This is a genomic window from Sphingobacterium hungaricum (assembly GCF_015210005.1).
Lineage (GTDB): Bacteria > Bacteroidota > Bacteroidia > Sphingobacteriales > Sphingobacteriaceae > Sphingobacterium > Sphingobacterium hungaricum.
Genome location: NZ_MU158698.1, coordinates 2,775,273 through 2,832,943 on the forward strand (window position 1 = coordinate 2,775,273; position 57,671 = coordinate 2,832,943).

53 protein-coding genes and 2 tRNA genes (1 of these 55 only partly in view) are annotated in these 57,671 nt (G+C 37.6%); 34 read left to right on the forward strand and 21 right to left on the reverse strand.

Annotated elements, in window-relative coordinates; translation table 11 throughout:
• Nucleotides 1-54: 54 nt before the first annotated feature.
• The 5 genes from C4F49_RS15300 to C4F49_RS15320 all read left to right on the forward strand — a co-directional run bounded on the left by C4F49_RS15300 (nt 55) and on the right by C4F49_RS15320 (nt 3,940).
• Nucleotides 55-924 (forward strand): hypothetical protein, encoded by an 870-nt coding sequence (locus C4F49_RS15300; protein WP_196936710.1) that lies wholly within the window; start codon nt 55-57, stop codon nt 922-924.
• Between the two features lie 277 nt (nt 925-1,201).
• Nucleotides 1,202-1,357 (forward strand): hypothetical protein, encoded by a 156-nt coding sequence (locus tag C4F49_RS15305; protein WP_196936711.1) that lies wholly within the window; start codon nt 1,202-1,204, stop codon nt 1,355-1,357.
• 160 nt (nt 1,358-1,517) lie between these two features.
• The gene (locus C4F49_RS15310) at nt 1,518-2,039 is read left to right on the forward strand and encodes an ADP-ribosyltransferase-containing protein (protein WP_196936712.1); all 522 of its coding nucleotides are present in this window, start codon (nt 1,518-1,520) and stop codon (nt 2,037-2,039) included.
• A 50-nt stretch (nt 2,040-2,089) separates the two neighbouring features.
• Complete coding sequence (locus C4F49_RS15315; protein ID WP_196936713.1) at nt 2,090-2,272, forward strand: hypothetical protein; 183 nt, start codon at nt 2,090-2,092, stop codon at nt 2,270-2,272.
• Nucleotides 2,273-2,329: 57 nt separating this feature from the next.
• On the forward strand, nt 2,330-3,940 hold the full coding sequence (locus C4F49_RS15320) for a recombinase family protein (protein ID WP_196936714.1): 1,611 nt from the start codon (nt 2,330-2,332) through the stop codon (nt 3,938-3,940).
• On the opposite strand, the gene C4F49_RS15325 is transcribed toward C4F49_RS15320, so the two are convergent.
• The 3 genes from C4F49_RS15325 to C4F49_RS15335 all read right to left on the reverse strand — a co-directional run bounded on the left by C4F49_RS15325 (nt 3,906) and on the right by C4F49_RS15335 (nt 4,627).
• Nucleotides 3,906-3,990: transfer RNA gene (locus tag C4F49_RS15325), tRNA-Leu, on the reverse strand. The two genes, C4F49_RS15320 and C4F49_RS15325, sit on opposite strands and share 35 nt — an antisense overlap.
• Before the next feature lie 10 nt (nt 3,991-4,000).
• A tRNA-Gly gene (locus tag C4F49_RS15330) sits at nt 4,001-4,073 on the reverse strand.
• A 65-nt stretch (nt 4,074-4,138) separates the two neighbouring features.
• A complete protein-coding gene (locus C4F49_RS15335; RefSeq protein WP_196936715.1) occupies nt 4,139-4,627 on the reverse strand; it encodes a regulatory protein RecX in 489 nt (162 codons plus the stop codon).
• A 69-nt stretch (nt 4,628-4,696) separates the two neighbouring features.
• On the opposite strand from C4F49_RS15335, the gene C4F49_RS15340 reads away from it, so the two are divergent.
• From C4F49_RS15340 to C4F49_RS15350, 3 genes are read left to right on the forward strand one after another with little or no spacing between them, the layout of a single operon-like run.
• Nucleotides 4,697-7,135 (forward strand): bifunctional UDP-N-acetylmuramoyl-tripeptide:D-alanyl-D-alanine ligase/alanine racemase, encoded by a 2,439-nt coding sequence (locus C4F49_RS15340; protein ID WP_196936716.1) that lies wholly within the window; start codon nt 4,697-4,699, stop codon nt 7,133-7,135.
• Between the two features lie 12 nt (nt 7,136-7,147).
• Nucleotides 7,148-7,744 (forward strand): DUF502 domain-containing protein, encoded by a 597-nt coding sequence (locus C4F49_RS15345; RefSeq protein ID WP_196936717.1) that lies wholly within the window; start codon nt 7,148-7,150, stop codon nt 7,742-7,744.
• A gap of 5 nt (nt 7,745-7,749) precedes the next feature.
• On the forward strand, nt 7,750-8,352 hold the full coding sequence (locus tag C4F49_RS15350) for a LytS family sensor histidine kinase (protein ID WP_196936718.1): 603 nt from the start codon (nt 7,750-7,752) through the stop codon (nt 8,350-8,352).
• Nucleotides 8,353-8,355: 3 nt separating this feature from the next.
• On the opposite strand, the gene ppk1 is transcribed toward C4F49_RS15350, so the two are convergent.
• The 3 genes from ppk1 to C4F49_RS15365 all read right to left on the reverse strand — a co-directional run bounded on the left by ppk1 (nt 8,356) and on the right by C4F49_RS15365 (nt 11,490).
• Entirely contained in the window at nt 8,356-10,431 is a 2,076-nt protein-coding gene (gene ppk1 / locus C4F49_RS15355; RefSeq protein WP_196936719.1) for a polyphosphate kinase 1, read from the reverse strand.
• 100 nt (nt 10,432-10,531) lie between these two features.
• Entirely contained in the window at nt 10,532-10,912 is a 381-nt protein-coding gene (locus C4F49_RS15360; RefSeq protein WP_196936720.1) for a hypothetical protein, read from the reverse strand.
• Nucleotides 10,912-11,490: a DJ-1/PfpI family protein gene (locus C4F49_RS15365; RefSeq protein WP_196936721.1), complete on the reverse strand. Its 579-nt coding sequence runs from the start codon at nt 11,488-11,490 to the stop codon at nt 10,912-10,914. Before C4F49_RS15365 ends, C4F49_RS15360 begins: the two co-directional genes overlap by 1 nt.
• A 284-nt stretch (nt 11,491-11,774) precedes the next feature.
• Between C4F49_RS15365 and C4F49_RS15370 the strand changes: the two genes are divergently transcribed.
• Both C4F49_RS15370 and C4F49_RS15375 read left to right on the forward strand, forming a co-directional pair.
• Complete coding sequence (locus C4F49_RS15370) at nt 11,775-12,383, forward strand: RNA polymerase sigma factor (RefSeq protein ID WP_196936722.1); 609 nt, start codon at nt 11,775-11,777, stop codon at nt 12,381-12,383.
• A gap of 13 nt (nt 12,384-12,396) precedes the next feature.
• Complete coding sequence (locus C4F49_RS15375) at nt 12,397-13,731, forward strand: outer membrane beta-barrel protein (RefSeq protein ID WP_196936723.1); 1,335 nt, start codon at nt 12,397-12,399, stop codon at nt 13,729-13,731.
• Between the two features lie 50 nt (nt 13,732-13,781).
• On the opposite strand, the gene C4F49_RS15380 is transcribed toward C4F49_RS15375, so the two are convergent.
• Entirely contained in the window at nt 13,782-14,393 is a 612-nt protein-coding gene (locus C4F49_RS15380; RefSeq protein WP_196936724.1) for an HAD family hydrolase, read from the reverse strand.
• Between the two features lie 27 nt (nt 14,394-14,420).
• Entirely contained in the window at nt 14,421-15,617 is a 1,197-nt protein-coding gene (locus tag C4F49_RS15385; RefSeq protein WP_196937291.1) for a proline dehydrogenase family protein, read from the reverse strand.
• Between the two features lie 90 nt (nt 15,618-15,707).
• Here C4F49_RS15385 and C4F49_RS15390 point away from each other — a divergent pair, with 90 nt between their 5' ends.
• From C4F49_RS15390 to C4F49_RS15410, 5 genes are all read left to right on the forward strand, one after another.
• A complete protein-coding gene (locus tag C4F49_RS15390) occupies nt 15,708-15,914 on the forward strand; it encodes an RNA-binding S4 domain-containing protein (protein WP_196936725.1) in 207 nt (68 codons plus the stop codon).
• Between the two features lie 35 nt (nt 15,915-15,949).
• A complete protein-coding gene (aroB, locus tag C4F49_RS15395; RefSeq protein WP_196936726.1) occupies nt 15,950-17,011 on the forward strand; it encodes a 3-dehydroquinate synthase in 1,062 nt (353 codons plus the stop codon).
• Nucleotides 17,012-17,014: 3 nt separating this feature from the next.
• Nucleotides 17,015-17,764, forward strand: a complete 750-nt coding sequence (locus tag C4F49_RS15400) for a ThuA domain-containing protein (RefSeq protein ID WP_196936727.1) — start codon at nt 17,015-17,017, stop codon at nt 17,762-17,764.
• 460 nt (nt 17,765-18,224) lie between these two features.
• Nucleotides 18,225-21,485: a SusC/RagA family TonB-linked outer membrane protein gene (locus C4F49_RS15405; protein ID WP_196936728.1), complete on the forward strand. Its 3,261-nt coding sequence runs from the start codon at nt 18,225-18,227 to the stop codon at nt 21,483-21,485.
• 33 nt (nt 21,486-21,518) lie between these two features.
• On the forward strand, nt 21,519-23,219 hold the full coding sequence (locus tag C4F49_RS15410) for a RagB/SusD family nutrient uptake outer membrane protein (RefSeq protein WP_196936729.1): 1,701 nt from the start codon (nt 21,519-21,521) through the stop codon (nt 23,217-23,219).
• Between the two features lie 71 nt (nt 23,220-23,290).
• Here C4F49_RS15410 and C4F49_RS15415 read toward each other — a convergent pair whose 3' ends face one another.
• On the reverse strand, nt 23,291-23,587 hold the full coding sequence (locus tag C4F49_RS15415; RefSeq protein ID WP_196936730.1) for a putative quinol monooxygenase: 297 nt from the start codon (nt 23,585-23,587) through the stop codon (nt 23,291-23,293).
• Between the two features lie 100 nt (nt 23,588-23,687).
• Between C4F49_RS15415 and C4F49_RS15420 the strand changes: the two genes are divergently transcribed.
• Nucleotides 23,688-24,584, forward strand: coding sequence for a LysR family transcriptional regulator (locus C4F49_RS15420; RefSeq protein WP_196936731.1), 897 nt, complete (start codon nt 23,688-23,690; stop codon nt 24,582-24,584).
• 82 nt (nt 24,585-24,666) lie between these two features.
• Complete coding sequence (locus tag C4F49_RS15425; protein WP_196936732.1) at nt 24,667-25,581, forward strand: DUF6268 family outer membrane beta-barrel protein; 915 nt, start codon at nt 24,667-24,669, stop codon at nt 25,579-25,581.
• Between the two features lie 66 nt (nt 25,582-25,647).
• Here the strand turns inward: C4F49_RS15425 and C4F49_RS15430 are convergent, their stop codons facing one another.
• The 4 genes from C4F49_RS15430 to C4F49_RS15445 all read right to left on the reverse strand — a co-directional run bounded on the left by C4F49_RS15430 (nt 25,648) and on the right by C4F49_RS15445 (nt 32,529).
• Nucleotides 25,648-26,400 (reverse strand): SDR family NAD(P)-dependent oxidoreductase, encoded by a 753-nt coding sequence (locus C4F49_RS15430; protein ID WP_196936733.1) that lies wholly within the window; start codon nt 26,398-26,400, stop codon nt 25,648-25,650.
• A gap of 103 nt (nt 26,401-26,503) precedes the next feature.
• Nucleotides 26,504-27,724: a YdcF family protein gene (locus C4F49_RS15435; RefSeq protein WP_231388334.1), complete on the reverse strand. Its 1,221-nt coding sequence runs from the start codon at nt 27,722-27,724 to the stop codon at nt 26,504-26,506.
• 22 nt (nt 27,725-27,746) lie between these two features.
• Nucleotides 27,747-29,267, reverse strand: coding sequence for a RagB/SusD family nutrient uptake outer membrane protein (locus C4F49_RS15440; protein WP_196936735.1), 1,521 nt, complete (start codon nt 29,265-29,267; stop codon nt 27,747-27,749).
• Nucleotides 29,268-29,280: 13 nt separating this feature from the next.
• Entirely contained in the window at nt 29,281-32,529 is a 3,249-nt protein-coding gene (locus tag C4F49_RS15445) for a SusC/RagA family TonB-linked outer membrane protein (protein WP_231388335.1), read from the reverse strand.
• Between the two features lie 362 nt (nt 32,530-32,891).
• On the opposite strand from C4F49_RS15445, the gene C4F49_RS15450 reads away from it, so the two are divergent.
• Nucleotides 32,892-33,716: a DUF5694 domain-containing protein gene (locus C4F49_RS15450; protein ID WP_196936736.1), complete on the forward strand. Its 825-nt coding sequence runs from the start codon at nt 32,892-32,894 to the stop codon at nt 33,714-33,716.
• A 5-nt stretch (nt 33,717-33,721) separates the two neighbouring features.
• Here the strand turns inward: C4F49_RS15450 and C4F49_RS15455 are convergent, their stop codons facing one another.
• A complete protein-coding gene (locus C4F49_RS15455; RefSeq protein WP_196936737.1) occupies nt 33,722-34,144 on the reverse strand; it encodes a hypothetical protein in 423 nt (140 codons plus the stop codon).
• A gap of 226 nt (nt 34,145-34,370) precedes the next feature.
• Entirely contained in the window at nt 34,371-35,369 is a 999-nt protein-coding gene (locus C4F49_RS15460) for an MAC/perforin domain-containing protein (RefSeq protein ID WP_196936738.1), read from the reverse strand.
• A gap of 332 nt (nt 35,370-35,701) precedes the next feature.
• Here C4F49_RS15460 and C4F49_RS15465 point away from each other — a divergent pair, with 332 nt between their 5' ends.
• Nucleotides 35,702-36,052, forward strand: a complete 351-nt coding sequence (locus tag C4F49_RS15465; protein ID WP_196936739.1) for a hypothetical protein — start codon at nt 35,702-35,704, stop codon at nt 36,050-36,052.
• A gap of 33 nt (nt 36,053-36,085) precedes the next feature.
• Here C4F49_RS15465 and C4F49_RS15470 read toward each other — a convergent pair whose 3' ends face one another.
• The 3 genes from C4F49_RS15470 to C4F49_RS15480 all read right to left on the reverse strand — a co-directional run bounded on the left by C4F49_RS15470 (nt 36,086) and on the right by C4F49_RS15480 (nt 38,296).
• Entirely contained in the window at nt 36,086-36,670 is a 585-nt protein-coding gene (locus C4F49_RS15470; RefSeq protein WP_196936740.1) for a hypothetical protein, read from the reverse strand.
• Between the two features lie 63 nt (nt 36,671-36,733).
• Entirely contained in the window at nt 36,734-37,201 is a 468-nt protein-coding gene (locus C4F49_RS15475; RefSeq protein ID WP_196937293.1) for a TPM domain-containing protein, read from the reverse strand.
• Between the two features lie 399 nt (nt 37,202-37,600).
• On the reverse strand, nt 37,601-38,296 hold the full coding sequence (locus C4F49_RS15480) for a hypothetical protein (protein WP_196936741.1): 696 nt from the start codon (nt 38,294-38,296) through the stop codon (nt 37,601-37,603).
• A gap of 155 nt (nt 38,297-38,451) precedes the next feature.
• Between C4F49_RS15480 and C4F49_RS15485 the strand changes: the two genes are divergently transcribed.
• Nucleotides 38,452-41,580: a DUF6493 family protein gene (locus tag C4F49_RS15485; protein ID WP_196936742.1), complete on the forward strand. Its 3,129-nt coding sequence runs from the start codon at nt 38,452-38,454 to the stop codon at nt 41,578-41,580.
• 6 nt (nt 41,581-41,586) lie between these two features.
• Nucleotides 41,587-42,921: an SWIM zinc finger family protein gene (locus tag C4F49_RS15490; RefSeq protein ID WP_196936743.1), complete on the forward strand. Its 1,335-nt coding sequence runs from the start codon at nt 41,587-41,589 to the stop codon at nt 42,919-42,921.
• A 63-nt stretch (nt 42,922-42,984) separates the two neighbouring features.
• Here the strand turns inward: C4F49_RS15490 and C4F49_RS15495 are convergent, their stop codons facing one another.
• Both C4F49_RS15495 and C4F49_RS15500 read right to left on the reverse strand, forming a co-directional pair.
• Nucleotides 42,985-43,395: a DoxX family protein gene (locus C4F49_RS15495; protein ID WP_196936744.1), complete on the reverse strand. Its 411-nt coding sequence runs from the start codon at nt 43,393-43,395 to the stop codon at nt 42,985-42,987.
• 19 nt (nt 43,396-43,414) lie between these two features.
• Nucleotides 43,415-44,626 carry a retropepsin-like aspartic protease gene (locus tag C4F49_RS15500; protein WP_196936745.1) on the reverse strand — a complete coding sequence of 404 codons (1,212 nt, stop codon included), beginning with the start codon at nt 44,624-44,626 and terminating at the stop codon, nt 43,415-43,417.
• A gap of 205 nt (nt 44,627-44,831) precedes the next feature.
• On the opposite strand from C4F49_RS15500, the gene C4F49_RS15505 reads away from it, so the two are divergent.
• The 8 genes from C4F49_RS15505 (at nt 44,832) to C4F49_RS15540 (ending at nt 53,272) form a co-directional block, all read left to right on the forward strand.
• On the forward strand, nt 44,832-45,476 hold the full coding sequence (locus tag C4F49_RS15505; protein WP_196936746.1) for a tetratricopeptide repeat protein: 645 nt from the start codon (nt 44,832-44,834) through the stop codon (nt 45,474-45,476).
• Nucleotides 45,477-45,489: 13 nt separating this feature from the next.
• A complete protein-coding gene (locus tag C4F49_RS15510) occupies nt 45,490-46,152 on the forward strand; it encodes a tetratricopeptide repeat protein (RefSeq protein ID WP_196936747.1) in 663 nt (220 codons plus the stop codon).
• 300 nt (nt 46,153-46,452) lie between these two features.
• Nucleotides 46,453-48,021: a hypothetical protein gene (locus C4F49_RS15515; RefSeq protein ID WP_196936748.1), complete on the forward strand. Its 1,569-nt coding sequence runs from the start codon at nt 46,453-46,455 to the stop codon at nt 48,019-48,021.
• Between the two features lie 19 nt (nt 48,022-48,040).
• Nucleotides 48,041-49,306, forward strand: coding sequence for a hypothetical protein (locus C4F49_RS15520; RefSeq protein ID WP_196936749.1), 1,266 nt, complete (start codon nt 48,041-48,043; stop codon nt 49,304-49,306).
• 18 nt (nt 49,307-49,324) lie between these two features.
• Nucleotides 49,325-50,449, forward strand: coding sequence for an LGFP repeat-containing protein (locus tag C4F49_RS15525; RefSeq protein ID WP_196936750.1), 1,125 nt, complete (start codon nt 49,325-49,327; stop codon nt 50,447-50,449).
• Between the two features lie 165 nt (nt 50,450-50,614).
• Nucleotides 50,615-51,892 (forward strand): Gfo/Idh/MocA family protein, encoded by a 1,278-nt coding sequence (locus C4F49_RS15530; protein ID WP_196936751.1) that lies wholly within the window; start codon nt 50,615-50,617, stop codon nt 51,890-51,892.
• A 144-nt stretch (nt 51,893-52,036) separates the two neighbouring features.
• The gene (locus C4F49_RS15535; protein WP_196936752.1) at nt 52,037-52,408 is read left to right on the forward strand and encodes a hypothetical protein; all 372 of its coding nucleotides are present in this window, start codon (nt 52,037-52,039) and stop codon (nt 52,406-52,408) included.
• A 75-nt stretch (nt 52,409-52,483) separates the two neighbouring features.
• The gene (locus C4F49_RS15540; protein WP_196936753.1) at nt 52,484-53,272 is read left to right on the forward strand and encodes an SDR family oxidoreductase; all 789 of its coding nucleotides are present in this window, start codon (nt 52,484-52,486) and stop codon (nt 53,270-53,272) included.
• A 6-nt stretch (nt 53,273-53,278) separates the two neighbouring features.
• Here the strand turns inward: C4F49_RS15540 and C4F49_RS15545 are convergent, their stop codons facing one another.
• On the reverse strand, nt 53,279-54,151 hold the full coding sequence (locus tag C4F49_RS15545) for a PPK2 family polyphosphate kinase (RefSeq protein WP_196936754.1): 873 nt from the start codon (nt 54,149-54,151) through the stop codon (nt 53,279-53,281).
• 298 nt (nt 54,152-54,449) lie between these two features.
• Between C4F49_RS15545 and C4F49_RS15550 the strand changes: the two genes are divergently transcribed.
• From C4F49_RS15550 to C4F49_RS15570, 5 genes are all read left to right on the forward strand, one after another.
• Nucleotides 54,450-55,070 carry a SatD family protein gene (locus C4F49_RS15550; RefSeq protein WP_196936755.1) on the forward strand — a complete coding sequence of 207 codons (621 nt, stop codon included), beginning with the start codon at nt 54,450-54,452 and terminating at the stop codon, nt 55,068-55,070.
• On the forward strand, nt 55,064-55,798 hold the full coding sequence (locus C4F49_RS15555; protein WP_196936756.1) for a DUF3307 domain-containing protein: 735 nt from the start codon (nt 55,064-55,066) through the stop codon (nt 55,796-55,798). The genes C4F49_RS15550 and C4F49_RS15555 overlap by 7 nt, the downstream gene beginning before the upstream one ends.
• A gap of 25 nt (nt 55,799-55,823) precedes the next feature.
• Nucleotides 55,824-56,972 (forward strand): serine hydrolase domain-containing protein, encoded by a 1,149-nt coding sequence (locus C4F49_RS15560; RefSeq protein ID WP_196936757.1) that lies wholly within the window; start codon nt 55,824-55,826, stop codon nt 56,970-56,972.
• A 68-nt stretch (nt 56,973-57,040) separates the two neighbouring features.
• Nucleotides 57,041-57,538 carry a hypothetical protein gene (locus C4F49_RS15565; protein ID WP_196936758.1) on the forward strand — a complete coding sequence of 166 codons (498 nt, stop codon included), beginning with the start codon at nt 57,041-57,043 and terminating at the stop codon, nt 57,536-57,538.
• A 49-nt stretch (nt 57,539-57,587) separates the two neighbouring features.
• Nucleotides 57,588-57,671 carry the 5' portion of a GIN domain-containing protein gene (locus C4F49_RS15570; RefSeq protein WP_196936759.1) on the forward strand. Its footprint extends 585 nt past the window's final position, so only the first 84 of its 669 coding nucleotides appear in the window; it begins with the start codon at nt 57,588-57,590; the stop codon falls past the right edge of the window.

The window sequence follows — 57,671 nt, forward strand, 5'->3', positions numbered from 1 at the left end:
AGGGACAGATGACACTTTTTTAAACACAATTTTTAATCCCAAAATCGAATAACTATGAATGAGAACAATCTTGAATATTTAAAGAAAACGCTTGATGGACTGGGCTTCGGTTCAAAGCTTAATGATGTACTGGAAAATGCGATCAGGCGTGAAATGCCTGCATTTAGTCTTGGTATTAGTAGCGAACGCAGACCTTTGGATACAAAGGATATTAACGCAACTCGTACCGATCACCTTGCTTTTACGATCAACTTCAATCGCTCGAAAGAAAGTGACATGTATTTTCTGAACAATTATGATGTTACGTTAAGGAAAGCAAATAACCCTGTTGCCGTCTCACAGACCTTTGATCTGGCGAGAGATCATCGTATAACAGCTTTACAGGCGCATAAACTCTTGTCAGGACTCGCCTTAGAAAAAGAGGTTCCGCTACGTCCAAGAGATGAAAACCAGCAACAAGGTAAACAACCCGAGAAAATGAGTGTGTGGTTTAAACTCAACCTCGATGTGACGGATGCGTATGGCAACCATCCACTACGAACTTTTCGTCCGGAATATGGTTACGATGTTGCTAGTGCATTAGGTAAATACCCTATAAAAGGTTTGGATACACCTGAAAAGATGCAACAAGCGATAAATACACTAAAAAATGGAAACTATCTGCATGCTGATCTATTGATCGGTAAAAAAAACTTACCCGTTTCTATTGTAGCAAATCCACAGATGAAGACTATTGATATTTTCGATAAAAATAGGACTGAGGTGCGTGATGAAACAATTTTTCCTGAAAGAACTGCAAAAGAGAAAGCAGATGCGAGTCAAGCTGTAGCAACTTCTACTAATCTAAAAGCTGGACAGCAGAAAGAGCCCCTACCTTGGGAGCAGGCTCCTGAGCAACAGCAGGCGCCGAAGAGATCGAGATAAGATTTCCTTGTCCCTGTAGAATTTCGGCACTTCCCACGCATGATGTACCACGCTAAAGCTGGGTACATCTATGCTGTGGAATGACCTTAGTCTTTATTTCGCACATGAGGAGTTGAAACACACCATTACTTCATTGACCTCCAACTTCCGTGCATTCGAACACCTCGTTTGAATTCACAACGCTGAGGATGACAATACATCAGCGGAAAAATAACTTTTTTATAACAATCATATGAAAAAAATATTTCAACGGATCGACCGGATCAGGGGATCTGGTATGGCAACACTGAACCTAGAAGCTTCATCACCTTACTGTCACTTAAACGGCAAGCGTTTTCCTGTAGATAGCATCGGTCAGCCTGGGATTAAATGTCGGGTTACGCTATTGATAGATGGGATGCTCGTAGATTTCACGATTGAAGAAATGCTCTGATTCTATTACTTCCAAGTAGTTTAAATAGACAGAATAAGGGTATTCACTCTCATATCTATTATGAAGGAATAAAAATTTAAAACGGGCATACTCGTGGTCAATTACCCTACAGGCGATCACTTAGAGTTCGTTTTTAATGAATTATCTAATCTGGAATATTATGGATGCGAATACCAGACCAAAAATTAATCCCACCATGATATTCTATCATGGTACACATGCCTTTTTTGAACGCTTTGAAGATTCTTTTAGAGGAAGCAATACCGCTTGGGATAATACTGTACACGGCTTTTTCTTTGCGGATAAAAGAGAAAATGCACTATTGTTTGGTGATACGATTATCACCGCAAATCTTGAAGTGAAAAATCCGCTAGACTTGAGGTTACATTCCATTTTTAACGATGAAAGTCAGGCATCCATAATCTGGAATATGCTTACCTGTGAGAAGATTGATAACAATACCGCATTGAAGCTTATTAAAGATGAGATTAGTCTTGGAGAAATACATGATATGTACGGTAGCCTGCATAGTATAGGAGCACATGAAATGATGCTTGAAGCGGGATATGATGGTATTATATCAGATCTGGGAGATGAACAGATAGAATATGTTGTCTTTCAAGCAATGCAAATTACATTGCTTTCTATAGATCGTGAAAAGTTTAGGGGTTATACGAGATAGTCAAATTAATGTGATTTTTATATAATGTAGCCATTTTTTATACGAGAATAATGAAACATAGGATGGAGAAGCATGATGCGCGAAAAAATGATATTACAATAGAAGAAGTGAAATCGCTTCCAACTTTTGCCGATTTTTCTGATGAACAGGCATTAGAGGTCGTCCGTACCGTTAAAATCTTTGTCGAAATTGCACTTGATTATTACAAAAAAGAACAATCTAATCTTGATTAAAGATCTTTTTTAGTATTTTAGAATATAATTAGTTATAACATTTCTAATACTTATTTTATGTCAGACTCACTTGTTTTTGAAAGTTTTGCTAAAGGTAAAAAAGCGCCCAAATCGATAAAAAGTTCTAAAGAGTGTGTTATATATACGCGTGTTAGTAGTCAGCAACAAGCTGATAATTTAAGTCTAGCAACCCAACTAAAATCTTGTACATTGTATGCTGAGAAGATGGGTTATAATATTGTAAATACTTTTGGCGGTACATACGAAAGCGCAGAAAATGATGAACGAAAGCAGTTTACATCCATGATTTCGTTTGTAAAAAAATACAAAGGAAAAATTTCTTATATCTTGGTGTATAGTTTAGAACGTTTCTCTCGCAACGATAATTCGATATGGCTCACAAATGAATTGAGAAAACTAGGGATAGAGATCGTATCCGTAACTCAACCGATTGATACTTCTAATGCATCTGGACAGATGCAACAGAAAATGCTTTTTCTATTTGGTGAGTTTGATAACCAACTTCGTAAACAAAAATGTACGGCAGGAATAAAAGAAATGCTTCTCAAAGGAGATTGGCCAACAAAACCGCCGGTTGGTTACGATGTAACTAGATTAAATGGAAAAAGAAAAATAGTTGTAAATGAAGTAGGACGCTTAATTCGACAGGTATTTCAGTGGAAAGCAAATGAAAATTTAACAGGAGAAGTTATTAGACATCGGCTTGCTGAGAAGGGCTTTAAGATTGGGCGTATGCAGATATCTAGAGTGTTACACAATCCTTTTTACTGTGGTCTGATAGTACACAATATGTTGGAAGGACGAGTGGTGGAAGGGAATCACGAGCAACTTATTTCTAAAGAAGTCTTTCTTCGTGTGAATGGATTGATGAAAGATAATGCACATGGTTATACCATCAATGAAGAGAATGTAGCTATCCCATTGAAACGTTTTGTTTGTTGCGGCCATTGTGGAATGCCTTTAAGAGGCTATGTTGTGAAAAGGAAAAAAATACATTACTACAAATGCAATACTAAAGCCTGTAACAACAATAAGAATGCAAAAGATCTCAATGATATGTTTGCAAGAATACTTGAAGTTTTTAAAATAGAAGAAGCAAAGGATATAATAAAATTGATTAAAACACAGACCATTGCTTTATTCAATCAACTCACCGCTAATAAGCAGGATGATTATAAGCTTTTACAAAAGGAGTATTCGGATCTTGAAAAAAAGATAATTAGGTTGGAAGAACGCTATATAGAGGAAGAGATTAATAAAGAATTGTATAACAAATATCGAACTCGTTATGTAAAGGAAAAAGAGGAAATACAGGATAAGTTGACTAAGCTGTCGCGACAAGTGTCGAACCTCGAAAAAAGTATAGCCTTCACCATAAAATTCGCGCTTGAATTGCCTTTAAAGTGGGTTTCGGCAGACTACAATACCAAGCAACGTATACAATTTCTGCTGTTCCCTAAAGGATTGAGTTATAGTAAGAAAACTAATGAATGTCGAACCGAGAGAATAAATTTAGTGTTTTTGTATATCGCTTATTTTCAGCAGATTATATCAAATAAAAAAAGAGGAATTCCAGAATTAGGACTGGATTTTTCCTCTTTTTCACGTTGGGTACCTAGGGCGGGAATCGAACCCGCACTCCCTTAACGGGAACAGGATTTTAAGTCCTGCGTGTCTACCAGTTCCACCACCTAGGCAAGTGATTTGAGCGAAAGACGAGATTCGAACTCGCGACCCCAACCTTGGCAAGGTTGTGCTCTACCAACTGAGCTACTTTCGCTTGTAGTGCTGCAAATATAGCGGAAAAATCGAATTCAACGAAAATTTTCTCAACTTTTTTGACCGCTAATCTACTGCGTTGTTATTCAGGATTTCCCATACTAAATTGCTTTCAAATCCTCTGCTTAATGCGTATTGTGCCAGCTTATTTTTCCGCTTGAAGGGATCAGATTCGACCAAACTGTTATTTTTCTTTGTTAGAATTGCCGATAGGGTCTCATAATATTCATTCAAATCAATTTCTTTTAAAGCCAACTTGATCAATGGGGAAGACACCTGTTTAAATTTCAACCCTTGAACAATTTTAAGCTTTCCCCATTTTTTGATTTTAAATTTTCCGCTGACATAGGCTTTTGCAAAGCGTTCTTCATTCAGAAAATTATTTTCAATCAGTTCCGAAATAATCTGTTCGACTTCGTTTGGATAGAGGCCGTATTCATACAGTTTGCTTCGAACTTCCTGCTGTGCACGCTCTTGGTATGCACAATAGCTTTCCAACTTCAAGCGTGCTTGATTGGGCGTCAATTTAACTTTCCTCGATTTCCCTTCATCCATAAGACAAATGTGTAAAAAATGTGGAGAATAGTGAAAAAATGATGAAATTCGTTGAGAGAAATCAAGGCTATGTATACAATTGAAGAGGTAAGTGAAATCATTAGGGCAGATCAGGAAATCATTGTTGATCCTGGGGTTGTCATAAAAGATCTTATTTATGATAGCCGTAAAATTCTGCAAGCGAATAACAGCTTGTTTTTCGCATTCAAAGGCATCCGTGATGGGCACCTATTTATAAAAGATGCCTATGCAAAAGGAATTAAAAACTTTGTGATTTCTAATCAGCATTTGAATATTCTTACGTACCCGGATGCGAATTTTTTGATTGTTTCAGATGTTCTTTTGGCAATTCAGGATTTGGCTGCTTACCATCGCAAAACATTTAAACATACCGTTACCGGTATTACAGGGAGCAATGGCAAGACAGTTGTCAAGGAATGGCTCGGACAATTGTTGTCGGATAAGTTTAATGTGTATCAAAGTCCAAAAAGCTACAATTCGCAATTGGGCGTTGCACTATCTTTATGGAATTTATCCAATGAATATGATTTAGCCTTAATTGAAGCGGGAATTAGCCAGGAAGGAGAAATGGATGCGTTGGAAAAAATGATTCGGCCAGAAGTAGGGATTTTTACCAGCATTGGACAGGCGCACGCAAGTGGGTTTTCTTCTAAAGAGCGAAAGATTCAAGAGAAAATGTCTTTGTTTGCGCATTCAGATAAGCTTATTTATCCTTCGGAAAATATTTCTTCCCATTTCGTTCCGTACAATGCGGTAAGTTTTTCTTGGGGCCTGAATAAAAGTGATACTCTTCAAGTTTTAGAAATCGACCATTCGAAAATCGACAAAACTCTGCTTCGTTTTAGATACGAGGAGAATGTATATCAATTGTTAATTCCATTTGCTGATCGTGCATCGGTAGAAAACTGCTTGACTTGTGTGTCTACCTTGTTATCTTTTGGCTACTCATTTGAGCAGATCCAATCGAAGATCATTACGCTGAAGCCTGTGGAGATGCGTTTGCAATTGAAGCAAGGAAAAAATAACACATCTATTATTGATGATAGTTATTCCAATGATTTAGCATCGCTTCAGATTGGCCTTGAGTTTTTGAATCAACAGCAACAGCATGCTAAGAAGACTTTAATTCTTTCGGAAATGGAAGGGTTGAAAGATAGCCAGAAAATGCAGGATAAATTGTTAAAATTGCTTCATCAGCAAAATCTATCGATGTTGATTTTTGTTGGAGATCGTCAATTGATTAATCCTGAAAGTTTAAGTTATTCGTTTCTTCAGTACAATGATACCAAATCTTTAGTTGCTGACCTGCCAAAATTGGCTTTCGCTAATGAAAGCATATTAATTAAAGGGAGCAGGCAGTTTCATTTGGAAGATTTAAGCAAACATTTGGTTGCCAAATCACATGAGACGAAGTTAGAAATCAACTTAAAAGCATTGGAGCATAACCTGCAAGTTTACCGAAAACTATTGCCAAAGGACGTGAAATTAATGGCGATGGTCAAAGCATTTTCATATGGAAGCGGTGGAGTGGAAGTTGCGAATACCTTGCAGTTTAATCATGTGGATTATTTGACCGTCGCATTTGCCGATGAAGGTGTCGAGTTGCGCACTGCCGGCATTAAAACCCCGATTATGGTGATGAGTCCGGATGAAAGCACATTCGAAACATTGCTAACTTATGAATTGGAACCCGAGATTTACAGTTTTTCAATTTTGGAATCCTTTATCGATTTTCTAGTTGCCAAAGGACGCAAAGCATTTCCGATTCATATTAAAGTCGATACAGGCATGCATCGTTTGGGTTTTTTGGCTGAAGAAGTTAAACCCTTGCTTGTTTTGCTTAAAAAATCAAAGGAAATCCGCGTAAAATCTGTGTTTTCGCATCTTGCGGCAGCTGGTGAAGATAGCGAACGGATTTTCAGCAAAATGCAAATAGAAAGTTTAACGACATTTGCTAATACGCTGGAAAAAGCTTTAGGCTATTCACTGCTGAAGCATATTGCTAATACGGCGGCAATAGTAAAATGGCCGGAAGCAAATTTGGATATGGTTCGATTAGGAATCGGTATGTATGGCATCGATACGACGCATTCTAATTTAGGATTGGAGCAAGTCAATACATTGAAAACGACGGTTACACAATTAAAAGAATTGGATGAATCCGAAACAGTGGGTTACGACAGAAGAGGGAAATTATTTCGTCCAAGTCGAATAGCGACTGTTAAAATTGGCTATGCTGATGGATACGACCGACGTTTTGGTAACGGTGTCGGAAAAATGAAAATTGCGGGTCAGGAAGTTTCTACGATTGGCAATATCTGCATGGACATGACGATGCTGGATGTGACGGATATACAGGTCAGCGAAGGCGATGAGGTGCTTGTTTATCCAGATATTAGCAAGGCTGCAAGTTCGATAGGGACGATTCCATACGAATTGTTGGTAACTATTTCGTCTCGAGTGAAAAGGATATATTATTATGAGTAATTTTGTACGTTTATGATAAAGAAAGTATTTCAGAAGTTTCTGTACTATTTGATTAAAGGTGCATTGGTTGTCATTCCGGTAGGGGGTGCAATCTTTTTAATTGTCTGGCTGGTTGCATCCCTAGACAATGCATTAAATCTTACGCAACATTTTTTAATCGATGACAGCGGTCATCCGCTATATATTCCTGGAATAGGTATTCTGACCGTTCTCATCTTTTTGGTAATCATTGGAATTATCTTTACCAATTTGGTAACCGATCCTATTAAGAATTGGCTGAATCGAACGATTAATAAAATTCCGCTATTCAATACGCTTTATTCTTCCATCAAAGATTTTACGGCGGCTTTTGTTGGCGATGCCAAAAAATTCAATGAACCGGTTTTGGTGGAAGTGAATGAGACGGGTATGAAGAAAATCGGATTTCTGACGCAGCGCGATTTACAAAAAATTGGATTGGTCAATGAAGTCGTTGTTTATTTTCCTTATTCTTACTCGTTTGCGGGACAGGTCGTTATTGTGAAAGTTGAACGCGTTACCAAATTAAATATGTCGGCTACAGATGCGATGAAACTTGTCGTTTCAGGCGGAGTTAGCGGACTTGAATAAGATACATGTCCTCATTTTTAGATCGAATTTTTGGAAGTAAATTAGAGGTTGATTTGGCGAAGATTGAGTCGGATGCTTTGCTATCCTTTCAGCAATGTCAGTTTGATTCTAACTTGATTCAATTGTTTTTTTCTGTCGAAAGAAAAGAGGCGAATACCCAGCAATATCTCGAATTTCAAAAATCTATTGCATTTCTAAAAGAGAATGAGCCGATTGATATTCGGCAGGAAATCGAAATTTTAAAGAATTACATCCTTCTGTATCAGGGACTTCAAGAAATTGACTTTTACATTCAGTATAAGGAAAAGCTAGAAGATTCTGCGGTGAAGCTACCTCCGCTTACTTTATTGCCAATTATCCAAAATGCCATCATCCATGGCTATTCGTCGATGGAGAAATACCCGATTAAAGTTAGTCTGCTGGTCTATGCAAATGCGGTGCAGCTTGAAGTCAGCAATCGCGTGAACCATTATCTAGAAAGTCAGGAAAATACAGTGATTATCAGTCGCTACAAAAATCGATTGGTACAGCATTTCCCCGATCGTTTCTCGTTGCTTTTTAATAGCAACAGCAATACATTCAAAGGAACGTTGAACTTAAGGTTCTAAGAACTAACTCGCTTCGTCTTTCACTTTTGATTTTAAGAAATGGTACAGCTCGATTTGGGAACGGCATTTTTCGTCACCGTTCTTCACATAATTGTTTTCCAGTTCATTATCTAAAATTCGCGCTTTTACATTGTCTTTCAACTGGATATGGAGCATTTCCAATAATTCAGATTTTATTTTTTTATTTGTGATCGCAACAGCCGCTTCAATTCGGTAATCCAAATTCCGAGTCATCCAATCTGCAGAAGAAATATACATCAATTCCTTGCCAGAGGCGTAAAAGTAAAATACGCGAGCATGCTCTAAGTATTCATCAACAATACTGATGGCATTGATCGGTTCGATGAATTTCTTTTGATTTGTTGCGCAATAGATGCTTCGGACAATCATGTCAATCTTGACACCAGCTTCGGCGGCTTCATAAATCTTTTTGATCAGCGTTCGGTCGCTAAATGAATTGACTTTGATAATAATTCTTGCGGGCTTTCCAGCCAATGCTTCTGCAATTTCATAATCGATATGATCGAGCAAAGCCAATCGCATATCTGTTGGACAGACCATTAAGGTGTTGCAATTGCGCAATGAAATCGATAAATCCAGTTTTGGAGTTTGTAATGCCCTAAAAATTTTATTGATGTCTGCCATAACTGAGCGATTACTTGTCATTAAACAATAATCGCCATACAATTTAGCTGTCTTTTCGTTCATATTTCCGGTGCTGACAAAACCGTATTGTACAGTTTTATTGGCAACTCGTTTTTTGATAATACAAAGCTTGGCATGTACTTTTTTATTTGGTATTCCAATCAATACTTTGACGCCTTCCATCTCGAAACGGTCTTTCCATTCCAGATTCTGTTCTTCATCAAAACGAGCTCTTAATTCGAGCATCACGGTTACATCTTTTCCATTGCGAACGGCATTGACCAACGCATTCGCAATCTTCGAGTTCGAAGCCAGCCTATAAGCCGTGAGTTGAATCGACTTCACGTCGGGGTCCATTGCCGCTTCGCGCAATAAATCGATTACGGGATGAAAGTTATGATAAGGAAAAGAGAGAAGCACATCCTTTTTAATAATGACATCCGTTACGCGCTGTTTGCCATCAAATTCAGGATGGTAAAAGGAAGTCCGTTCGATGGTTTGTTTATAGAGCTTGAATACATTTGGGAAATCCATAAAATGCCTAAAATTGTGGATTTTTTGCCCCGGGATTATGCTGTCTTTTTTGGAAAGGTTTAATTTTTTAATCAGAAATTCCAATAATTTATCGTCCATTTCCTGATCGAATACAAATCGAGTGGTTTTGCCTTTTCTGCGGTTTTTAATTCCCTTTTCAATCTTTTCGACTAACGACGTATTGATGTCATTGTCCAAATCGAATTCTGCATCCTTTGTAATTTTGAATGAATTGGCTTTGAATTCATTAAATCCAAAGTAAGAAAAGATGTAAGGCAGATTGAATTTAATCACATCTTCCAATAAGATAACATGCTTTTCACCTTTAGGAGAAGGTAAAATAACAAACCTGCTCGATTGGTTTGTAGGAACTTCTATGATGGCAAATTTAGTTTCATATTGCCATTTTTTCTTGCGCATCGCAATGCCTAAATACAGACTTTTGTCGCGCAGATAAGGCATTGGCTTATTGTCTACCAACAGCAATGGAATCACGCTGGATTCGACTTCATCTTCATAATAGGTTTGCACAAATTGCTGTTGCTGTTCGCTTAGCTCTTCAGCAGTTTTAATGAAGACCTTTTGTTTGGCCATTTCCTTTTGGACCTGAAGCCATGTTTTATCAAACTTCTTTTGTTGCTTGATCACAAGCTCATTGATTTCATCCAAAATCAACTGTGGACTTTCGAAAAAGATATCTTTGGCTTCTTTTTCATTGACTTCCAAAGCTCGTTTTAAACCTGCGACGCGAACTCTAAAAAATTCATCTAAATTATTGGAAAATATACCCAAAAACTTAATGCGCATTGGCAAAGGAACATTATCGTCTGCAGCCTCCTGCAAGACACGTCCATTAAAACTCAGCCAACTAATATCTCTAGGAATAAATTTTTTAGTCATTGGAAATTGAAAATTTTACCAAAAATAGCCTTACAATGTAAACTCTGTGTTAAGAAATGGTTTTATAAAGTCAATAACTAAGATTGCATGTCTCGCAATCTTAGTTATTTGCACCTCGTCTTTTGATGATGCTTATTGCATCGTATTGATTTAAATCATAATGTGGGGCTTCCAATTGCAATTCCGTCGCATAAGGCTTATTCTTATCGAAGAAATAAATTGTCGTGCTGCTACCGTAATCATTTGTCGGAAATAAATCTGCGCAAGCATCATATCTTGCGTTGGCAATATCACCAACCGTCACGGCATAAATGCGGACGATTCCACCTTTATTTTGTTCATTCCGAACAAATGCGACTTCTTCAAAATCCCCCGGAACAGAACTAATTGATTTTTGCGTGAATGCATCAATAGTAAAATAACCAATCAATAAAATCAATGGAATCGCAATCCACCAAAAACGTTTGTTTTTTTTCTGCATTATAGCGTAATCTGAATGCCTAATAATTTGTAAAATTCTTTTAAAATCGCTTGGTGTCCTGGCCAAGCAGGGGAAGTTACTAAATTACCATCAACAACCGCTTGGTCTGCAGGAATATTTTTCCATGTGCCTCCCGCCAATTCGATGTCAGGTCCAACAGCAACATAAGCAGTCAGTGTTCTACCTTCGAGTACGCGAGCCGTGGTCAGCACCTGAATACCATGGCAAATCGCAGCTACGGGCTTGTTTTTCTGGAAAAAGTGTTTTGTGATATCGATGACCTGCTTGTTGAGACGAATGTATTCCGCAGAACGTCCGCCAGCGATGTATAAACCATCATAATCTTCGGGATTGACGGAGTCAAAATCCTTATTGATTGCAAAATTGTGACCGCGAAGTTCTTTGTAGGTTTGGTCGCCTGTAAAATCATGAACAGCTGTAGGCACTACATCGCCACTTTTTCTGTCTGGAGCAATCGCATCTACTTCGATGCCTATCGCACCCATCGCTTGAAACGGAACCATTGCTTCATAATCTTCTACGTAATCTCCAACAATTAATAATACTTTCTTTGCCATGTCTAATTTTATTAAGTTATAATTTAATAACGATTATCCTGAATACATGTTTTGCAACAGCGTATATTTTTCTAAAAATAAATATAGCTGTCTCCATAATGCATTCCGACAGGAGAGTTTCGGCTTTAATGAAAAGAATATTTGCTTTCTGCTGTAGCGGAATGATTGGACATTTCGTTTATGCTGATGTACATGGATATAACAGTTTGTAAAGGGGAGACGCTGTACTTTTTCAATAGTTAAATAAAAATAATTAACTTGTTAAACGAACAGTTGTCTGCGAAGTGAGAATCATTCATAAATATGTAAAGAGTAAGGAACCATTGACTTTGAGAGAGGCTTTGGATGCTTGCGTTGTGAATAATTCTGAACGGGGCAAAGCCTACATTTATAAGCGATATTATGGTTATCTGATGGCAATTACATTGCGTTATGTGAAGCATGAAATGGAAGCTGAAGAAATAACAAACGAAAGTTTTGTTAAGGTTTTTAGAAAATTGGAAGCATTCAGCCAGCACGAGGAGGATGCTGTCTTAGAAAAAACATTCAAATCCTGGATGGCAAGAATCGCTGTCAATACCTCGATCGACGTGTTACGGGTTCGCAAAAACAACACAATGCTGGAAGATGTCAGTGAACAAGTTCTTTTGCAACATGCCACGGTGGATTCTTCAAAAATGGAAGTTCAGGATATTCTGAACCTATTGCACCAACTTCCAGATTTGCAAAAATCCATTTTCAATTTATATGAAATTGAAGGCTATTCGCATGATGAGATCGGTGAGATGCTGAGTATTCCGGAAAGTACATCAAGGACATACCTAACCCGAGCTAAACAAAAGCTAAGGAAGTTATATACAGAACAATTTATTACGCATAATTTAAATTTTTAATCTCGGTCATCTGATGGAAGATAAAAATAAAAGAGATAGTATAGATGAAATGATCGATTTGCTGAAAGCAGCAGACGAGGTTCCCTATCGCGAAGGCGCTTGGGAAAAGTTTCAGAAGACCTATCCAACAGCTAAAAAGAATCACTCACTTGCCTACTGGTCTGCTGTAGCGGCTTTGCTATTGCTTTTCGGTTTGGGCTATGTTTATCAAAAAAATAGACTGCCACAAGAAACTAATTTGATCACGCAAACGCAAACAGATAGTGAAAATGAAGTAAATCCAAATGTTGAAAATAATGTTGCTGTCACACCCGAATCTAATCAACTGAGTCCTATGACTGCTGCTGATGAAACAGAGCATATATCAAGCTTGGAATCGAGTCCGTCTAGACCAGCAACAGTAAATAATCAGTTGATTCCTTTAGAAAGAGAAGAATTTTCAGCATTGGCATTGAACACTAAACCAACTTATACCTTGAATTTGGCTGATCAAGGGTACTATCGCACAACTGTGTCGCGTAAAAATCAAGATATTGCACTAAAATCGGATGTAGTGACTCCTGAGCATTTGGCGCATAACAACTTTATGACGCAAGTCGAATTTAATGAGGTAGACAATCGTCCAACGACAAAGAAATTTATGCTATCCAATCGATTTGAGTTAGGAGCTTTTGTTTCTCCAGCGTCAACAGAAAATAGGGTTAAAGTTGGAGGTGGTTTAATCGTCGCTTATAATTTGTCCAATAAATTGAGTTTTCGGACGGGTATTGCCTACAACGAATACGAAGTTGGTATTCTTCAAGATCCTACACAATCGTCAAGTACAGAAATTGTTCCTGCAAGCAATGTTCAAGGGCGTTCTTCATCGTATAGTTTGGTAGGCACGAATAATGCAGTAGCGGCATCGAGTTACGTTGTGTTGCCCAATGTAAGTGCTATTACAGGAAAAGTCCAATCCTTGGATATTCCATTTGAATTGACGTATAAAGTGGCGAAGAATTTCTATGCAACAGGCGGAGTATCTTATGCGCCTATTTTGAACCAACAGCGTTATGCTCATTACATCGATAATGTAAACACAACCACGTTTACTGATGGCCTTCCAACCAATCAAGCTGAAGTTGAATCGGCTGTTAAAGCGGTCACTAAAACGACAGAATCGAGCGAAGAAAACGTGAGCACGAATGGCTTTGGTGGATTTGTTAACTTCTCTGTAGGCCGTAAAGTTGGATTGAACAAGAAGTTTTCGGTCTCTGTGGAACCTTTCGTAAAATTACCTGTCGGAAATTTCCGGTCTCCTGAAATGAATTATACAAATGGGGGAATAAAAATAATCACTAATTTCTAGCCGAAATTAGTGATTAGTATATGCTGTTAAGCGAAAGTTTTGTTTGCGTTTTATAGCTGATCAATACGAACCCAAGACATTCCTGCGCTGATCGCGCCTTGAACCCCAGGATCTCCATCTTCGAACACTATACATTGTTCAGGTTTCAATCCCAAATGCGCTGCTGCGAGCAAGAAGGGTTGAGCTGAGGGTTTTCCTTCGGGAGTATCGCCCGCACAAACCATCGTTTCGTATCTTCCTTTAACGTCGATTACTTCCAAAGTGATGGATAGCGTCGAGCGTGTTCCGCCAGATACAACCGCGATCCGCTTTTTATCTTGATTCTCTTTTAAATGGTTGACAACAAAGTCAATGGGTTGAGTTGATTGAATAAAACGTTCAATAAAGATTGCTGACTTACGTTTTGCGAAAACCTCGAAATCAAATGTTTTGTTATACCGTTCAGCGATTTCTTTTGCTACCGCAATGGTTGGCCATCCTGCAGTTTCATCGATTAGATCGGTGTCCAATTCAATGCCATATTCAGCTGCAGTAGCAGCATATGCGGCTTTGTGAGAATGCATATTGTCTGCCAAAGTTCCATCGACATCATATAACAAACCTTCAAATCCTTCGGATAGTTCCTGTAACTTATTAAATTTTAGTGTTGATTCTGGACTCATGCTTTTTTGTTAGGCAAAGAAGGGGTTTTATTTCTTTGCGGCTTTTCTTCGTTTTTTCTCTTTGATGATTAGTCCCAGTTCACGTCCGGTCTGTCCACCTACAGATGTATTTTCTTGAGCTCTTCTGAACAAGTAAGGCATCACAGCTTTCACGGGTCCATAAGGCATGTATTTCCCTACATTGTATCCAGCGGCAGCTAAATTGAAACTCAAATTATCTGACATGCCCAATAATTGCGCAAAGAAAATATTCTTGTTCTCAGGGCTGATTTGACGTTTTTGCATTTCATGAACAAGCAAATTGCTGCTCTCTTCGTTATGCGTTCCCGCCATAAACCCAATTTTATCTGCGTGATCTAAACAGAACCGAATGGAATCATCATATTCTTTATCTGTCGCTTCTTTTGTCGGATTGATTGGAGAAGGATAACCCATTTCTTTCGCGCGTTCGCGCTCAATCTCCATGTATGCGCCGCGAACGATTTTCGCACCAATATGAAATCCCTGTAATTCTGCGAATGCGAAATCAGCTTTTAACGAAGCTAATTTATCATGACGGTACAGTTGGTAGGTGTTATAAACCAATGGTTTTTCTTTGTTGTACTTCTGCATCATATCGCGAGCTATATCGTCGATTGAGTCTTGAACCCAAGAATGTTCTGCATCGATAAGCACGCGTATATCAGCTTCGTAGCTAGCTTTACATATAGCGTCAATTCTTGTCAATACCCGGTCGAATTCTGCTTGTTCGTCCGAAGTCAAAGGCTTGTCTTCGTTTACTTTTGTGAATAAATCGAAACGTCCTAACCCGGTTGGCTTAAATACCGAAAAAGAAATATGCGGATTTGTTTTGGCGAAATCAATTGCTCGAAGTAGCTCTTGAAAAGTTTCATCGAAACTTTGTTCTGTTTCTTCGCCCTCCACGGAATAATCCAAAATCGTAGTCACATTTCCTACCGCAAGCTCGTCAATTGATTTGCGGCAATCTTCGATGCTTTCGCCTCCACAGAATTGTTTGTAGATCGTGTTTTTAATAATTCCCTGAATTGGAAGCCCGATATTGAGTGAGAATGTTGTAATTGGCGTGCCGATTTTTATTAAGGCATTACTGGCAACCATTTTAAATAACCAATACGCTTTTTCTAAATCCTTGTTGCTTTTGTGTTGAAAAGCGATTTCTGTATTATCGAAATTCACCTGAGTGTTTTTGTTAGGCACTTCCATATATCTTATTTGCTGCGCAAAAGTAGATAAATAATTTTTCACTTGAAAAAATGAATGCATGAATTAACAAGAATTAAAGTAATTTTGGACATGCAAACGTTTACATTAGAAGGTGAGTACATCCAGTTAATCCAATTGATGAAGGTAATGAATTGGGTAGAACATGGCGGAATGGCTCAACGCATGGTTGAGGAAGGCCTTGTTCGCTATAATGGCGAGGTCGATTTCCGCAAAAGACTAAAAGTTCGCCGCGGCGATGTTGTTGATTTCGAAGGCAACTCCGTCAAAATCGTTTAAAAAAAAGCATTATCTTTATACCTTTAACACAAACTATGCAAACTTTAGAAAGTTTAGGATATCAAGTCATTTTTGATAACAACTTATCAACTTTACCTTCATTTATTTTAGAAAGAAACTATTCCCAAATTTTAGTTTTGGTGGATCGCAATACCAATGACCATTGTTTGCCAAAATTACAAGCTGCTTTTGGAGACATCACGGACTACGACATTATTGAAGTTGATCCTGGCGAAGAGAACAAGAACATTGATTTTTGTATCGGCGTATGGAAAACCATGCTGGATTTTGGCGTCGACCGCAAAGCCTTGATGATCAATCTTGGCGGTGGCGTGGTGACGGATATGGGCGGTTTTGCAGCATCGACTTTTAAGAGAGGCATAGATTTTATACATATTCCTACAACTTTATTAGCACAAGTTGACGCTTCCGTTGGCGGAAAGACAGGCATTGACATGGATAATGTCAAAAATATTATTGGGACATTTACACAGCCGCAGGCTGTATTTATCAGCAATCAGTTTTTAGAAACTTTAGATGAACGCCAATTGCTTTCCGGCTTCGCCGAAGTAATTAAACACGGCTTAATCTATGATAAAAACTTATTTGATTACAGCAAGTCCATATTTTTAGATGCTATTCCTAATGATTTAGTAATCCGTTCTGTAAAAATCAAAAATGAAATTATTCTTCAAGATCCAACTGAAAAGGGCTTGCGGAAAATTTTGAACTTCGGCCATACAATCGGGCATGCTGTCGAGGGATTTTCGCTATTGCATGATAGCAATCCTTTGTTGCATGGTGAAGCAATCGCTATCGGAATGATTTGCGAAGCTTATCTGTCGAACAAGCTAAATAATCTTTCGGACATGGAATTGGAAGAGATTGTAGCTACGTTTACCAATCGATATCCTTTCTATGCTATCCATGAACAAGCTGACGCTGAATTATTGGCCTTGATGCGAAACGATAAGAAAAACGAAGGCAACAAGCTTGGTTTTGCGTTGTTAAATACCATCGGGAAGTGCGATGAACAGTTTTTTGTTGATGAGGAATTAATTGTCGAAAGCTTAAATTATTATCGAAATTTAAAGTAAACCATGATGAGAAAATTTGTTTTATGGAGCATACTGTGCTTAAGTTTTATTTTTGTGAACCTCACGTTTGCTCAAGAAAAACAAATTCATAAGGTTCTTATTTTTACAAAAACAGCTGGCTTCAGGCATGAAAGCATTCCCAAAGGAACGGAAGTGCTTTCCAAATTGCTGAAAGATAATTCGTTTCAAGTAGAACATACGGAAGAGTCTTCTGTATTTACTCCAGAGAAATTAAACCAATTCTCTTGTGTCATCTTTCTTAATACGACTGGTGATATTCTGGACGCTTCTCAAAAAAATGCCTTTGAGCAATACATTCAAGCAGGACATGGTTTTGTTGGCATTCATGCGGCTTCGGACACCGAATATTCTTGGCCTTGGTACGGACAATTGGTAGGCGGCTATTTTATGTCGCATCCTGCTGTTCAGGAAGCTAAGATTGACGTGGTAAATCATAAACATCCGGCAACACAGCACCTGCAGAAAGTCTGGATGCATAAAGACGAATGGTACGATTTTAAAGATGTCCAGAAAGATAAATTGACCCTATTGATGTTGCTCGATGAGACTAGCTACAAAGGAGGGAAGATGGGAAAATTTCATCCCATTTCTTGGTTTCATCAATTTGATGGTGGACGATCTTTCTACACTGGCTTAGGCCACACGAATGAATCTTATGATTCCCCTGCGTTTCAGCAACACGTTTTAGGAGGAATCCTTTGGGCGATGGGCTTAAAAGAAGTGAAAAAATAAAAAGAAAAACTCGTTTTTTTGAATCCCTTTAGGTATAACTAGAGGGATTTTTTATTGTTATGTTTTTTTTTGAGTTCAAGCCTGATACGATATCAATTAGCGCGTCTAATTTGAGAGCTTCCGGTGCTACCAACGGATTGAGATACTTTGTAATATACTTTTGTTACAATTCGATAGAATGATGATAAAAAAGCAAAAAAAAATGTCGAAAACTGAATAACTCTTGATAAATCAAATTGACTATTATTATTTATTTTTTTAATCATTAATTAAGTTTATGAATTTTTGCTATTCAATTAACCATGTGGAAAAATTTTATAATTACAGATCGAAATACCCATCGTAAGAAAATTTGTAATTAATATTTCTGGTAGTAGATTTAATAAATAAATCTATTATGCCTATGAAACACAACTAATTAATCCAACTACAATCAAATCGTAAACTAAAATTATAAACTATGAAAAAGCATTTACTTAGTTTAGGCTCACCGCCTAAAATCACTTTTGCGTGCAAGATACTTTTTTTGATCTTGTTTTTAGTTCTGTCTAACGCAAATATAAATCTCTATGCGAATCCGCATTTAGCTAAGAAAAACCTGAGCAACCTTAACAACTATCAAACGAAGGTTCTTGGGAAAGTGTTAGATTCAGAAACAAATTCTGGTATTGCCGGAGCAACAATCACTGTTGTCGGAAAGTCGATAAGCACACAAACCAATTCCGACGGGAGTTTCGAAATCAATGCGGCAATTAATGATAGGATTCTCGTCAATTACGTCGGCTATGCGAGCCAGCAGTTGACAATTTCTTCATTGAGTCAACAAGTCACAATTGTTCTGACTAGAGATATTAGCTCGTTGGAAGAAGTGGTCGTGACGGGATATGGAACACAACGTGTTAAAGATCTAACAGGTTCGGTGGCCGTAGTCAATGTCGATGAATTAAAAACTGTTCCATCTGCTAGCGCAATAGAAGCGTTACAAGGGAGAGCGACTGGTGTTCAGGTCGTAACTGATGGTGCTCCAGGAGCAACACCATCCATCAAAATTCGTGGATTTAGTACAATTAACAACAATGAACCATTGTATGTTATCGACGGTGTACCTTTTGAAGGAAAATTGAGTTGGCTCAACCAGAATGATATTGAAAGCATGCAAGTGTTGAAAGATGCTTCAGCAGCTTCAATTTACGGTGCTAGGGCGAATAATGGAGTTGTAATTATCACTACGAAGGCTGGAAAAAGGGGGAATGCTGTGATCAACTTTTCCGGATACTATGGACTCCAAACGCCAAAATACAATACATTTCCTAAAATGCTTTCCCCTCAACAAATATTGGATATCAATAATGAACTAACAGGTGAAAGCGAAACACTTCCCGAATACTTGATCGCTGGCGAGAAAGTTGGGCATGATATCACTGAAGCGGATGTGAATATGGATTTGTATAATTATGATGCAACGAGCCGTGAAACATTCTATCAAATTACGAAGGCAAATCAAGCAGGAACAGATTGGTTTCGGGAAATCTCTCAAGTTGCGCCTACTCAAAGCTATCAGTTGTCTGCAAGCGGAGGAAATGACAATTCAAAATATTCTATTGCTGGAGGTTACTTAAATCAAACGGGTAGCTTGATTTACACCGGATTTGAGCGATTTAATGTTCGGGCAAATACAGAATTCTCTGCGTTTAACAACAAACTGCGATTTGGAGAAAATCTGCAATATAGTTTTCAGGAAGGTTTTGGAATGGGGGTAAATACGAATGTGGCGGGAGATTATATTGGCGAAGGAAGTGTGATGGGATTTGCTTACCGTATTCAAAATATTATTCCGGTTTATGATGAAGGAGGAAATTTTGCAGGAAGCTATGGAGGATATGGCAATGGACAAAATCCAGTCGCCATGTCGTATCGGTCAAAAGACAATAAAAACAGAAGCAATTTCTTCTTTGGTAATGCATTTGCTGAGTTTGATCCGATTAAAGGATTGACTTTTCGCAGCAATTTCGGGTTGAAATACGAAACATATAACGGAGTGAGCTATACGTATCCGAATCCTGAATTTTCCGAAGGAAATTTTAACACGGGTATGAGCGAATATTTCGGTTTTTCCAATGAATGGACCTGGACGAACACGTTAAGCTATAAAAAGATTTTTTCCGAAAAACATAATTTGTCCATCATGGCAGGAACAGAGGCCATAAGAGGCAATCAGCGTGATATTTCGGGAAATCGAACTGATTATTTTACCATGAGTTCTTTAGATTACCTTTACTTAAATGCGGGAACCGGTAGTATCGGAAATACCGGAAGTGGAGCAGTCTGGTCAATGTACTCTCTATTTGCTAAAGCAGATTATTCGTTCATGGATCGCTATGTACTGAGCGGAACTATCCGTCGCGATGGATCTTCGAATTTCAGCGAGGATAATCTTTTCGGAACATTTCCCGGAATATCTGGAGCTTGGCGTATTTCGGAGGAAGAATTCGCTAACGATTTAAGCTGGCTGAAAGACCTAAAGGTGCGTGCTGGATACGGAATAACAGGTAATCAACGAATTTCAGGTTTTGAATATGTGAATCGATATGAATCGGCGATAAACTCGTCCTCGTATCCAATCGGTGGGGCTGTTCAAACCGGCGTTTGGCAAAATGCTTACGGAAATCCCGATCTAAAATGGGAACAGGTAGCATCGTTAAATCTGGGTTTGGATTTCACAATCTTTAATGGTGACTTCGACGGAAGTTTTGATTGGTACGATAAAAATACAACAGACATGTTGTATCGTCTTCCTTTGCCTTCAGCGGCTGTGGGTGGAGCTTCGTCGCCAATCATGAACGTGGGAAATATGAACAATAGAGGATTTGAACTTTCATTGGGATATCACTATGGCCACAGGCAAGAGAAACCGTTTAAGTTTGATCTTAGTGCCAATATTTCAAGAAATGTAAACAAGATCAAGGCATTGGATCCAACGGTTACCCAAGATGTATACGGCGATTTTAGAAGTATGCAAACTTCGATTTTGACCGTTGGAGAGCCATTTGGTGCATTCTATGGATACAATGTCATCGGTATTTATCAAAATGCTGACGAACTAGCCAATTTGCCGACTTACACTGGTGCTCGCGTGGGCGGACTAAAATTTGAAGATGTCAAACAAGATGGAGTTATTAACACAGAAGATCGAACCATTATAGGAAGTCCACATCCAGATTTTGTGTATTCATTGAATTTCAATGCGAAATATAAAGATTTTGATTTATTGCTCTATTTCTACGGATCTCAAGGGAACGATATTTTTGAGGCGACGCGCTATTTTACAGATTTCAGTGTATTTGACGGGCAGAAAAGCGCTCGCTTATTGGATGCTTGGAGCGATGAGAACACGGGAAGTTTAATTCCAGCACCCGTTATCGATGGACCAGACTTTGAATATGAATCTTCAAGTTATTATGTGCAAGACGGCAGTTTTCTAAAACTTAAGAATCTACAAATAGGCTATAATTTACCTACTCAACGGTTATTTAAAGCAGAAAATAGCATAAAGAATTTGCGAGTTTACTTTGGTGTTACCAATGTGTTAACGTTCACTAAGTATACAGGAAATGATCCTGAAGTTACCGCTACCCCGTCGGAATATCCGGCTTTGGGTGTAGATTTTGGAACCTATCCTCAGGCTAGGCAATATCTATTGGGATTCAGCTTGGGGTTTTAGCAATCATTCATTCATAATTTAAATTATAACGCAATGAAAAAATTAAACATACTGGCATCAATTATCACATTCATTTGCCTTGCGTCATGCAGCAAAGATTTTTTGATGCTAAACCCGCAAGGTCAGTTGAGCGCAGATCAATTGGCTAATGCTGAGGGGATTGAAGGTAACTTAATAGCCGCGTATGGTATTATGAACGGTAATGTAAATGGTACATGGGGTAATTATGCCAGCGCGCCAAGTCAATGGGTATTTGGAGAAATGGCGTCGGACAACGCGCATAAGGGAACCGAGCCAACTGACCAGCCCAACATGAACAACATTGAAGCTTATACAAATATCAGTACCGACGACAACATCGCAACCATGTGGCGCGTGTATTATGAAGGCGTTCTACGTTGCAATAGCACACTAAGGCTGTTAGCGGCAGATCAAGCAGGACCTAAAGAAGTTACAGCGGAAAGAGCTTCGCAAATTCAGGGAGAGGCTCGGATGCTGCGAGCACATTATTACTTTTACTTATGGCGAGTATTTCGAAATATTCCTTACGTAGATGAAAATACTAGCACGGAAGATGCGAAAATCACACCTAACAATACTGATGTTGTGCCTATGATTATAGCCGATCTTGAATTTGCAATAGAGAATTTGCCTGCCGATAAGATCAATGGAGAAGCTGGGCGGATGGATTCCAATATCGCCAAAGCATATTTGGGAAAAGTATTTCTATATCAAAAGCAATACAGCGAAGCGCTAACATTGTTCAATGAGGTTATGGCGGGTAAGGACATTGTAAGCATGCCTTTTGAGAATAATTTTGATGTGCTGAACGAAGATGGGCCGGAAGCACTATTGGTCTCGAAGCATGCAATTAACTCAAACGGATCAGGAGATAATGCCAATGTAGGAGATATGCTTTCTGGTTTATATGGAACTTCTCCGGTAGGCTGTTGTGGGTTTTATCAGCCAACCATCGAACTAGTCAATGCATTTAAAGTTGGCGCTGATGGTCTTCCGTTCTTAGACGGATCTTACAAAACAAACCCCTATATTTCTGATATCGGAGCTGGTGCAAATTATATTCTAGACAGCACGTTGCACTTTGATCCACGGTTAGATTATACGGTCGGTCGGAGAGGAGTAATGTATTTAGATTACGGCGTCATGCCTGGGAACGACTGGATCCGAGATGCTGCTTATGGAGGGCCATTTGTTGGAATGAAAACCATGATCCCTCAAGGTTTGTTCGGCGCTCATGCAGCTGCTGGCGAAAATTATTTAACAGGTTTAGACGTTAATATTATCCGATTGGCAGATGTTATTTTAATGGCAGCAGAATGCGAAATCGAATTGAATAATCTGGAACGGGCTCGAACCCTAGTTAATCAGATTCGAACCCGCGCATCGAATTTGGCGCCAAAATTGACCGCATACGGCAATCCGGCAGCAAATTATAGCATTTCCAATTATGCAACATTTCCAAGTCAAGAGTACGCAAGAAATGCTGTTCGATTTGAAAGACGATTAGAGTTAGCGATGGAGGGACACCGCTTTTATGATTTAGTAAGATGGGGTATTGCTAAAACAACTTTAGAGGCTTATTCGCAGTTCGAAGGACAATATTTAGATTCCTATGATGATTTGATATTTAATTCCCACAACGAGTATCAACCTATTCCACAGGAAGAAATAGACAAAAGCAATGGTTTTTTAGAGCAAAATACAGGATATTGATTTTTGTTTTCATTTTAGATTTGGTTTTCAAGCGCCATGGATTCGTGGCGCTTGTTTTTGCTTACAGGATATTAATCAAGCAACTCCGTCAATAATATCACAGGCTTCTCTTGCAATTTATGGGCAGTTTGTTCCGCTAATGCCAAAATATAAGGCTGGTTATTATGATAATCTAATGCTTCTTTGTCTTTCCAGATTTCATAGAATGTAAATAAGTCTTTGTCATCAATTCCTTGATGCAAATCATATCGTTCACATCCTTCTTCTTGACGAGTTTCAATGACTAAGTTCTGAAGGATTTGTTTTATTTCTTCGCGGTGTTGCGATTTAGCTTTGATTAGTGCGGTTAAGTATATTTTGTTTGACATTTTCGTTTTTAGTTTAATTGTTAAGCTATGTAAAAATGGGACTTAATTCTGTATTATTGAAATTATATAATTCATACTTTTGTATCTAATAAATAATAGCATGGTTAATCTAGAATGGTATAGAACATTTAAGGCAATTTATAAAGAAGGCACGCTGACCGGAGCGGCAGAGACTTTGTTTATCTCGCAGCCCGGTGTTAGTCTGCATTTAAGTTCCTTGGAATCCTATGTGGGTTATAAGCTTTTCGATCGAACGGGACGAAAAATGATTCCAACCGAAAGAGGAAAAGTGTTGTTTAATGCATTGAATGAACCTCTAAACAAATTAGAAGATATTGAAAAGAATTTTCAGAAATCAACTGAAAAACATACGCCTACGATTAGTGTAGGCATGTGTTTCGAAACCTTCCAGATGACTTTGGAACAATATGTCTCAACCTTGCCATTCAATCTGATTATCTGTTTCGGGGAATATCCCGAAATGCTGGATCAGCTGAACAAAGGAATTCTTGATTTGATTATTACTCCTAAAAAAGGGATTTCTCCGACGATCATCCATGAAAGTTTTTCGTCCGAAAATATTGTGCTGGTGGGAGGAAAGGACATTGATGCGAAAGCATTTAAGGCTGTCTTAAAGCAAAAAGACAAAGAGGCGACACAGCTTTGGCTAAAAGAACAGAAATGGTATGGAACTGCTGGCGATATGGAACATTTATTCCAATTCTGGATTACTAATTTTCAGGAGAAGCCAGATTTCAGGCCAAATTACATCGTGCCTAATTTAAATTCGATTGTTCGCTGCTTAAGTGCTGGAACTGGATTAGCTGTAATTCCCGATTTTTTATGTCAAAAAGAAATTAACAACGGTCAGATTCAATTGATTTGGGAAGGAGACAAGAAATTAACCAACACCTTATACTTTGGAACTCGAAAAAATACAATGCACCAGATGGAAATTAACCACATTAAAGATCTTTTTCGAAAGGTGATGACTTAAGTGTTTTTAATTTTCAAAGATAAATTATACCTATTGATTAAATAAAATTTATGGTATATTTGGTATAACTAACTGTTATGCCATGAGAAAAACGATTATAAATTATGTGTGGCTTATTGTGCTGTTTTTATGCACATCGCTAGAAGCTTACTCGCAAGATTATTTAGATTTAATCCGTATCGGATATAGTCAGGCAAATCTAGGATACGCCGATGATGACGCCAAATCGAAATTGAAATCTTTTGATGCAAATGTTATGATTCCCATTGTTATCAATGAATCATCAGCAGTTCTTACGGGAGTAGATTTTAATTCTAGAAATTTAGCATTGATGCCTGATGCATCCACAACTTCACTTTTTAACGCCGGATTAAGGCTTGGATTTTCAAAAACTTTTAATGAGAAATGGAATGGGTACTTTGTAGCGATGCCTAAGGTTTCTTCGGATTTCGATTCCAACATTGGATCTTCATTTCTGTTAGGAGGGCTGGCAATGGCAAAATATGTTAAGCGAGAGAATTTAACGTACAAAATGGGATTATATGGCTCGCAAGAGGCTTATGGTTTCTTTGGAACACCCATATTAGGCATCTTTTACCGCAGTCCGAATGAAAAGCTGACTTTAGATCTTTCATTACCGCTACTCGGTGACTTGAATTATGGACTATCAAACAGTTCGTCGATAGGTGTCGATTTTCAGGCTGTACGCAGAAGTTTCTACCTAGGCGAAGACAATGCGACACAACAGTATGTTGAAAACAACGAAATTATATTGGCTCCATATTATCAATTCCGAACATTAGATAACAAATTGTTATTCCGCGCAAAGGCAGGATATTCTACAGCAGATTTTGGAGTTTATTCAACCTCTTCAGAAAAAATGATTGGGCTATCAGCCTTTAATTTTGGCGATAACCGAACACAATCGAATTTAGAAACAAGCGGTGGCCTGTATTTTAATGTGCAAGTTGTTTTTAGAGTGAGTACGAAGAAGTAAAAGGATTATTAAGATGTGTAAATAAAAAAGTCTGTTAGAAATGCATCTAACAGACTTTTTTAATAGCTAGACAGCAGTGTATCCACCATCAACTAAGAAGTAGGAGCCTGTTATAAAAGAGGATTGGTCCGAACTTAAAAATAGAACCATATTGGCCACATCTTCGGGCTGTCCCAATCGTCCGATTGAATGTTTCTGTTTTAAAGACTCTAACAATTCTGCATTCGCATGATCTTCCAATAATGGCGTTAAGATATAGCCAGGGCCAACAGCATTGCATCGAATGTTTTTAGCTCCATATTCAGCACCAATATTTTTTGTTAAGCCAACGACTGCGTGTTTGCTAGACGTGTAAGCGCTCGACATTGGGGCAGCAACAGTACCATGCACTGAAGATATATTGACAATATTTCCGCCAGCATTTTTTTCCATTGCTTTTAGTTGGTATTTGCAACCATAGAAAACGCCGTTTAAGTTAATATCTAAAACTTTCTTCCAACTATCCAAATCATAATCTCCAGTCAAGGCTGCTTCCCCTCCAACGCCGGCGTTATTGCAAGCAATATCTAATTTGCCAAACTGTTCTACAGTAGCTTGAACAAGTTGTTCATTGTCTTCTGCTTTTGACGTATCGGCTTTGAAAAATTTAGCATTGCCACCTGATTGGATAATCAAGTCAACAGTCTCTTGACCTCCTTTTTCATTGATATCAGAAACCATTACTGATGCTCCTTCATTCGCGTAGGAAATAGCGACAGCCCTTCCGATTCCTGATCCTGCATCCGTTACAAGCGCAACTTTATTTTCTAAACTTTTCATTTTATTTTGAATTTGATAGTAATAATACCTTAAATGGATAAGAAATGTTTAGAATAGCAATTTATATTACACTTACTTGATATATCAATTAAACTCAAATCTACTAAGGATCCAAAGGTTCATCAGGGTCGATCGTTAGCGATTCATAGCGGGGCTGAAATTCGATAATGACATCGCTAATGCGTTTGCCCAACGAATATGGAACATAGCCCAGCTCTTTGATACAGCGATCGGCCATTTTTTCGACAGCATCGATATGTGAAACTGCGCTGTTGATAATCGCAAATTTATCCGATGGAAAACCATAGTTGATCATGATTCGGGAGGTGTTTCTCAAGTTCGTTGTTGTATGACGAGCATGGGGATCAATCAAAATGGCTTCTTCAGGAACCTGCATTACCGTAATCAGGTATTTTTTCATCTCGATAGCCTCGATGTAAGGGGTTTTGAAAGGGTGAACTCGACCACCTGAAACCACAATAAAAGGTGCTAATCCATCGAAATAACTTCGAGCAGCTTGCCGGCAGCGCAACATGCCGCCAGGACTAATTGCTTGATCATATTGGCCTGGCCCTGCGCCAAGCGTTAGCAATAAACTGTATGGGTATTTTTTAAAATCTGTTTTTGCGATTTGTTCGAAGGCTTTTTTGTTTTCCAATTCAACCAAAGGTTCTAATTGCGCAGCATCCCAGCGCTCATTCACTTCCAATAAGCGAACAACGAGCAACATGGTTTCAAAAAACCGATCATGGTCTGTCCGTATATCTTTGAGCACATCTTGGCGAACATCTTTTAGTAAAGTGAGGTAAGATTTCTTAGAGATATCGAAAGAGATAGAATCTATGCGCGGATAATTTGGTTTTTTTGCGCCAGCATAGACATCAATGACATAATTCATTGCGTTAAGATCCTGTTCAATTGCTTTTAGCAAATAATCTTTCGCAGTCAATTCTTTCTGTAAGCCATATGTTTTCGACGGGATTAATTTTGAAGAAACCAACGCTTGAAGCGCTTGGTTTGTTTCAAACGCTTTGGCAAAAGCAGAAGAGATTCCTTCCATTTCTGGAGAAGACCATTTGAATGCTTGAACTAAACAATCAACTGTTGTGCAGTCGATCGCTTGATCCAATCGAGAATGCCTCGCTGAAAGAATGTCGCTAATAGCTTTTGTTTGCGTCAACTCTTTTGTTAAGCTGCTATCGGTTAACAGGAGGAATGTTGCATAATAATTCTTTCCGATGATCCAATCTTGCGTCGTCTTAAAAGGCTTATCCTGCCCCCAAACCGTATTGGAAACCAATACGATTAGAGACAGGATAAGCACAGTTGATCTTTTTAAGGAGCTGTTAGTAACCCTCATTTTGATACATTTTTTCAGGATTCAATTTATATTCATCGAATGGAATCGGGTAATAGCGGTCTTTCGTGCTAATGTTTGAAAGCTTCGCATTTCCAAAATTCTCTTGTTTCTTTGTTCCGAAATAGGTCACCAATTCTTGAGCCGTATAATTGCGGATCAAATCAAACCACCGATGGTTTTCAAAAGCCAATTCTACGCGGCGCTCATGAAGCAAAGCTTCTTTCAATGTTGGATAGTTTGTGTTGTAAGTCGCGTTTGTTCTTGAAACTGCATAGGATGGAAGTCCTGCTCTTTCGCGTACTTCATCCAAAATTGCGATTGCTTCTGCATCTTTGCCTAAGTTCATTTTTGTTTCAGCCAATAAAAGCATCACATCCGCATAGCGAATCAAGATCCAGTCATTTCCGCCCCAGCCATTTTCTCCAGCTGCGGAGCTTGCGTCTCTAAATTTAGTGATAAACCAATCATTTACTTGAGCGTCAGTTGCAAATTTGATAGAAAACGTTTTTCTAGCATCATTGGCTTCATAGTCATACACCAAGTCGTGCGTTACATTACCGCCAGAACCCGTAGAAGGTCTTAATGAGTTAATGAATTCACCTCTTGCTTGATTATTTGCTGCGATGCTCGAATGATAATTCTGATCTCCTTGAATGTTTTGGACTTGGAAAATCAATTCCTTATTTGTTGTTTTCTTAGCAACATCAAATACATCTGCATAAGGAATCTCCGTCAATTTTCCGAATGTACGCATCCCATAAGCCAATGTCAATTGTGCTTCTGCTAATTGATAATTTTCTTGCTTGTTTGCGGCTAAAGTGGATCCCATTGTCAAATAGACTTGGCCTAATAAAGAATGGATAGCGGCTTTAGATGCTCTTCCGATCTGGTAATCCCATTGTGTATTCGGAATATTGCTTGTCAATGCATCTTGCAGATCTTGAACAATTTGCTGATAAACAACGTCTTCTTTCTGTCTAAATGCTAAAGCATCTACTTCGTCTTTGTTCGTTAACATGGTTGTCGACAAAGGAATATCTCCCCATTTTCTAACCATATGGAAATAAAGCAATGCGCGAATGAATTTCGTTTCTGCTTTATAGCGTTCTCTGGTGTTCTCATCTGCAAAAGTTACCTTATCGATATTTGATAATAATGCGTTGCAACGATAGATACCTTCGTACATTTTTACCCAATGAGTTTTCAAATAAGTATTTCCTGCAAGAAGGGAGAAGTCATTAAATTGAAAAGGTTCACCCGCATTGGATTGGTTGTCATCACGTCCGGTATTATCCGAACGTTCTTCACTGTATAATGCACTTGTTTCGCCAATTCCGCTTCCAGAACGAAGGATGTTATACACACCGTTTACAGCTAATAGAACATCATTTTCTGTCTTAAAATACGTGTCAACAGCGACCGCATTTGGATTTGTTTGGTTTAGAAAATCCTTTTCGCAACTAGCTGTAGCGAATAACAAAAAGGGTAATAAATATATCTTCTTCATTTTATTAATTTCTTTAGAATGTTACTTTTAAACCTAAATTAAATGATCTTACTAATGGGTATTCTCCATAATCCACGCCCGGAGTCAAGTTTCCACGCTGATCGTAATCTGCTTCAGGATTGTATCCTTTGTATTTTGAAATCGTAAATGGATTGTCCACACTTGCATAGATTCTCAAACCAGAAATATCTAGTTTTGAAGTGAATGCTGGGGTGAATGAATAACCCACGATGATATTTGTCATGCGGAAATAAGAGCCGTCTTGCAGATAGAAAGTTGATAAACGAGTGCTGTTACTTTGTGTTCCACCGCGAGACGCTCTGTATACTTCGCCGTTGCCTGGATCTGCAGATGATCTCCAACGCTGATCTACCGAAGCATAATTATTTCCCGAACCCTCCATGTTGTACAAGTAGTAATCGTATCCGTCCAATATTTCATTTCCTTGAGAACCATTGAATGAGGCGCGGATATCAAAGCGTTTGTAGCTTGCATTGATCGCAAATCCATAGGTGAAATCTGGATAAGGATTTCCAATGACACGCTTGTCATTGTCATTGACAATGCCATCGCCATTCACATCTTCAAAATATAAATCTCCCGGCTGTAATGGTGTTGTTGATGCTGCCGAAGGTGCTACAGAACTGTAATTTTCTTCCGTTGCAATTCCTAACACTTTGAATCCGTAGAACATTCCGACAGGACTTCCTTGTTGCGTCACGTGTGTAATGTATGAACGTTCGGCACCATTGGTCAAGATGGTCGAAGCTCCACCCATATCCAATACTTTATTTCTGTTCAGGCTGATGTTTCCGCTAAAGCCTAATTGGAAATCTTGCTTGCGGATGATTGTTGCATCAGCTTGAAAATCGAATCCTTTGTTCTGAACTTTACTGTCTCTTAAATTGGTCAAGATTGTTGTTGTTCCTGAAACTGCTGAAACAGGTTGCTCGAACAATAAGTTGTAGGACTGACTGATATAGTAGTTAGCTAAAATATTTAATCGGCCATTGAATAGTCCCAAATCCAAACCTAGGTTGTATTGAGAAGTTGATTCCCAACCTAAGGTCGAATCAAACAATTTATTTGGCCAGTAGGCAGTACCGACTTGACCATCAAAGACAACGCCTCCAGGAGAACTGAATTCGGTTATTGTACGGTAATCTCCGATGTTGTTATTTCCACTTACACCCCAGCTTCCACGGAATTTAACCGTAGAATTTTGGCCTAACCATGCATCGTAAAAATCTTCATTCGATAAAGTCCATCCTGCAGATACCGAAGGGAAGATACCCCATTTATTATCCGGTCCGAAACGAGAAGAACCATCTGTACGGAACGATGCCGAAAGGAAATATTTTGAATCGTAGTTATAGTTCACACGACTGAAATACGATTGCATAGTCGTTACGCGTTTGAAAGCATTTAACAACGTGAAGTTAGCAGCGTCAGCGCCTTTATCCGTGATTTCTCCTATCGCATCGTTCTGAAAACCATTCGCCCTAACTTCCATGTAATCAGTGTTAGTCTGCTGCGCAGAATAACCCAATAAAGCAGTTACATTATGCTTTCCTCCGAATTGTTTATCGTAGTTTAATGTGAATTCACCTAACTTATCGATTTCACTTCGCGTAATCGCATCTGCATAAGCCGCTGTGATTGCTTGAGGAGAACCTGGTCTGTAATTTCCATTACTGATACTTGTCGGACGGTAGTAATCGTATTTCTCATCATAAGTTTGAATACCTCCGTTAAATTTCAGATTTAAGCCATCCAAGATTTTGAAATCCGCAAAACCATTGTAAACACCGCGTCTTCCTTTGCGCTGGTTTTTGATTTTGGTCACATAAGCCAAAGGATTTTCAGGGTTCTGAATACCGAAATTGTTTGCTGAAAGCTCCGCCATATTGTATTGCGCAATACTTCCATCTTCATTGTAAGCAGGTAATGTAGGCAGATAAATCAATGCCGCCATCGAAGGGCTTCTGTCATAACGACCAGTCGTCACTTCATTGTTGTCATTCATGGTGAATGAAACATTCGCGCCAACAGTCAATCGTTCACCAATTTTAGAATCTACATTTGAACGGAAGTTGAATACTTCTTGGTTCGTTCCTAGCATAATTCCTTCTTGATCTTGGTAAGATCCACTTAAGAAATATTTCGTTTTATCATTTCCCCCATAGAATGAAACGTTATGGCGCTGAAATGGAGCGTTTCTATACAATTCGTCCTGCCAATCCGTATTGTATTGTGCTGGTTTAGCCATCGCAGATCCGAAATCATAATATTCTTCCGGAATAGAAACCGAACCGGCATTTCCGACACGCGAAACACGCTCTTGGTTTGTGTGTGATTTGAATGCATCAGACCATTCTACACCTCTAGCTGCTAATAAATCCCTATACGAATTATTACGCCCATCAATTAATAAATCAATAAATTGGTCCGAATTTAATACATCAACTTTTTTTGATAACTGTCCAAAGCCAGCCAATACTTCATAATCTACATTGGCTCTGCCTTCTTTACCACGTTTTGTGGTGATCAAAACAACCCCACCAGCAGCACGAGAACCATAAATTGCTGCAGAAGCAGCATCTTTTAAGATATCAATCGTCTCGATGTCATTCGGATTGATGTTTAAATTATTTCCGGCAGGGTAACCATCTACCACATATAATGGGTCGGAACCCGCATTGATTGAACTCACGCCGCGAACGCGGATTTTAGTTCCATCATAAGGCGCGCCACTTGTTTGCGAGATTTGAACACCTGCAACTTTACCTACCAGAGCTTGGCCTAACTTCGGAGAGGTCAGGTTCAGTTCTTCTGCTTTTACAGAAGCAATCGCACCAGTCACATCCGACTTTCTTATTTTTTGATACCCAATAGATACCGTAACCTCTTCGATTTCATTATCGGTAGTGACTAAGGTAATGTTTTGGTTGTTTTGGTTAAGCTGTGCTTCTAGCGTTAAGTAACCAAGGTAAGTAATGGAGATGCGGTCGCCTAAATTTCCGTCGATCGCAAATTCACCATTTGCATTGGTCTGAACCATTTGATTGTTCGTCAGGTTTTTTACTGTTGCTCCAATGATTGCGGCACCATTTTCATCAATGACCTTTCCGCTAACTTTTTGTTGATAGCTGGATGTCGCTTTTGATGCATATTCCTTCGCCTGCGAATGGGGCAGAAAGGAGGGGCTCATCGTCAAACAAAATAGACCTACGGCCATAGAATATCTTAAAGATATGTTCATAAAATGTATTGTTATTTAAATGAAAAGTTGAACATTTTGAATGCGACAAAGCTATTGGAATCGCGTTAGCATGCGATTAGGAGAGTATTATCAGTATATTAACTTCGGGTAGCTATGTTACCATATCGTTATTTTTCGATAATCATTTTGATATCAAGCAAGGATTGTTACGGCACCTATTTCGAAAATTCACAGACAGTAGGAACAAAATTCACGAAATCATTGAGTCCTAATTTATTAAAGCATGTATAGCTGGTGAAGAGGAACAAATAGTAAAAATCCATTTTTTTTAATGGACAATACTTCTTGCTATCTGAATAGATTTATTAAATTGAACTTTTATTTTCAGCTAATTCGTAATTATGGAAAAAATCACCTATACCATTGCTTTGTTATGTTTCGCGTTGCAAAGTTTCGCACAAGAATTTAGATTTCAGACGAAGTTTGATGATGCGATTCCGGTATTAAACCTAGGAACTTTTCACATGGGTTATACACCTGATGCAAATAAGGTGGAGTTCGATGAGTACGATAAGGAGAATGTTGCTCAAATTCATGAGATCGCTAAAGCATTGGCTGCATTTAAACCTACGGTGATTGTGGTCGAAACAACAGCGAACTATCAGCCGACATTGGAAAAACTGTATAAGGCTTATCTCCAAAATCCAGCAATGACCTTTGAAAAACCAAACGAGGTTGAGTTGCTGGCTTATGAAATTGGGCGATTGAGTGGGGCGGAGCGAATTTATGGGATCAATTATAAGGAGGAATATAATTATGGTCTGTATTGGAGCCTGCCGAATAAAGTCGACTCCACGATATTTCCAAAATATGAAAAATTGTTCAAGAAAAACGAAGCAATTTATGTAGAGAAGTTCGGTGAACCGAAGACTGTATTGGATTTGTTGGTGCAGACCAATCATCCAGATTACCTTGATTTTTTAATCAATGTAAATGCAGACATGCTGACCTATGTATCTTCCAAAGGGAAAGCGGAAGGAGCGGACGAAGCGGCTAAATTTTACCACCGGAACCTGGTTATGTTTTCTAACTTAAATCAAATTCAATTGACTAAGGACGACCGCGTTTTTATTCTGATGGGAGCGACCCATACAGCTTATTTTAATGAATTTATGAAACGAAGCCCAAAATACAAAGTGGTTGATGTGTTTGACTATCTGAAATAAAGTTTTTAAAATACCAACGTGGCAATCATGGAGGAGAAGCCTGTTTTGTAAAGCACTTCCATCGAATGTGGTTTTATGTTTTCGTTTTCGCTGATACAATAGGAGTAGATTGAAATCAACTGGTTCTGGCTGTTGAATTCATAGACATCGCAAGAAGAAATTCTAGAAACTAATTTTTTATTGTTAAAAAATTCTGCCGTTCCATTGATGGAAACGGATGTTTCGTTTTCAATGGTTTGATGTATGTAGAAGTTCTTTTCGACTGCATTAAAATAGTCCATCACTTTCTCACAGAATTCCAAAATAGCATTTCTGCCTGATAAATATTGTTGGCCTGGCGTATTCCAAAACGTTGAGTCGCTGATATAGGGGTAACACTTAGCAAATTCTCCGTTTGAAAATGCTTGCGCAATAGCTAATTTGTTCATTTCGATTAAGTTTAGCGATCTGAAATTTATTAGCTAAAATAAAGTTATTTGTAAAGAAATCAACTTGCCTTATGTCAAGAAATGGTTTGCAAATTCAAAATTCAAAAGTTAAAATTAAAAAACATGTATGGGTATTAGTCATTTCGCTAGCAACCGCGTTTCGTCTTAGGTCGCTAAATGACTAATACTCAGAAAGTATTTTCTATTTTCGAATTACTAATTCTGACTATTGAGTTGCCCCAAGAAACTTGTTATAAGCAATAATTAACGCCTCTTTCTTTGCCGGATCTAAGGCAAGATCATAAATCGGGATTAACTTATTTCCTTGATTATGAAAATCGACTAAGGTTACGTTTTCTTCAGTCAAACTGTCAAAACCTTTATAATTTATTCTCTCTTTTTTGTAATTGGTAATGTCAATCATCCAGATATTAGGCGATGGATTTAAACCGTCAATTACCTCAACGTACATGTTTTCTTTTAACGGAGCTGCCTCTTCTGGTTTGACCGTATAAACATGTGCGGCAGGATTAAAATAATAAGGGATGTTATAAATAAACCAATAATCACTGTTAGATTTTCTATCTTCTGCATATCGATATAGGTAATCTATCCGTGAACCAATTGTTATATTTGTTAATAGGTGAGTTCCATATAGCTTAATAATGTCATCAGCGGATTTTGTTGACAAGTCATTTTTGAATTCGTCGGTAAGGTAGTTTGTTAGAAACCACTCATCTCTACCTTGAGGATAATTAATCCTCATTAAAGTGGAAGCCCATAACTCGGATATTCCATAAAATTTATAGGATAGATTTTCGAATGTTTTATCATTTTCAAATTTATTTTCAAAATGAGCTTTGAATAAATTTGTGTAACGCAACAACTCATCACTGGTAAAACCAGCTTTTTCGCTTATCGTAGCCAAAACCTGTTCTTTTGTACCACCTGTTGGTAACTCTGTTCCTCGGGAATTGGTTTTTGAAATAGTAATCAAACTCTTGTTTTCATTGTAGAATTTTGAAGCATTCATTATTTTACCTTTAATATAAGCCGGATGAGCGTATTTTCCGGTTGCATCGTATCCATATCCCAACATAAATAGTTCTTCCGAACCCCATTTTTTTTCTACAGCAATGGTTTTCGATGTGGATAAATCGATACCTGTTTTGTAGATGTTTTCTTCAGTCTCAACTGGAAGTTCGATAGTATCAGAGCATGACATTAAAGCCGTGGCAAAAAAGAAAAAAAGGAAATACTTACTCATAAAATTTGTTAACTAATTATTTTTACTGTCGTGGAATTTAAATTCATAATTTATAAATATTAATTCAAAGATAAATAACTAAATTCATTTTTAATAAAAAATAAGATATTGGGAAAGATTAAAATTAAAGACCTACTTGAATTTTTTTTAATTGCGAACGATATCAAATTTATACGAGGCGATTCCTTATTTTTACGTTGATTACCGAACTAATAATTAAAAGTAGCCATCTTAAATAAGGCTGAAATTGATCGAATGGTCTAACATACGTGGTCCTAAATCTAAAAACAATGAGAAGATACACTTATATCGCAATACTACTGCTGCTTACGACTTGGCTAATGACTGGATTTGCGGTGGATGATGAATTTTCAGATGAGTTTCGATTTTTTGTCAAACATCGACCTTTCGTTACCTATTATTTCAAATCGCCATTGGGAATGCAAGACATGCCAACAGATTATCCTTCTAATAAAATGGCTGAATACAGCAGTTATCGCGAATTTGTTTTAGATAAGCATTGGTCGTCGGATATAGAATGGGTTGCCGAAATACTTTTATTATTGACCGTCATTTCAATAGGATATGTGTTTGTGCAATGGGCGCGTACGAATAAAATAGATGCTGATGGTCCAAAATAGGGTGTAAACTTGGTGAACGATTGCTGTTTCGGTTTACTTTATACATAGGTCAAAAATTATATAATGTTTTATGCCAAACTCCTTTCCCCAGTTCTCCACATCTTTGCCGCTACTATCCACTGCACAGTACATTTTATAATTCCCTTTCTCATACGGCAAAATATATGCAAATGCATGAAAGGATTTGCCTACTTCGATATCCATATGTTTGCCTATGTCTCTCAAAGAATAGTCATCGGAATCAATGGCATCGAACAGTTTCTCGTAGGTGAAATTTTTGAAATTGAAAAATAGTTTTAATTTTTCAGCGTTGAATTTCTTGCCTATCAGACTGAAATGTAAGGTGTCTGAGTCTATTGCTCCAAAATTTGTGATTTTAGCAGTATTCAAGATGGTGTCAATTTTGGAGACTACACCGTCTGAAATCGTTTTGGATATGACCATGTAATTCCTTCCCTTAAGTCCTGGCCCAGCTATCTTAACGTCGAAGTAGTCAATTTTTTCAAATTTTAGAATATCGCGAAGCTCGCTATTTCCTGTGCCATAATCAGGTTTCATTTTCAATTGTCCCAGTGCTGCTAATGGAAGTAAAAGCAGCGTAAATAAAAAAGTTTTCATAGTGTAATATTAATTTTTAGAAGTTATAAAGAATACGTTTCTTCCATGTTATTAAAAAAAAACCTATCTCCAAAGTCTTATAAATTCATCCACAGCTCTATTTATTCCTTTATAATAGTTCCCTTCCCTAAATTCAGGCATAATAATACTATCCAATACCTGTTGACAAATCTCATCCGTCAAAATATGTTTTGTACCGATTCCTGTATTTATTCGGATCATGCGGAGTCCAGGGCTTAAACAAATTGCTATTCCGTTATTTTTTTCTGCTGTTCCAACACCCCAATAATTCGATAAATCAATGCTGAATTGATCAAAGTTATCTTCTGTAAGTTTATCAGAATTAATGCTTATAATCGCTATTTGGTTGCTGGTTTTTTCGTCGTAGGCTCGGAGTTTGTTTTCTAACAAATTAGTTTCAGTAGAATCTAATATAGAAGCAAAATCATTTACGTAGCCTATTGGGATTTGGAAGTCGGGATTTTTGAAGACACTGCTGTCGTTAAAGTTTTCAGCAAAAGGAGTCCTGATGCTACTCGTTTGTGACTAGGAGCAGCTTGAGAGCATAAAAGCTGAAACTAATGTAAGTAGTAATTTTAGGATAATCGAAGCATGTTTAGTTCATGTAAGCATTAGATAAAATTAATAAATTTATTTAAATTAATTATTTACCTTATAAATAATTTTTAATTAGCATATCAGAATTTCATTCTGATATGCGGAATACAATTTAACAGTCCTCGGGAATTAATTAGGGTTTCTCTTATTACTAAATTTGCGAGTTAAACTTAGCTCTCACTTTTTGTTAGTGGGATCCAGAACAACGACTTAAAATTATGAGTAGCTCTGGATATTTAGAGATCATAAGTTAGTTGTTATAAGAAAATCAGGATGTACTTTTGTAACATCCTGAAGCGCAATCGATTTTTATTATTGATTTACAATAACTGGTTTTCCATCTTTGCATCCAACAGTTGGTTTAATTACTGGGCTTTCAAAAAGGCATATTGTGCTTTCTAAATTCCGCTTTCTTAATATCAGACTATTATAAGCACCAACTAATAATGTCGCTTCATTTGTGCGAATGGTTTTATGAATAGCAAATCCTTCATAATTGCATAGCTGCTGTACATAATCAACGCTCCATTGGCTAGCGTCCGTACAAGGAATATCGTTGTAGAAATTTATTAAGGCATCGTAACGACCGACTAATGCATTATTTACCTCTTCTATTGAAAGATCTTCAGCATACGTTAACTTTACTTTTCCATTTTCGCAAGCTTTTTCGATTGGCGGATAGGATGCCATATAATCCAAAACAATCCCTTGTCTCATTGCCGTCTCGGTTACTTTCTTATCGTAATAATTTAATTCATCTTTAAGTGTTTCAAATCGTGCTTTTATAGAGGGATGAACGGCGAAATAGTATGTGTAATTGATTCCAGCACCTAATATTTCAAAATCATTAATATTCGTGCATGAAACAGATGCTACTAAATTTTCTATTTCTTTCGTTTTCTCGGAGGAAAGTTCACTCCAGTAGGCAATCGATTGTTCATCATCTTTAGAACATGACATGAAAAATGATAAAACAATCAATGGTAATAACAAGATGTAACTTTTCATAATAAGTTGTTTATTAGTTATATTTATTACCATGAACGGTTGTTTATTTCCTAACGCTACAAACATAGCGAATAACTTAATGTTTTAATGATGCTCATTTATTGCGTTTTAGAATGTTTATACTTATTTTACTGTCTCATTAGTTAGATAAGGTTATGTTCAAACATTTAAAATATATTGACGGTTCGTCGGATAAATTTTGGGAGATTCAAACGAATGATAATTCGCATACTGTAACGTATGGACGGAACGGAACTTCTGGCCAAAGCAAAACCAAATCTTTCGATTCAGAAGATGCCTGCCTAAAAGATGCCGAAAAATTAATCCTCGAAAAGACTAAAAAAGGCTATTCGGAAGATGGGTCGGTGATTCCTTCAGAGAAAAATGCCACAGGACAAACAAGCAAAAAGCCGTCTGCATCTGCTCTCCTAAAAGAGAAGATTGTTGATGCTTTGCATGATTTGATTAAGAAAGGCAATAAGCAAGGCATCATTCCATTTTTAGATCTGTATGCTAAAGGAAATCTTGAACTAATCAAAAAGGAATTACGCATCGCAAGGCGCTATTACATCACTTATGTTGATCTGACCAACGAGCCACAATTTAAGAATAACTCGAATTATAACTGGGGATATCGAGGGACAGAAAATCAACATCAAATTATTAACCTTCTTTCTTTAGCCGTTTATAACCAAACAGAAGCAAGAACTGTATTTGATTTTGTGAGGATGCTTGATATGCCTAAGAATCCGGAAGTGTGGGCAGTATTGCAATGGGCAAAACCTACTTGGCTGACTCCTTATCTATTGGATCAGCTACAGCGTAACAAATGGGCCAGAATAGGTTATTGGAATTTACGCTATTTGGAAGAAAATGATTTAGTCACTTTTGAACCGGAATTATATGCTCGCTCAGTTTCTCGGTTCGATGAAACTCGCGATAAAGATTTACAGCTAAAGAATCTGAATAGATTGGTCATCGATGCCCTCGCGTTGAAAAGAGATATTCCTTTGGTATTTGAGTACGAAACAGCCATACATACCTCTTATTATGACTATAATTACCAAAATAAAGTCAACGAACTGTTGTGGCATAAAGTGTTCGATGAATTGGTTGAGACAAATAAACTATCGAAAGAAGTTCTTTTATCTTCTGCTCTAGAAATACAAACTAAGAATTGGAACAGTAATTTAAAATCTTTTTTTAGAGGTTTGATTTTAAGATTGAATGCAGACGAAGCCACCTTACTAGCACATCAGCATCAGATTTTTCCGTTGTTGCATTCCGAAGATAGCAGTCCGATTAATTTTGCAATTAATCTACTAAAACCTCTACTTGATAATCAAGATTTTGATATGAATGAATTCTTGATATGGGTAGAACCAAATTTTATGCGCACAGATTTGAAAGGAGGCATAAAAACGTTGCTCATTCAGTTTGATAAATTGATGAAATCAAAACCTGAGCATAAAAGTAGAATAGTTCTTTTGGTTACAGACGTGTTTATGATTTCAGATTTTCAATTGCAAGAGCGAGCAAGCAAGTTTATACTAAAACATCAAGCAAGTGTTGATGAAAATCTTTCCGATAAGCTCAATACTTATTCCGCACAAATGCTTGGTTCTATTGCGCAAGACCTAAAATCTCTGATGGGTGCGGGGCAAACAGCTTATTCAGAGGAAGAAATATTAGCTACTTTATCTAGCGATGCTCAGGAATCCTATACTTATCAACCACAATCAGCCGAAAAACTTGTTCAGAAAATTAATTATCCCAGTTCGTGGAATGATATATTATTTCAAGTTGGACATGTCATTCATACGATAGATGAAGTACAAATGGAAATTTTAATGAATGCATGGATGATGCATAGTTCAGAATTTCCAGAAGATTATAAAAAACAACTTGAACCTTATGTTGAGAAGCTAAAGAAAACCTACGTAGAATCAAATTGGTTTGCTCATTTTTCGTCAATATTTATAAGCAGATATTACGATGTATCCAAAATATTTTATGACAACAACCGGCATTCCAACCACTCAAGAAATGCAAATACCGTCAATGATATTTTAGTTCTTATCCAACAAAGAATGTTTTCTAACATTCAATTGCCTTTATTAAGTCTTCCTACACATGAGCCTTTCTGGATAGACCCAGTCGTGTTGATTGAAAGGATTTTAGATTACGAAAAACAAGCTGTAGAAATCGATCTGCTAGATTTGTCCATTGCATTGAGCCGTACAGTGCGCGAGAATCTTCAGCAAGCTGAAACGAAATTGGTTGCTGTGAAAGATGAAAAGGTTAGGCAGATATTGTCTTATGCACTTGGATTTGAGAATCAATTAGCTGTCACAAAGAAATCTTGGCTATCATCAATTATTGGTTCATCCAATTCAAAAGATGCAGATTGGATTGGTATTTGGGCTACGGTCGCAAGATCAAATTATCCTGAAGGAATTTTTGATGAATTTGAAGAAACTGCATTAAAAGATGCACCCTATGCGGTCAGAGATTTTCGTCCAGAAATAAAAATCGAAGCATTCTATTATGATTACTACAATTATACGACGAAAAAGCCTCATTATATGGGAGAAGCAATCAAAGCTCCACTTCCTCCTTTTAAAGAATATCCAAAAACTTTTTTGTACGCAAAAGAAATATTTAACCGAGGAAATAATCCATTTTCGTCCTATTATATGTTAAGCCTTGATGTGCCTTATGCCTATAGTTTGATGCCTCAAAATCCAGATTCCGTTTCTTTTATTTATGGCGTAGCCTATAATAGTATGAGCTCCAATATTACTAAATCTTCCAAATCCTTATTGGAGCTGATGCTTTATCCTTTTTTTGAGTTTAGCAAACATTCCTTATTATTTTTAGCTACAAGTTGTTTTGGAGCTGATAAACTAGTGCGTGCAACTTGTGTAGAAGTTTTGATTCAAACGATAGCAGAAAACAGATTGCCGATCGTAGAGATGAGTAATTTCTATGCTTTCCTATTGAACGGTAATTATGGTCCTTACACTCGTTTTGTTGAAGTGCTGGAGCAATGCAAAGATGTTTCGGCAAAACAAAATGATGCACTTTTCCAGCTAATTGAAGGAACGGTTTCCCAGCTAGAGGTCGGCGAAAAGACGCCAACAAATTTTAAAAAGTTTTTGGAACTGTTTTATGACCTTCAGCAAAAAGGAAGTTACACCTTATCCGAAGAATTGTCTTCATCGCTAAAACAGTTTAATGCATATAAAGCTGTTCAACCTATTCTTAAAAAAATACTTAACTAAAACTATATGGCTACTGTCGATTTAGAGTTAGCGTATGCTAAAAATTCAACCCTTGTTCAGAAATCAGGGATTCAGCAATTAGTTTTGTCGCATCAAGCGGAATTACCTGAAATCACCAATGTACCCTGCTTTTTTTGGGGAAGTATAACCGATCCTTTGCTTACATCAAAATGTTTATTGACCTTGTCAAAAGTTGTCCGTTCGAGTTTCGGACCAATGCCTCCGGGCCTGCGCGATCCTATTGTTTCAGCAGGAACAGATCAAATCCGCTTCGAAGGATTTTCTTCCTGCAATGGTGTGTATGCTCGGTTGGACTTATTGGAAGATGCCATCGATGGCGAATTTTTAGCCAGCGGAACGACCAATGTGGATTTTAATGAGCCTATGCTCAATGCGCTGAATGCCGTTAAGAAAACCGAAAAAATGGTGCTTGGTGTCGGGAGCAAAGAAGTATCTGTTAGTACTGATAAGGGAAAAGTGACTGAAAAGAAAGTAACCTTACCTCCTAGGTGGATTAAAGGCCTTACTTCTGTACAGCTTTACCTTGCCGGAATGGAAGAAAAATTTCGACTAAATAAAATCCAAGTTATTCAATTGTTTCAAAGCATTCCGAAAGGAAATACCAAAGGCGAATTTTATTTAACAAAAAGAGCCAATCGATTTGTGTTATCGCCAATTGCCAGCAAAGATTCGGTTCGAGTAGGAGGTATCCAACGCCTTCGTTTGCTAGAAGGCATTTTGCCTTATATTGATAGTTTAATTGTGTATCAAGAGTCAGGTGGTGAAAGCAGTTCGTTTGTTGCTGATTTTGGAAAAATGCGATTAACGTTATCCCTTTCTCCTGATAGTTATCGAGGTTTTTCTGGCGAAGGAAATGTGTTGGAAAATATGATTCAAGCTGTGCCTGATGAATGGGTAATGGGTGTAAATTCACTTTTGAAATCCAATGAATTATTCGATCCGACTTTGTTGTCAATCGAAAATGACGTGGATTTTGACCTAATGGATACGTTGACTGCATCTCTTTCCTCCATTGGTTTGCTAGGATATGACTTACACCAAAATCAGCATTACTACCGAAGATTGCCATTTAAAATGGAACGCATTCTTGCCTTAAATCCAAGATTAAAAAATGCAAAGAAATTGCTTAGTACAGAAGGAGTGGAGTTAATAAAAAATGCCGACGGATATATTGAAGCAAGGGTAGAAGGTTCCGGAGTCAAACATACCGTGATTATTCAAGGGGAACAAAGCCGATGCACATGCGATTGGTTTACCAACCACCAAGGGAAAAGAGGTTTATGCAAGCATATTTTGGCTGTGAAGATGTTGAGTAATTGATAAAAAAACAAAACCGATCGGCAATAACCGATGGGTTTTGTAAATGCGCAACCGAACGCTAACTTAACTTACTTTTTTCTTGACGATTATGCTCAAAGCAAATGCAGCAGCTGCTGAAGTGAAGACGGAATAGTCAAGTGCTGCCTTTAGGCTGACCGAGATGGTCATTGCCAAAGCGAAGAGCAAAAGAAGCGCGCAGCTAGTTTTGGCGACTAAATTGGTTTTGAACGTAGTAAGTAAGAAGACACCTAAACCTATTTCAAGAACAGTTGCTGAAATCGCAAAGAAGGGTATTAGTTTTTCGGGGATGAAGGGCATTAAACTTTGCGTGTATGCAATAAAATTTTTCCAATTTCCCCAAACTGATAGATTTTCCGGCCAAAGACCAAACCTATCCGCAGAAGCAGATAAAAAACCTGCGCTCAGCGCAATGCGTAGAAACCATTCTGCCAATTTCAGTTGAGATATTTTCATAAGCTGATGCGGTTTAATTTTAGATAGATTTTGACGCCAATTTCTTGTGGGCGATTACTTCCGTGACTTCTCCCGTCGCTGATTTAACTTTGATTTTTACCGTATCCATATCTGGGAAAAATGACTTGTTCGTCCAATAGCTGCAAAAATTGGATTCATTGAACTCTGTTCCATTCATTTCTAAGATTTCATCTCCAAACTGTAAATAATCTTTTAGTTCATCTTCCCACACAACGCCAATAACCAATTTATTCTGGCTTAATGTTGGCGTAAAGCCAAATACAGGTTCTTCAATCTGAATGTCGTTTGACTTTCCTTCAAAATAAAATTTTTTATTTATGAAATCAATTGTCATTATTCCATGCGCTAAAAATCCCGCGCCGATTTTCGAATTGTTGTCCGTACTGGTAGTCGTAACTACATTTTTGAACCGTGTATTTCCTAATTTAAATGTTGGAACTAAAAGTTTGAGGCGCTCTATTGGCTCAACGTCCGCAAATATGCCAACCGAAGAAGAGCCTTTGCCTTTGGCTATAACTTCGAAAATCTCTTCTTTTTGGAATTGTTTATAATTTCTAGCCGACAGGGAGTATAGCCCGCCCATTCCAGTATCAATTAATAATTGCTCTTTTCCATCATCTTTACCTTTTAAATTAATCCATATGTAAGGACTTCCTTGGTCACCAATTAATTTTATTTTTGTCGATGCTTTATTATTTAATGTCAGGCGATTGACGTTGTCGGTCAAAATCATTTCTTTCTTGTCAGCATCTAGCTGAATAATAGAATTTCGCAACATGTTGCTGCCGATAAATCCATCAAACCCAAAACATTTGAGTACTGGATTTTCATTAAAATCATAGACTAAGCTTTCGATATTTTCAAATAGAAGAGTCCCGATTTTAAGCTCTTTGACTAAGACAAGGTCAATGTTCTGCTTTTTATTGTTAGAATCTGAAATGGAAATCTCTTTTAGAAATTGAGGCTGTAACAGATCATACAATTCTCTTGAAATCATATTCGGAGCTCCAGTATCCACTAAAAACCGATAAACTTTTCCATTTATTTCAATTGGAATAATTATTTTATTGTTTACAAATTCAAAATCTATGCGCTCATAATAATCTTTAGCCGTTGTTTTTGGTTTTTTTGAGGATAGGCTCTGACCAAATCCCGCTTGAAAGAGTAGGAGGAATACGACAATCAATAGGTTACTTTGAATAATTTTCATTTCTATAAAAAGGGATTTCTTAAATATCTACATTTTATATAACTATTCGATAAAATGATTATCATTTAATTGAAACTAATAGTTGCTTTAACATATTTTATAGCTTCATTAGGTCAGAATAAAATTTGAATTGGGTAATTTTACACAAATTAACTGCTTGGACTCTAAAAAATAGAATATGTCTGCTTATAAAATTTGCTAATTAATGAAAAGAACAGTTTTATTTTTCTGCTTTTATACAATCGTTCTAACGACTTTTGCACAAAACGAAATTGCAATCCAGAAATTTGCGAAAGGAATTAAGATGGCAAGAGAAGGCTATATTTCTATAGGAAGCATTGATGTCGAGCAAGCAGCTTTGGCAGGAAATGCTGATGCATTATATGAGCTCGGAAAATGGAACCTAAATGATAAAGCTTTGGGCGTGAATATCATTCAAGCTACGAAATGGCTCAAGCTCGCTGCAGAAAAGGGACATGTTTCAGCAATGCTTACATTGGGTTATGTCTATCAATACAATTCTACAGAGCAAAACCATCTAAAACTCGCCGACGATTGGTATCGCAAAGCTGCCGATATGGGAAATGCAGAGGGAATGTTCAGGCTGGGGGATTTGCAACGCTTATCAGAAAATAAACAGAAGATGTTTATTGCGCAATCATGGTATGAAAAAGCCATTCAGAAAGGTCATATTGCATCTAATTATTGGCTTGGCTATTTATACGAAAATGGATTTGCAGCAGATAAGACCGTAGATGACGCAATTGCGCTATATCGCATTGCAGCTAGGCAGCGGTTTCCAGAAGCAATTGAAGCGTTAAAACGATTGGGATTGACAATAGAAAATTAAGGTACATCAAAAAATGAATACGAGACTATTTTGCTTGCTTTTTGCGTTTTGTTTGAATACTTCTTTGTATGGACAAAGTTCAGCAGACGAAACCATAGAAGATAATTTTACGGTTGGAGAATACCTGTATCAAGAAGCATCTTATGATATTGATCCAAATACTGCTTATCAGCATGCCCTAAGTTATTTGCAAATTGCTGCGGATTATGGGAAGGTTGAAGCTCAAAACTATGTCGGCATCAGTTATTTAAATGGCATCGGTTATGTTCAGGATACACAAAAAGCGATCGATTGGTTTAAGAAGGCAGTCGAACAAGATAATGCTGACGCAATGGAAAATTTGGCCGTTGCCTATTACCGAGATGGACAGCCAACTGCCGAGTCCATGATTTGGATGAAAAGGGCGGTTGAGAAAGGCAGTACTTCTGCTATGAACAAATTGGGCTTAATTTATTATTTAGGTAATGCTGTTCCTGTAAATCAAGAGGAAGGACTTCGATGGCTGACGAAAGCAGCCGAACTTGGACAGGAAAATGCAATGATCAATCTCGCTGGTATTTATTATCGAATGGGAGGGGATGCGAATAGAGCAAAGTCCATTGAATACTTTAAGTTAGCGGCTGCCAAAGGAAATCCAATGGCAATCAATAGGTTGAAGGAACTGGGTGTTGAATAGATTTCGACAGGCTGCATAACACAAATAAAATAAAACGTCAGCCCAAACATTTTTCTCCTACCCCCAAATAGTTTTTTTCCAAATTCTAATAGTGTAGATAGAATACCTTCCTAAACGATTTTTGATTTTTCTTAACCACCTAGACCTTAGTGATGTAACATTATTTTTTTGTTCACTCAGCTTGGATTGTCTTTCGCTCATTAAAACAGTGCTTTCATCATAAATTATCCATAAGCCATTTGATTACAGGTAGATTCAGTAAAAAATTAAAACATTTTATAAAACTTAATTATCAAAATCATGGCAGATGTATTTAAAATTTTAGAAGACCTTAAATGGAAAGCTGTGGGTGTCGACCCAACAACAGGACAAGTTCCAGAAAATCAGTTTGTATCATTTTTACCTATTGGTTTGCCGATTCCTGAAGAAGATTTCAAGAATCCTTGGTCGCCCACACAATCGAATTTAAAGGAATCCATGGATGAAGCAAAAAAATCAAGGCAAGCTTCCGAATCCGGCACTGATCCCGCGCAAACCGAAGCTGCGTCAGCAAGCGCAATGATTGAAGAAACAATGATGAAGAGCGCGCTGATCGGTCGGGATATGATGTCTTATCTACAGACTTTTTCATTAACGGACACAAAAATCTCCATTGACGAAACCTACCGAGGCTGGCCGACTGCCAGTAAAGTGAATGATACTTGGTATGCAATTATCAATGGCGCTAACGCTGTTCCTTCTGGCTTAGAGTTAAGCGATGAATTACAAAAAGCGGTCAAAAAAGCAGAACGCGTTTTGATCGATGAGGAAGGGGAGGAAACTAAAAAGTACGAACGTTATGCGCAATATCGTGAAGAATATTATGATGCTGTCCGTGAACGCGACAGACAATATGCGAATGCGATTTCTGATCCTCTGAAAATGAATATGTGGCCTATTCAGGGAAAAGTGTATCAGGATGACGTTGACTATGCTTGGGATAAATGGCAATCTCGCGGTTATAAACAAGAGATTGAAGAGGCTGAAGCTTTCTTGTCAAGCCAAGGAATCGATCCGGCAATCTTAATGATTCGCAGAGCGAAGACCAAATATGAAACGAGTTTAATCAATATGCCGAGTATCGGAAATATTCCTTATACGTTCATTACGCCATCAAAATGGTATTCAAAGAATGGTCCAGGCTGGAATACGTACACAAGTAGTGATTACAACTCTAAAACAAACTACAGCACGCAAAAAACATCAACTAAAGTTAGCTCAGATGTGAAATCAGGATTTTTCTTGTTGGGTAAACTCGATGCTGGAATGAATTATTCTAAGGATACCTCTAAAAAAGAAATTCACACATCGATGGAAGGATTGACCATCACGTTTTCCTACTGCGTTGCAAATATCAACAGGCCGTGGATGGACACTTCTTTATTGAATATCGGCAATTGGTTTTTAGTGGGTGATTATCCAAAGCAATGTATTTCTTCAGGTTCAATTGACCAGGAATTTTCCATTGACAACCCGAATGAATTTGTTTTGCTTCCCTCGGTGGTAACAAGTTTAATTCTGATTAAAGATGTGAAAATCAGATGGAAAAGCGGTTCGTTTGATTCTACAGAATTGAAATCTGCAGTTGAGGGTGGTGGAAATGTTTCGTTCGGAAATATCTTTGCTTCTGGACATGCTTCTGCAAGCCATCGGAGAGAAGATTACAACTACAACAGCGATCTAAATCTAAATAGTCAGGGACTGGATATTGATGGGGTTCAATTGATTGGTTATGTGTCTTCTATTATGCCATTGTCACCTAAATTAAATGGCAAAGATTATACGCAGAAAAAGAAAGATGCGCCTGTAAAAGAAGAAGATAAGAAGTAATCATTTAATTGGTATAGTTATGGACTTTACAGAATATTTAAAGCAATTCTTCTTAAATCACTATTCTTCTTCGCTCGACAAAAGCAAATTGTTCATTTCTTTTGAACCGATCGGTTGCATGCTGGATGAATTGGATTCGGAAGATGCCAATGCAAAAAATAAAGCTTTGGAACAATTGTCCATTCTTGCTGAGCGCTTGCCAGCTATACATGAATCATTGATCGCCGGGACTTCACGTCTCAGCGATTTATACGAAACGATGATTCAAGGAAGCCGTTTTCGTTCTTCGGCATTGGATGAGACAGATAGGGAAGAGTATTTGAAAGTTTTCTCCTTGGCGAAAAGCGAAGCCATTGCCAAGTTGGAGAAGGGAAAGCGTGCATCATTGGCTACGCCAATGGGAAACTTTTTCTTGGTTCAAGGTGCGCCTGATGGCTGGTACGATAAGAACAGTGGAATTTGGACTTCACAAAAGTTCGAAATGAAAGATTCGGCAAAAAAACCAAATCCAGAAAAGCCGAAACTTAAATTTAACCTCAAATGGAAAGCATTAATCAATCAAAAAGCAATAGTCGACATAAAGCCTTTCGAAAAGATGAAGCCAATTGATAATGTGGTGCTTAAGCCAATATTTTCAGATAAACACAGTATATTTCTTGAACCGAAAAAGGAATTTAAAATCACACGTAAGGATAGCAAAACGGCAGTTAAATCCGATTTGGCAAAGCCAATGTCCATTAAAAATGCAAGTGGCTTAAATCAACTATTATTGAAAGACCGAACGATGATTACAAAAGATGTAATCAAAGTGATGCCCAATATGTCAACCATCAGCCGCATGGAATTAATTCATGCATTGGACAAAGAAAAATTGATTAAAGAGGAGCCTGTAAATTCCAATGGAATGGAAATCAGTTTTGACTACTGTCTGGTGAATTTACAGCGCGATTGGATTGACCGTTCTCTATTTGTCTATTCGAAATTGTGGTACAGTTTGGCTGTAAAAAAAGGATTTTTCTCTAACGGAATGAAGGATGATAGCAACACAGGTGAAATCAAAAGCATGACTGTCGCAATGATTTTGATTAAAAATCTAAAAGTAAAAGCGCAATGGAATCAAACGGACAAAAATATAGGCGACGAAAGCTTGAGTTTGGGCATGTTCAATGTTACTGGAAATAAGATGACTTCATCCAGCGAAATTGGAAATGAAGGGATTCAGATCTTAGGATGGATTTGTGAAGTTTTGCCTCAATTGCCTGAGTTCGATGATCCAAATATTTAACTCTTATCTACACATACAATGGAAAAATACAACAATAAAATCGCAGAACTTCGGGATAGAGGTTTTGATATAGGTTCGATAATCGGTTTGGGAAACCAAAATAACGGCGGAGAAAAGGCTGTTTGCGATCATGGGATTTTATACGCTAGTCCAGATGGCTTGATCTTCGAAGTCCATGGAAATATTTTGATTAAATATCAAAAACTTGGAGAGTCTTATAGTGGATTAGGATTTCCAAGGTCTGATGAAATGGACGATCCGGAGCTTGCCGGTGGAAAGGTAAGCTATTTTGAATACGGAAAAATCAGATGGAGTTATCCGGATGAAGCTCAAGAAGAAATTTATGAACACATAGAATTGGATGAGCTGGATCCGGATTCGATGTTAAAAGAGAAATTGCAAACAATTGCCAATCAATCTATGGATGCTCTTCGTCAAGATGTAGATGCATTAAAACGAAAGATTATGGGTTCATCGAATGAAGCCTGGTGTGGCAAAACGGTGGGTTATTTTTACAGATTAGAAAATACGCCAAAAACGACCACTTTAAATTTCAACAGCGCTCATGCTGTTTCCAGGTTTGGATCCTACGGAACGACCGATTACTACGATACTGGACATGCACTAGCAGGCGAACGATTTGAAAATGGCAAAGAGGATTCAGAAAAAAAAGAACAACACGTTCAGGCTCGCTCTACTCGAAAGATGATTAAGTTCGAAGACATTCAGCGTGGCGAAGGACTGGATATTTGGCCAGGTGATATCGTTCTGGAAGATAACAAAGGGGCAGGAGGACCAGATCACATACAGATTGTCTACAAATGGATTCCTGAGAAAAAATTGCTGTTAGTGATTGATGGAAATGGCGGAGGATTTGCGTTAGCTTCTTCCGGTAAACCGCATGTTGAAAGCCACATGGACAAGATCGGTGTTGACGGAATTCATCGGCGGGACAAGAAAACTTGGATCGAAGAGGAGATCGGAGAGTCACTGGTGTTTCCAGGCAATGTAGGAGAAGATACACGAATTGGCATTACCTGTCATGTTTTAAAGCCTGAACATCAGATTTCGCATGCGGATAATCCTAAAGAACACAAACGAATTTGGGCCGTAGTTAGACCCTCCCTGCTCGATTTTTATTAGCATTTCGCGTTGTTTAAAATCCAATATCAAATAGGCAAACTGATTTTGAATACATAACAAAAATGATACTTAATTTTTATGTATTAATTAGGTGGATGAAATACAGATGGATGATATTTTTGTATATTTATTTCCATTAAACCTAATCAATACAAGAGTACCATTATGAAAAGGAGAGATTTTATTGCCAAATCTGTATTAGGAGCTACAGCATTTACCATTTTACCGAGAAATGTCTTGGGAGGAAGCGGTTTTTTATCACCCAGTGATAAAATAAATATCGGTTTCATTGGCGTAGGGAAGCAATCTGTTGGCCTAATGCATAACATTTCGAATGTCAAAGAAACACATTTGTTGGCTGCCGCTGATGTCGACCAAACTAAACTCGCTTACTTCTTGGGAGAAGCTACAAAAGCTAATGCAAAAAAAGCAGCGCATCAAGTTCAAGGTTATGAAGATTATCGCGAATTGCTAGGCCGAAAAGATATCGATGCCGTGGTGATTGCTTCGCCAGACCATTGGCATGCGATGCATACTGTAGACAGTGCAAAAGCAGGTAAAGATATTTATTGTGAGAAGCCACTTGCTCTAACTATTGGCGAAGGCCGAGCAATGGTTCATGCGGTGCGCAAATACAAGCGCGTGTTGCAAACAGGAAGTATGCAGCGCTCGCAATACAATTTCAGGCAAGCCGCTGATTTAGTTCGCAACGGCTATATCGGTGAAATAAAAGAAGTCAATGTTTCTGTCGGCGGACCGGTTAAACAATGTGATTTGCCTTCTTTAGAAGCTCCTTCGCACCTAAATTGGGATTTGTGGATTGGTCCTTCGATGTATCGCGGATACAACTCAATTTTGTCTCCGCCTTTAGATAGTCCTGAATGGGCGCTTTGGCGTTTGTACAAGGATTTTGGTGGTGGTTATATAACGGATTGGGGAGCGCATATGTTTGATATTGTGCAGTGGGCTTTAGATCAAGATCATTCTGGACCTGTCCAGTTTATCCCACCAAGTCAGACAGGCGCGCTGGAAGGATGTGAATTTGTCTACAAGAACGGTGTTCGTGTTAAGCATGTTTCATGGGGTTCATTTAATGCGATTCAATTTATTGGTACGGAAGGTACATTGGAAGTTTCTAGGGAATTTATCCGCACAAGTAAACCAGAATTGGCAAATTTAAAATTGCCAGCGACTGCAAAAAGAGTGTGCCAATCAGAAAACCATTACGAAGACTGGATATCGAGCATAAAAACACGCAAAAAGCCAATTTGTGATGTTGAAATCGGTCACCGGACGTCAAGTGTTTGTAATGCGGTGAATATAGCTTATGAATTGCAGAAGACAATCAATTGGGATCCTAAAAAAGAGGAATTTGATAATGCCTACGCGAATAATATGCGGACTAGAGCGTACCGTGGAGAATGGGATTATTTGAACTTTTAACTCGACGCGAAATAGATATAGAGCATCGGTCTTCTGCCGGTGCTTTTTTATGCACCGTTTGTAACAAATAGAAATTCCATTAAAACAATTTGAATCGTAAAATCGTTTTATAGTTACTTAGTAAAACAATTTAATGATTTAGCCATGATAGAACAATCAAGAAAACCAGAAAATGAGGATGATGATTTTATGCCAAATGATTTTGCGTTTGACAAAGATAAAGGTTCATATGAATTAGATGTGAACGATAATGACCCTGATTGGGATCATCCATCGGATTACGAAACGATTGCTGAAGGAGCAAAGGATGATGATTCAACCTACGACAACTCAAATCCATTGGTCGGTGATGAATATGCAGATCGGGAGGATTTGATTGATGATGAATTTAATGACGAAGGGATTCGCATTGTTGGTAAAAAGGATTTGAAAATTTCCAAATTGGATGAGGAACTTTCTCGCACGGAAGAAGACTATCGCGATGATTTAGATGAAGAAGGGTATCCTAAGAAATAAAAGCGGGTTTTTACTCGCTTTTATTTCTTAGGATATTTTCTTGTACATTTAGTTTTTCAACCTTTAAATTACGAGATGGAAATTGTATTGAATAACAAAAAAGCATTAGTAGGTGGAAGTACCTCTGGAATTGGCAAAGCGATTGCATTTGTTTTGGCATCATGTGGCGCAGAAGTTGTCCTGATGTCTAGAAACGAAGATAAGCTGAAAGCTGTTTTAAGCCAATTGCCATCTAATGCAAATCAAAAACACAGCTATCTTGTTACTGATTTCAATGATTTTGAACAGCATAAGCACAATCTTAAATCCTATTTTGCAAATAATGAAATTGATATCCTAGTCAATAATACGAACGGACCGAGCCCTGGAAATGTACTGAATAAGGATGAAGCTGATTACCAGCAAGCGTTCGATTTGCTATTTCAGAATGCTGTTTATACGTCAATGTTGGCTTTGCCGTATATGCAAAAGCAAAATTATGGTCGTATTATCAATGTTTCTTCAATGACCGTAAAAGAACCCCAGGATTCTTTAATCTTGTCGAATACCATGCGAACCGCATTGGTTAGCTGGAGTAAGTCGTTATCCAACGAAGTTGCTAAAGATGGTATAACTGTAAATTCTATTTTGACAGGATATTTTGATACTGAACGGTTGACAAGCTTAATGGAGAATCAAGCAAAAAATCAGGATATTTCTTTGGAAGATGTGCTTGCTCAACGAAAGAAATCTGTTCCTATAAACCGTTTGGGAGACCCTAAAGAATACGGTTATTTAGTTGCTTTTCTGGCTTCTGAATATGCATCTTTCTTGACGGGCGCTGCTATTCCTTTGGATGGAGGAATAGCAAAAACCATCTTTTAAGTTTATCTATTTTTCATCCGTTAACATCTTTTTGTATTTTTTCAGGTGGTCTTGAACTTCATCGGGTAGTTCTGGATATTGAATGTCCTTGTATTTCTTCAACTCATCCAAAATGATTTTGGCCACTAAATACCGGCTGATGTCTTTGCTATCTGCCGGAATGATGTGCCATGGAGCGTTAGGCTTCGAGGTATTTTGTATAGCTTCTTGATAATATTCCATGTATTTGTCCCATAATGCTCTTTCCTCAAGATCTCCGGGCGAGAATTTCCAATTATGGTCTGCTTTTTCTAAACGGCGCAACAGCCTGTTTTTCTGTTCTTCTTTACTTAAATTTAAATAGAATTTAAGCACGATCATCCCATTTTCCGTAATTTGCTTTTCGAAATTATTGATTTGGTCGTAGCGCATTTCCCAAAAATGTTTTGGAACATCTTTTACACTTTCAATGCCAGGAATGTTTTCATTTAATAGGTATTCGGGATGTACTCGAGTAACCAATACATTTTCATAATGCGTTCGATTGAATACTCCGAATTTTCCTTTTTCAGGCAATGCGATTGCATGCCGCCACAAATAATCATGTTCCAATTCTTTGCTTGTAGGGGTTTTGAAGCTTTGAACTTCGACGCCTCGCGCATTGAATTTCATAAAAACTTCTCGAATCAACGAATCTTTCCCTGCCGTATCTATCCCTTGTAAACAGATTAATACGGCATATCGATTATGCGCATACATGACATCCTGTAGTTTTGCCAATTCTTTCCGAATCTTCTTCAATCCCTTTTTGGCATCTTCTTCTGTAATTAAATCTGACACATCTGTTGGAAAGTTTTCCAATTTGAAATTCTTTCCTGCCTTAAGCTTATTTAAATTCATATTTCAGCGTTATGTAGTTATAATAGCAATTCAATGGAAATTGTTTATGAATTTAACTCTTTTTGATTAAATCTTTATTCTAGTTTTATGATTATCTTTAAATTTCATGATAATTCAAAATATCTTGAAATTTTGTGATATTTTCAATTATCTTGATATTTTGTGATATTTAATAATATCTTGAAATTTTGTGATATTTCAAATTATCTTGATATTTTGTGATATTTGAGAATATCTTGATATTTTGTGATATTTTTTTGTACCTTTAGTATCATATAATTGAAATAAGCAGGAACTGATGTCAGCTAAGAGGAAAAGTAAAGCGATTCAAACCATTGTGACGGGCGATATTGTTAGCTCCCGAACAATAGAACAAAATACTTGGTTGCCTATTTTAGAAAAGGCAATTCAAGGATATTCATCAAAATACGATATATTCAGAGGTGACAGCTTTCAGATTCAGCTTCAGATCGAAGATGTATTTGAATGTGTTTTTTATCTAAAAGCATCCTTAAAAGCAATTGGGCTGGATGTACGCATTGGGATAGGAGTGGGTACGATTGAGCATGATGAAGACACTATAAAAAAATCTTCTGGTGAAGCTTTTGTGTTTTCGGGGAATGCATTTGACGAATTGGGTAAAGAAACTTTGTCCATCAAATCAGAATGGACAGAATTAGATACAACCTTGAATTTAATGCTGCAGTTGGCGACCGAGATAGCCGACCGATGGACAATGAGCATGGCACATTCTATTGCGATAGCATTGAGCAATCCGACCATAAATCAAAAAGAATTGGCTAAATTGTTGAACCAAAAGTATCAAAGCCAAATAAGTACCAAATTGGGAAATGCTGGTTTTCAGAAAATAAAGCGAGTCATTCAGTATGCTACAAATGAATTGATTAAACGATGTTGATTGTATTTTTAAAATTTATTATAGCTCACGTTCTGGGCGATTTTGTATTTCAGCCTAAAAAATGGGTAATCGAACGCAGAAATAACATGGGCTATCTGTTTGCGCATGTGCTGGTTCATGGGATTTTGCTGTGTTTGTTTTTCTACAATGACTTAGCTACTTTTTGGCCGACAATTGTTTTTGTGACCGTTTCACATTTGGCTATTGATAGCTTGAAAATCTGGTGGGAAAAAATGTGGCCATATAAGCCCATTCAGTTGTTTATTGCAGACCAAATCTTGCATATAGGCGTGATTGTCGCGGCTGTCTGTTATTTATTTCCTATTCCAGAACCAATTTTTGACGTCCAAATTTCAATAACCTTTTTGTTATATAGCCTAGCTATCTTACTATTGGTATTTGTCACTCCGATATTTTTGAAGGTGTTCTTTACAAAATGGGAAAATGAAAATGCATTCCATAATAAAAGAAAAGACTCCTTGCTGGATGCGGGATTAATTATAGGTATTCTAGAAAGGATTTTAATCTTGTTTTTCGTTCAGCTTGGTTTATATGAAGGAGTTGGTTTCTTGCTCGCGGCTAAATCAATTTTCAGATTTGGTGATTTGGCAAATGCCAAAGACACGAAATTTACAGAGTACATTTTAATCGGAACTTTATTGAGCTTTAGCATCGCTATTTTTGTGAGTTATTTTCTGAAAATCGCGTTGGAGAAGTTCGCTTACTAATTTTTGCAACCCTAAATCAACACCCATGAAATCCAAAATCATTTACATATTACTTTGTTCTTTTGCATTATGCACATTGTCGGTCAAAGCACAAGAAATAAATTCATTCTCGTCAGAGATAACAGAATTAATCGAAAAATATAAAGCTGTCGGTTTGGCTTTCGTGGTTGTCAAAGACAATAAAATAATCCATACAGAAGCCATCGGATATAAAAATGCGGAAAGGGGAGAGAAGCTGGAAATAAACAATCTGTTTAGGATTGCGTCCATTTCCAAATCATTTACTGCTACCGCCATCATGCAGCTTGTTGAGCAAGGGAAGATTTCATTAGATGATGATTTTAGCGAATTGATAGGATTTCCAATCCGTAATCCAAAATTCCCGAATACTGTAATCACTTTGCGCATGGTTCTGTCGCATACATCAAGCATTAATGATAAAAATGGTTATTTTGATTTTGCCAGCATCAATCCGTTGATCAACAAGAATTGGGATAAAAGCTACAACGATTATGAACCTGGAACGGATTATCAATATTGCAATTTGAATTTCAATATGGCCGGTGCAGTGCTAGAACGTTTGACGGGAACTCGATTTGATGAATACATTAAAAAGCAGATTTTAGATCCATTGCAATTAAATGCGGGGTACAACGTCAACAATTTGGATTCTGCAAATTTTGCAACTATTTATGAATACGGTGCTTCTTCAAAGCTGTTTACCCCTCAACCAAATGCTTACAATCCGAGGAAAGAGGATTTAGAAAATTATGTTTTAGGTGTAAGCACACCGGTTTTTTCGCCTACAGGCGGAATGAAAATCTCAGCACTGGATTTAGCCAAATACATGATGATGCATCAAAATTATGGCAAAAGCGGAAACCTCAGGATCATCTCTAAGAAGAGCGCAAAAAAGATGCAAACTCCAGTCAGCAAAAAGAAAGCCTATGGATTGGCTTTGGAAGTTCGGGATGGAATTCTAGAGCATGGAAAATTAGTTGGCCATACGGGCTCTGCGTACGGTCTATACAGCAGTATGTTTTTTAATCCAAAGAAAAAATTCGGATTTGTAGTGATTACAAATGGCTGCATAGCGGCTTATGACGGAGAAAATTTAGAGTTGACGAAATCCGCTATACAAATTCTATATAAACATTTTATAGTCAAGCGATAAAATTGCATGTTGGCTTATTTTTTGTATCTTAATCTTATAATTTGCTAATAACCACAAAATAAAAGATTATGAAGATACTTTTTCTATTTATTAATTGTGTTTCCACATACTTTGTTGCTGCGCAATCATTAGACCTTAAAGCTATTCGTCAAGATTTTAACCAAGGACATAAAAATGAAAATCTTTGTAAAAAGCATCTCAGTTCCTTGGAAAAAAATGCCAAAAGTCCTGTAGAAAAAGGATATGCGGCCGCGTATCATATGTTTATGGCCAGACACACGGCTAACCCAATCAAGAAGATGAGCTATTTTAAAAATGGAAAAAACATGCTGGAAAAGCAGATTGATGCGAATCCGAATGATGTGGAACTGCGGTTTATACGTCTATGTATCCAATATTACATTCCTGATTATTTAGGTTACAATAGCGACGTCAGTAATGATAAAAAATTTGTGATGAATAACCTCTACAAATTAAAAGATGAATCCACCAAGGATTTGATATATAATTATTTAAAAGGAGCTAAGATGTATTCAACCGATGAGTTAGCTTTATTAGGTCGATAATCGCATTAAAATCTTATACCTTTACGCCAAATTTTACGTTTAGTTAATAATGAAACAACTTATCACATTTGCATTTTTAGCAATTTCCCTAAGCACTTTTGGACAAGTATCGCATTCCATTTCAAAATTTAAT

Coding starts and splice junctions, on each gene's coding strand:
- C4F49_RS15535 (WP_196936752.1), top strand. CDS start 52,037: ATGATAGAACAATCAAGAAAACCAGAAAATGAGGATGATGATTTTATG.
- C4F49_RS15525 (WP_196936750.1), top strand. CDS start 49,325: ATGGAAAAATACAACAATAAAATCGCAGAACTTCGGGATAGAGGTTTT.
- ppk1 (WP_196936719.1), bottom strand. CDS start 10,431: ATGACTAAAAAATTTATTCCTAGAGATATTAGTTGGCTGAGTTTTAAT.
- C4F49_RS15495 (WP_196936744.1), bottom strand. CDS start 43,395: ATGAAAATATCTCAACTGAAATTGGCAGAATGGTTTCTACGCATTGCG.
- C4F49_RS15470 (WP_196936740.1), bottom strand. CDS start 36,670: ATGAAAACTTTTTTATTTACGCTGCTTTTACTTCCATTAGCAGCACTG.
- C4F49_RS15425 (WP_196936732.1), top strand. CDS start 24,667: ATGAGAAAAACGATTATAAATTATGTGTGGCTTATTGTGCTGTTTTTA.
- C4F49_RS15410 (WP_196936729.1), top strand. CDS start 21,519: ATGAAAAAATTAAACATACTGGCATCAATTATCACATTCATTTGCCTT.
- C4F49_RS15360 (WP_196936720.1), bottom strand. CDS start 10,912: ATGCAGAAAAAAAACAAACGTTTTTGGTGGATTGCGATTCCATTGATT.
- C4F49_RS15460 (WP_196936738.1), bottom strand. CDS start 35,369: ATGTCATGCTCTGATACTATCGAACTTCCAGTTGAGACTGAAGAAAAC.
- C4F49_RS15560 (WP_196936757.1), top strand. CDS start 55,824: ATGAAATCCAAAATCATTTACATATTACTTTGTTCTTTTGCATTATGC.
- C4F49_RS15380 (WP_196936724.1), bottom strand. CDS start 14,393: ATGAGTCCAGAATCAACACTAAAATTTAATAAGTTACAGGAACTATCC.
- C4F49_RS15545 (WP_196936754.1), bottom strand. CDS start 54,151: ATGAATTTAAATAAGCTTAAGGCAGGAAAGAATTTCAAATTGGAAAAC.
- C4F49_RS15345 (WP_196936717.1), top strand. CDS start 7,148: ATGATAAAGAAAGTATTTCAGAAGTTTCTGTACTATTTGATTAAAGGT.
- C4F49_RS15300 (WP_196936710.1), top strand. CDS start 55: ATGAATGAGAACAATCTTGAATATTTAAAGAAAACGCTTGATGGACTG.
- C4F49_RS15490 (WP_196936743.1), top strand. CDS start 41,587: ATGGCTACTGTCGATTTAGAGTTAGCGTATGCTAAAAATTCAACCCTT.
- C4F49_RS15310 (WP_196936712.1), top strand. CDS start 1,518: ATGGATGCGAATACCAGACCAAAAATTAATCCCACCATGATATTCTAT.
- C4F49_RS15450 (WP_196936736.1), top strand. CDS start 32,892: ATGGAAAAAATCACCTATACCATTGCTTTGTTATGTTTCGCGTTGCAA.
- C4F49_RS15415 (WP_196936730.1), bottom strand. CDS start 23,587: ATGTCAAACAAAATATACTTAACCGCACTAATCAAAGCTAAATCGCAA.
- C4F49_RS15505 (WP_196936746.1), top strand. CDS start 44,832: ATGAAAAGAACAGTTTTATTTTTCTGCTTTTATACAATCGTTCTAACG.
- C4F49_RS15400 (WP_196936727.1), top strand. CDS start 17,015: ATGATGAGAAAATTTGTTTTATGGAGCATACTGTGCTTAAGTTTTATT.
- C4F49_RS15390 (WP_196936725.1), top strand. CDS start 15,708: ATGCAAACGTTTACATTAGAAGGTGAGTACATCCAGTTAATCCAATTG.
- aroB (WP_196936726.1), top strand. CDS start 15,950: ATGCAAACTTTAGAAAGTTTAGGATATCAAGTCATTTTTGATAACAAC.
- C4F49_RS15510 (WP_196936747.1), top strand. CDS start 45,490: ATGAATACGAGACTATTTTGCTTGCTTTTTGCGTTTTGTTTGAATACT.
- C4F49_RS15520 (WP_196936749.1), top strand. CDS start 48,041: ATGGACTTTACAGAATATTTAAAGCAATTCTTCTTAAATCACTATTCT.
- C4F49_RS15500 (WP_196936745.1), bottom strand. CDS start 44,626: ATGAAAATTATTCAAAGTAACCTATTGATTGTCGTATTCCTCCTACTC.
- C4F49_RS15420 (WP_196936731.1), top strand. CDS start 23,688: ATGGTTAATCTAGAATGGTATAGAACATTTAAGGCAATTTATAAAGAA.
- C4F49_RS15565 (WP_196936758.1), top strand. CDS start 57,041: ATGAAGATACTTTTTCTATTTATTAATTGTGTTTCCACATACTTTGTT.
- C4F49_RS15350 (WP_196936718.1), top strand. CDS start 7,750: ATGTCCTCATTTTTAGATCGAATTTTTGGAAGTAAATTAGAGGTTGAT.
- C4F49_RS15440 (WP_196936735.1), bottom strand. CDS start 29,267: ATGAAGAAGATATATTTATTACCCTTTTTGTTATTCGCTACAGCTAGT.
- C4F49_RS15515 (WP_196936748.1), top strand. CDS start 46,453: ATGGCAGATGTATTTAAAATTTTAGAAGACCTTAAATGGAAAGCTGTG.
- C4F49_RS15555 (WP_196936756.1), top strand. CDS start 55,064: ATGTTGATTGTATTTTTAAAATTTATTATAGCTCACGTTCTGGGCGAT.
- C4F49_RS15445 (WP_231388335.1), bottom strand. CDS start 32,529: ATGAACATATCTTTAAGATATTCTATGGCCGTAGGTCTATTTTGTTTG.
- C4F49_RS15320 (WP_196936714.1), top strand. CDS start 2,330: ATGTCAGACTCACTTGTTTTTGAAAGTTTTGCTAAAGGTAAAAAAGCG.
- C4F49_RS15480 (WP_196936741.1), bottom strand. CDS start 38,296: ATGAAAAGTTACATCTTGTTATTACCATTGATTGTTTTATCATTTTTC.
- C4F49_RS15315 (WP_196936713.1), top strand. CDS start 2,090: ATGAAACATAGGATGGAGAAGCATGATGCGCGAAAAAATGATATTACA.
- C4F49_RS15335 (WP_196936715.1), bottom strand. CDS start 4,627: ATGGATGAAGGGAAATCGAGGAAAGTTAAATTGACGCCCAATCAAGCA.
- C4F49_RS15465 (WP_196936739.1), top strand. CDS start 35,702: ATGAGAAGATACACTTATATCGCAATACTACTGCTGCTTACGACTTGG.
- C4F49_RS15540 (WP_196936753.1), top strand. CDS start 52,484: ATGGAAATTGTATTGAATAACAAAAAAGCATTAGTAGGTGGAAGTACC.
- C4F49_RS15305 (WP_196936711.1), top strand. CDS start 1,202: ATGGCAACACTGAACCTAGAAGCTTCATCACCTTACTGTCACTTAAAC.
- C4F49_RS15430 (WP_196936733.1), bottom strand. CDS start 26,400: ATGAAAAGTTTAGAAAATAAAGTTGCGCTTGTAACGGATGCAGGATCA.
- C4F49_RS15365 (WP_196936721.1), bottom strand. CDS start 11,490: ATGGCAAAGAAAGTATTATTAATTGTTGGAGATTACGTAGAAGATTAT.
- C4F49_RS15455 (WP_196936737.1), bottom strand. CDS start 34,144: ATGAACAAATTAGCTATTGCGCAAGCATTTTCAAACGGAGAATTTGCT.
- C4F49_RS15385 (WP_196937291.1), bottom strand. CDS start 15,617: ATGGAAGTGCCTAACAAAAACACTCAGGTGAATTTCGATAATACAGAA.
- C4F49_RS15550 (WP_196936755.1), top strand. CDS start 54,450: ATGTCAGCTAAGAGGAAAAGTAAAGCGATTCAAACCATTGTGACGGGC.
- C4F49_RS15340 (WP_196936716.1), top strand. CDS start 4,697: ATGTATACAATTGAAGAGGTAAGTGAAATCATTAGGGCAGATCAGGAA.
- C4F49_RS15375 (WP_196936723.1), top strand. CDS start 12,397: ATGGAAGATAAAAATAAAAGAGATAGTATAGATGAAATGATCGATTTG.
- C4F49_RS15405 (WP_196936728.1), top strand. CDS start 18,225: ATGAAAAAGCATTTACTTAGTTTAGGCTCACCGCCTAAAATCACTTTT.
- C4F49_RS15485 (WP_196936742.1), top strand. CDS start 38,452: ATGTTCAAACATTTAAAATATATTGACGGTTCGTCGGATAAATTTTGG.
- C4F49_RS15530 (WP_196936751.1), top strand. CDS start 50,615: ATGAAAAGGAGAGATTTTATTGCCAAATCTGTATTAGGAGCTACAGCA.